The organism is Pedobacter sp. MC2016-05 (assembly GCF_026239735.1).
Lineage (GTDB): Bacteria > Bacteroidota > Bacteroidia > Sphingobacteriales > Sphingobacteriaceae > Pedobacter.
The window spans coordinates 1-57,671 of sequence record NZ_JAPIVT010000027.1 but is presented as its reverse complement, the minus strand read 5'-3'; the positions used below and the strand labels follow the sequence as shown (position 1 = coordinate 57,671).

The following is a 57,671-nucleotide window of genomic DNA, read 5'->3' as shown; positions in this document are numbered from 1 at the left end:
GTTCGGTTCCTTTGCATTCGGCAAGGATTTGGTAAGGAATTTTTCCTGCCTTTCCGGCAGGCAGGTTATCACCTGCTTTGAAGTTTGTAAAATCTTCAGCCTCGCTACTTTCAAAAAAACCTTTACCAAACTGTTTCCCAACCAGGCTTTTTGCCAAAATTACATTTGTTGGCAAGAAAGTATACTGGTTAAAAGTTTTAACTAAAACATAGTCAATTTTCGGTCCGACAGTTAGTGCCGTGTTCGATGGTAAAGTCCACGGAGTTGTAGTCCAGGCCAACAAATAAATATCTCCAGCTTCTTTCAGAAATGAAGGCAAAGTATCAGGCAAAGCCTTGAATTGCGCAACAATTGTGGTATCAGTTACATCGCGGTAAGCACCCGGTTGGTTTACTTCGTGCGAACTTAAGCCTGTTCCTGCTTTTGGAGAATACGGCTGGATGGTGTAGCCTTTATAAATTAACCCTTTATCGTAAATCTGCTTTAAAAGCCACCAAACCGATTCCATATATTTCGATTTGTAGGTAATGTATGGATCGTCCATATCTACCCAATAGCCCATTTTTTCAGTTAAGTCGTTCCATACATCGGTGTAACGCATCACTGTTTTTTTACAGGCTTCATTATAATCTTCGATAGAAATCGTTCTGCCGATATCTTCTTTAGTAATGCCTAATTCTTTTTCGGTGCCAAGCTCAACGGGTAAGCCATGTGTATCCCAACCCGCTTTTCTTTTAACCTGGTAGCCTTTAATTGTTTTGTAGCGGCAAAAAATATCCTTGATAGCACGAGCCATTACGTGGTGAATGCCCGGCATGCCATTAGCAGACGGCGGTCCCTCGTAAAAAGTAAACGGATTAGATTTCGGACGAGACGAAATGCTCTTTTCAAAGATGTTTTCTTCTTTCCAAAAATCCAGTATTTCTTGCCCTATTTTGGCAAGGTCCAATTGTTTAAATTCGCTATACATCAATCAAGTACCTCAAAAAATTAAGGATGCAAAGTTAAAAAAAATGGCTGAATTTTGGTAGTTTTGATGTAAATACTTTTAATGTGAAATTATTTAATTTCGGGCTTTCGTTGATGATTATAGCTGTAATTGCACTGCCTATTGTTACTGTTATCAGTCCGGCCAACCACGATTTTATGTTGTTCGCATTTTATTTCTGTGGCCTGCTCGAACTTATTGGACTCATCTTTGTTTTAGTCCATATTATCCAAAACAAAAGAAACTCCCCATGATCAAGCTCCTGAAATTACAAAAAGCCGTTTTAGTTCTTATTCTTGGTGTATTTTCATTTGTCGCTTACCGAATTTTAAATGCGAATGAAGTAAGCTGGGCTCGCTATTTTCAAATCCTGGCCGGGATACTAGTGATGGTTGGTGCATTATGGATGTTATATCCGGTATTGTTTGCAAAGCAGGACAAAGATGGGAACGCAGAAATTATTACCGACCCGACGGTGGAGGTTCCTGTAGATGATGAGGAGGAAAGGCCTGTTAAGGAGTAGCGGAATAAACCTATAGAGTTTATAATCTTATAGGTTTGAAAAATCCAATTCAGTAAATTTTTTTTTGATGAAAAGCTACAAATTCTTCAATCCCCCCAAACCAATCGAAAACGGCTTTTCTTTCTAACTTTGAAGATTTGTTTATTGAGATAATTGAATTATAAGATGAATAATCCCATTCTGCTGGGAATTTACAAAAATTATGGTGCACAGTGTTTTGATGAATGTAATTTATTAATCTAGTGAAATACGATTCATCTTAAATTTTAATTCTTTTAGTAAAATCTAAGAAAAGTGCACCTTTTCTATTTCTCTGCTTATTAAATGCTTTGGCGTAACTGTTGAGGAAATTGCTCAGCTTTTGCATGATAAACTTATGAAAATCAAAGCTTTCATCATAGTTGTTAGCTGAAATTCTTATCGTATTTTCATCTCTGATTTGGATGAGGAGGTGAAAATGATTGGGCATCAAGCAATAACAAAAAGTTTTTGCTATCGGCGATAAATAGTTATCGAGCCTGGAAAGGGAAAAATATAATTATCGTGATTTTTTAAAAGATTTTCTTTGCCAACAGCGTGATTAAAGATGTGGTAAAAATTGTCGGGATGAAATTTATCTAAATATTTCATGTCAATTTTTACCTAAATATAGTAAATAGACCTATAAGGTTTGAAATTTCCTAATGGTCAAACTCACCAGCATTTTTTGCCGATTCTTCATCAGAAATCACTTTCCTAACTTTCTTTTTGTCCAGCCACAAAACCAAAGCAGGTAATAAGGTAAGGTTAAAAATCAAGGCTACAAATAATGTTATCGAAAGTAGTAACCCCAAAATTACTGTGCCCCCAAAGGTAGAAGCAGTAAAAATGCCGAAACCGAAGAACAGAATCAACGCAATGTGTGTCATGCTTACCCCTGTTTCCGTAATTGTATCGGTAATTACTTTCGGAACAGAATAGTTAGTCAAGTTTAGTTCTTGCTGGTAACGGGTTAGGAAATATATGGTTTGATCTGATGCCAATCCAAAAGCAATAGTGAAAATTAAAATGGTTGAGGGTTTAAGGGAAATCCCAAAATAGCCCATAATTCCAGCGGTAATAATCAATGGAACGATATTCGGTAGCAAGGAAATAAACATAATGCCCACGCTTTTGAATTGCGCCAGACGTAAAAGTGAGATTAACACAATTGCCAAGCCAATACTTTCGAACAAATGTTTCAACATGTAATCCGTTCCTTTAGAAAAGATAATGCTCGAACCCGTTAATTCCACATCAAACTTATCGGGAGGCAAAATGCTATCAATACGTGGTTTTAGTTCAGCCATTATTGCATCTAAACGTTTGGACCCCACATCTGCCATCTGAAAACTAATCCTGGTACTTTGATTGCCTTTGCTCACGAAATTGGTTAATAAGCTTGCGTTTCCTTTCCCTCCGCTGGCAATGTATGCTAGAATAAAGTTTTTCTCCATATTATCCGGCAAACGGAAAAATGCAGTATCGTTGTTGTAAAAAGCCTGTGTAGCGTATTTCAATCCCATGTTAACTGAAATAGAACGCGAAAATTCTGGATAGGCAGCAATCATTTTCTCCATTTTTTCCATCCTTTTCAAATTCGTCAGATTGAAAACACCATTCTTTTTTTTGGTGTCTACGCTCACTTCAAGTGGCAAAATCCCCTCAAAATTTTTCTCAAAGAATTTTAAATCCCTTAAAATTGTCGAGCTTTTTGGTAAGTCATCTACAACATATCCATTCACATTAATTTTCATTATTCCTATTAAAGCAATGATAGAGATTACAATCGTGCCGATATAAATTAAGCTACTTTTATGTTGAACAACCAGATCTGTTTTAACCAGTAGTTTATGTAGAAAACCTTCTTCAACATGGTTTTGGGCTTTCAGTTTAGGCGCTGGCAAATAGCTGAAAATAATCGGAATTAGGCATAGACACATCAACCAGGTAATCATTACATTTATCGATGCAACGCTACCAAACTGCATCAGTAATTCGCTTCCTGTAAAGTATAACACGCCAAAACCAATGGCTGCAGTAATATTGGCAATAAGTGTGGTAACTGCGATCCTTTCGATGGTAACGCTTAATGCATGTTCTTTCGAAACACCTTTTCTTAATTCGTTTTGATACTTGTTAAGCAGCAAGATACTGTTTGGTATACCGATAATTACAATCAGCGGCGGAATTAATCCTGTTAAAATTGTTAACTCGAAGCCGAATAATACCAAAGTACCAATGCTCCAAATTACGCCCATTACTACCACCAGAATCGGGAAGAAAACAGCGTAGAATTTTCTGAAAAAAATCAGTAGAATAATGGCAGATACTAGAATCGATAATCCTAAAAACAAAACAAACTCATTACTAACCAATTTGCTAACTGCGGTACGGATGTAAGGCAAGCCCGAAATATGTACCAGAATCTTGGTTTTTGATTCAAAAGCTTTAGCTTTTTCTTCAATCTGTTTTAAAATAGGATTCCGTTCTGCAGAGTTGAGTATTTTGGTGTCAAATGTGATTGCCATTAGAGTGGCATTCTGTTTATTGTAAACTAATCCTTCAAAAAATGGCGTATTAAACAAGGCCTTTTTTATCGAGTCCATTTCCGAATCGGTTTTTACCGCCCCATTTGGAATAGCTTTTAAAACAAACTTTTGCTCAACGGTATCTTTCTCTAATTGGAAAATCCGTCCTGAAGATAAAACTGCTTTTATACCTTTTAATTTCTGGATTTCATTGGAGAGTTGAACCCAGTGATTGTAAACATCTTTTTTAAAGATATTGGGCGATTGAATCCCAACCACCATTACACTTCCGTCTTCTCCGAAGGTTTTCTTGAAGTTATTGTATTTTATAAATGCGCTATCGGTAACAGGCAAAATTTTGCTTCCCGTATAGGAAAGTTTTACATTTTTGGCTTGGTAGGCCATAAAAACTGTACCCAGTACGAAAAATATTATGATTGCAATACGGTTCTGAAGAATAAACCTTGATAGCTTAACCCACATGTGTTATCTAGTTTAATTTTAATGATAAGGGCAAAACTAATCTTATTTACAAATTGGAGTGTTTTTTTGCTCAATTTATTTTGCACAAATAACATACTTTTGAAAAAAATGTTTGGGCAGCATGTTGCATAAAGTGAGGGGTATAGTTTTAAAGACGACCAATTACAGCGAAAGCAGTGTAATTGTACAAGTGCTAACCGATAAATTTGGTATGCAATCTTACCTTATAAACGGTGTTAAAAAGCCAAAAGCTAAGGTTAAAATGAATATGTTACAATCCCTTCATTTGCTTGATATGGTTGTCTATCATAAGGCAAACACCAATATTCAACGGGTTTCTGAAGTGAGGCAAACGCCTGTTTTTAAAAGTATTCCTTATGACATCATTAAAACCAGCATTGTTATTTTTCTAAATGAAGTGCTATACAAAAGTATCCGACAGCAATCGGCTGATGAAAACTTGTTTGATTATATTTTTAACGCTATAGCCTGGTTTGATGAAGCTGAAGAAATAAATCCAAATTTTCACCTGTCATTTCTTTTAAAATTAACCCGTTTTCTAGGCTTTTCACCAAATGCAAAGCGAAGAAATGATCAGCTTTATTTTGATTTACAGGAAGGGGAGTTCGTTTCTAGGGTGCCCATTCATGCAAATTACCTTCAGTTAGAAGATGCATTAGGATTTGTTTTATTATTTGAAACCTCACTGGAAAAAATTTCAGAGATCATGATGAGCAACAATCAGCGGCGGTTTCTGTTGGATAAGATATTGGTTTTCTATACCTTACATACTTCCTCTTTTGGCGAAGTACAATCGCACAAAATTTTAGAAACTTTGTTGAGCTGAAAAAAATTAAAAAAGATTTGCGAAACAATATTATAGCACTATATTTGCATTCCCAAAAGGAAAGGGAAATTAGCTCAGCTGGTTCAGAGCACCTCGTTTACACCGAGGGGGTCGGGGGTTCGAACCCCTCATTTCCCACACTTACTTTCAAGGATTTGAAAGATTAATAATAAAGCCTTTTTTCAAAGGGAAATTAGCTCAGCTGGTTCAGAGCACCTCGTTTACACCGAGGGGGTCGGGGGTTCGAACCCCTCATTTCCCACACTAAGCTTTTCAGGAAACTGAGAGGCTTTTTTATTTAATGAAACTAGGTAAGCTAGTTCAGAGCATCCCGACATTATCAGTCGGGAGGATCGGGGGTTCGAACCCCTCATTTTCCACACTGAGCCTTTGAGAAGCTTTTTTGATTAGTTGAGATTTTGCATACCTTTAAAAATGTTCTCAACATATATATGTGTGTATTCGAAAATCCGTGATAAATACTATGTTGGCTCAACTAGTAATATCGAATCTAGATTAAAAACACATAATTCAAATCACTCTGGTTTTAATGGTCATACAGGTGACTGGAAGATTGTTTGGACGCGAAGTTTCGATTTGAAGAACGATGCCTTTTAGATGGAAAAGCAAATTAAATCTTGGAAAAGCAAAAAGCTGATAGAAAAATTAATTTTTTCAACTGAATTAAGGCAATTAGATCAATTTGGAATTTAGGAAACCCACACTAAGCCTTCTAGGAACTGAGAGGCTTTTTTTATGGATTTTTATATTTTAAATCAATATTATATCCGAAATTGCCTCATGCAAAATGAAAGCTGATGTCAACTAAAATAATCCGCTTTATCTTTTTCGGAAACTATTTCGTCGGCATCCTTGCTGTAGCGTTAACATTGGAAGCCAGTTTTCAATTAAGGCTGCCCTTTAATTCATTAAATTATTACCTGCTATTATTTTTAGCTCCAACTATTTATTATACATATGCTTATAATAAAGTTTCCACTCAACCATCAACTACAAACCCAAGAATACAGTGGTACTTTGAACACAAAAAACTAATCAATATCAGTCAGTTATTGCTTTTTGTGCTCTGCGTTATTTTGGCGATAAATTTACTTTATCAAAACTTACATCATTTTTTAACACTTCCGGCAATCTATTGGGGCGCTATTATAACTGTTGTGGTGGCTGCGGCACTCTATTATGGCCTATTGCCGAAGTCTTTTTTGAAATTTAATCTTCGAAACACTGGTTGGTTAAAGGCATTTGTTATTGGCTTTGTTTGGGCGTGTTGTGCAAATGTTCTACCGCTAATTATGCTCAAAATAGAAACCGGTATTGATTATCATGATTCTGTGCTATGGACTTGGCTTTTTGTTAAAAACTGGATGTTTTGCACCGTTAACGCCATTATATTCGATATCAAAGATTATCCTACCGATGCCAATAAGCATTTAAGAACTTTTGTGGTGCGTTACGGCTTGCGGAAAACTATTTTTAGTATCTTAATTCCCCTATTGTTGGTTGGCTTAATTTCTCTTGGAGTTTTTGCTAGTTACAAAGATTTTGGCCTTCCTCAGGTGCTTTGCAACATTTCTCCATTTTTACTAACCATTTACGTGGCATATTCTATGCATAAGCGTAAAAATATTCTTTACTATTTAATGGTGATAGATGGATTAATCTTAATCAAAGCACTTTGCGGCATACTGGGAATGCAATTTGTGCATTAATTATTTTTGTAGCCACTTACAATGATCAATAACTACGATAGAATTGCAAAATATTACGATTTCTTAAGTCGGCTGGTATTTGGAAAATCACAGGGCAAGGCCCAAATAAATCAGCTCAGATATATTACTCCAAATAGTAGGCTTTTAATTGTTGGCGGCGGCACTGGATGGATTTTAGAAGAAATAGCAAAACGCCAGCAATCAGGTTTGAAAATCACTTATGTGGAAATATCTTCGAAAATGATTGCGCTTTCCAAAGCCCGCAATTGCGGCGATAACGATGTGGTATTTGTTCATTCTGGCGTTGAAGAGTTTAGCGCCGATGGATATTTCGATGTCATCATGACCCCATTTTTATTCGATAATTTTTCGCCAGAAAGATGCAGTGAAGTTTTTAGAAAACTGAATTCAGCTATTAAGGATAACGGCTTATGGTTAATGGTCGATTTTGTTACACAATCCACTAATGGGAAATGGTGGCAGCAATTTTTTCTGAAAACGATGTATACGTTTTTTAGTGTAATTAGCAATGTGGAGGCAAAGAAACTAGTAGATATGAATCCCTATTTTGAAAACCACCAATATGAGATAATCGAACAACGCTTTTACTACGGCCATTTTATCGCAGCTACGGTCTATAAAAAATGACAATTATTTAATGCAACAATATTGCATTTATGTTTATTTATTTTCATTTTTGATCAAAATAGATTGATATGGATTATGATGTAATTATTATTGGAGGTAGTTATGCAGGATTGTCGGCTGCACTTACTTTAGGACGAGCAACCAGAAAAGTTTTGGTAGTTGATGGTAGCAAACCTTGCAATAAACAGACGCCACATTCACATAATTTTCTTACCCACGATGGGCGAACTCCTGCTCAGATCAGTTCGATAGCTAAGGCTGAAGTCCTTAAATATCCAACCGTAGAATTTTTAGATGGGGAGGTGTTAGTAGCTAAAAAAATAGAGAATGTGTTTCAGATTGAACTTAATAACGGTAATCGTTTCACCTCTCGGAAGTTACTTTTGGCAACCGGTTTAAAAGATAATTTACCGGATATCAAAGGCTTAAAAGAATGTTGGGCGATTTCGGTTATTCATTGCCCATATTGCCATGGTTTTGAAGTTAAAGATGAAAAAATAGGCTTGTTCATGAATGGAGATCATGCTTTTGAAATGGCAAAAAATTTAAATCTTTGGAATAAAGACCTAACAATTTTAACCAATGGCAAATCAGCTTTAACTCTTGCGCAAACCGATAAGCTACTGGCAAAATCAATCAAAATTGTTGAAGATGAAATTGAGGAATTGGAACATACTGATGGAAGCTTAGAAACTGTAAAATTTAAAAATCGGAATGAGCTAAAATTGAAAGCCGTTTATATGAGGCCAGAGGTGGATCAGCATATAAATTTTGATCAACAATTGGGCTTTGAGCTAACAGAACTGAAAACAGTAAAAATTGATGAACAACAGCAAACAACTGTTAAGGGTGTTTATGCCGCAGGGGATTGTACAACCTTGTTTAGGTCGCTTTCTGTGATAACAGCAAGTGGAACTTTGGCTGCTGTGATGATAAATAAAGAATTGATTGGTGAAGATTTTTAAGGATCATCAGAAACTAGAATAAGACAGCACCAAGAGCTGCGAAAATAAACATGGCAGCCATTACTATTCTGTCGGCAGTAACCCACTGTTGTTTTGTCAGCGGAGTTGCCACTTTTTTAATGGTTTCAGCTTTATGTCTGCTAAGTTTAAAAACGGAAGTGTCTAATTTAAGTATCATAGGAAAATATTTTAAATAGGTATTTTTTCTATTTCAAATCCTAAGCCACGATTTATACATTTTAATAAATTGTGGATAACTTATTATTATTTGTTAACTACTTCCGATTTTAGTCGCGAATTGTCAAGATATTGTTTTACAATTAATTACAATTGTAGATAAAAAGCAACAAACCATAATTAGGCTGTGTGTTATTTTGCCCGTATTTTGCTATGTTTTTTTCCGTAAAAGAAATAAATAGCTAAACCAATTCCTAACCAAACGATAAGCCGAATCCAGGTATCGGCGGGTAAAAATATCATCATCGCTACGCATGTTAAAATCCCTAAAATAGGAATTATTGGGACCAAAGGAACTCTAAAAGGGCGTTTCGCTTCCGGATCAGTTTTCCGTAAGATTAGAATACCTACACAAACCATCAAAAACGCAAGCAATGTTCCGATACTTGTCATTTCGCCCACCACATTCATCGGTACAAATGCTGCAAAAAGGGATATGAAAATACATAGAATGATGTTTGATTTCCACGGCGTTTTAAATTTCGAGTGAACATCAGAAAACATTTTGGGTAATAAGCCATCTTTACTTATAGAATAAAACATTCGCGATTGTGCCATTAAATCAATTAGAATAACCGAAGTGTAACCGATTAAAATCGCCAATATTATCGCCTGACTTAACCAGCCATAAGGTGTTTTTTCGATAGCGATGGCCACTGGTGCGCCACTGTTGGCAAATTCCTTGTAGTTGGCTAAGCCTGTCATTACATGGCCAAATAAACCAAATAAAACTGTACAAACTAACAGCGAGCCAATAATGCCTATCGGTAAATCTCTTCCTGGGTTTTTAGTTTCTTGGGCCGAAGCTGCTACTGCGTCAAAGCCAATAAAAACGAAGAAAACCAATCCTGCCCCTCGTAAAATTCCGCTCCAGCCGAACTGCCCGAAGGTGCCGGTATTTTCCGGGATGTATGGGTGATAATTTGCAGGATCGATATATTGCCAGCCTAACGCGATGAAAACCAAAACCACGCCCACCTTTAAAAATACGATGATTCCATTTACAATTGCCGATCCTTTTGTACCTCTGATCAAAATTGCAGTCATTAAAACTACCACTAGTGCAGCAGGGATATTTATAATTCCATTAACCGTAGATCCATCGGCAAGTTTAGCCGTTTCGAAAGGAGAGAGGGTAAGCTGTGGGGGCAAATAAATTCCTAAACTGCCCAAAAAGCGGGTTAAATATTGCGACCAGCTAATGGCTACCGTTGCACAACCAACTGAATATTCGAGCACTAAATCCCAGCCAATAATCCAGGCAAAAAGCTCGCCCATTGTAGCGTAAGAGTAGGTGTAGGCGCTACCGGCAACGGGTATCATCGAGGCAAATTCTGCATAGCACAAAGCCGCAAAGCCACAACCTAAGGCTGCAATTACAAAAGAAAGGGTAACCGCCGGACCAGAATGATTGGCTGCTGCCAAACCTGTAATAGAAAATAGCCCGGCACCAAGTGTTAAACCTACGCCTATAAGTATTAAATTAATCGGACCTAAGGTTCTTTTGAGTGAGCCCTCTCCACTTTCGTTTGCCTCTGCAACAATGCTGGCAATAGATTTTTTCATGAACAAAGTTAATATGCCACAAAACTATTAAAATATATTAAATCTACCTTGTTTGTAGTGATTTGTTTGTCTTTATTTTTTAATTCAAAACACAGCCTTGGTTTAGTTGTAAATGACTTAGCGTAGAAACAGCAATCGATTTAAGATTTCTGCATGGAATGCCGACTTATTATTTCTGAGAACAATTTCAAGGCTAGGTTTTTTCTAATGAAGTTGTATCCGCTTTTCTTGCACGAACCTAACCAAACTAAACCCGATAGAGTCAAATAGCTCCCAATTTTTCTTCCAAAATTGGGACTATAAGGGGATAGTGGGACTGCTAAAACCGAAGAATTAATGTCTTTGCTTTCCATAAAATTTAGTGATTTCACATTAAAATTAAATACTTATAAATTCTTGAATAAAATTAAAACACTTTAAATCAATTGGTTATACTAATATTTAAATTTATTTTAGTACTATGTATTGCATAGTACAATATAAAACATATATCTTTGTATTATGATAGCAGAAAATACGCAAACACAAATGCGGAAGGGAATTCTGGAATACTGTGTTTTATCAATCATCTCACGTGGCGAAATTTACGCTTCGGATATTATTGCCGAATTAAGGACGGCAAAACTATTGGTGGTAGAGGGCACATTATATCCATTATTAACCAGGCTTAAAAACAATGGTTTGTTAAGCTACAACTGGGTAGAATCTACCTCAGGCCCACCCCGTAAATATTATACCTTAACCCAAGTTGGTAAAGATATTTTATCACAATTAGATCAAACCTGGCAAGAGTTGGCTTATGCTGTAGGTGTTTCACAAAAAGGAGCCAATTCATAAATAGTAAAAAAGGAAATGGAAAAGACCATCATCATAAATATTGGGAATACGATTATTCATATTGAAGAAAGTGCCTACGAACTCTTAAAGGTTTATTTAAACGAAGTGAAGCAACATTTCGTTAACCACGCTGACGATTTAGAAATTGTAACGGATATCGAAAATCGAATTGCAGAGTTATTAACAGAGCAATTGGAAGAACAGAAAAAACAAGTGGTTAGCTCAGTTGATGTAAATGCAGTGATTGCCCAAATGGGTCGTGTACAGGATTTTGATACGGTAGAAGAAAACGACGAAGAGCCGGTTGCGAATACCAATTATCAGTTCCAGGCTGAGAAAAAACTATACCGCGATATGGATGAACGGGTGATTGCGGGTGTGTGTGCGGGTATTGCGCACTATGTTAATACCGACGCAAAATGGATTCGTGTGGCGGCTTTGCTTACACTGTTTTTAGGTGGCGCAGGCTTTTTGATTTATGCAATCCTTTGGATTATTATGCCAAAAGCAAAATCGCGTATCGAGCGTATGGAAATGAAAGGCGAACCGGCCAACTTGCAGGGTTTTCAAAAGAATTTGGATGAGGAATTACTAGCTGTTAAACAAGGTTTAGCCATTGCTGGCAAGCACACAGGATCCATCTTTGGACAAATAGGCATTTTTATCGGTGAATTTTTCGATTGGCTTGGGCGATTTATTTCTGGAACAGGAAAAATCATCTTTAAGGTTGTAGCAGGTTTTATTGTACTATTTGGAGTCGTATTTCTGCTATCGTTAATTGTTGGTTTTGCCGCATTTCAAGGATTTTGGGATTCGAGTGTATATGAGTATTTCCCATTCTCTATTGTAGATGAAAGCAATAGAGGTGTAATATTATTCAGTGCATTTATAGTATTTTTTGTACCCATTTTAGCTTTGGTATTGTTTTCTATCCGTGTGGCTTTTAATAAACAGGCTATTAATAAAACACTTTCTTTCGCTTTGTTAATTATTTGGCTGGTTGGTGTAGCAATGGCTGGTTATCACGCAGCTAAAATTTCTTCAGAGTTTAAACAACATGCAGAATTGGCTCAAACTGCCGATTTAAAATCTTATAAAACCTATATAATTGATATTGATAGAAGCAAATATTTTAGTAAGGAAGATAGCGTGACTTACCGTATTGATGCAAACCAAAGAAGACAAATTGTTACGGAAGATTTTGAGAACGGACCTTTTGTAATGCCAAACAACATCCGTATTGATATTGAAAAAAGTGCAACGTTGGCTACCCGCTTAACGCAGAAATATGAATCGCAGGGGAAAACTTTTCAAAGTGCTTTACAAAATGCGCAGAACATCGATTATAAATATGTCCTAAAAGACTCTAATCTTGTTTTCAATCCGCGTTTTCAATTGAGAAAAGGAACCATTTGGAGAAACCAGGAGGTTCGACTAAAACTAGAAATTCCGGTGGGTACGAAGGTGATTCTAAAGGAGGATACTTACAGATACCTAAACAATTATGGAACCTGGGATTGTGGCGAAATTGAAAATGATAAAAACGATTACAGCACATGGATGATGACCGAAGATGGTTTGAAATGTGTTGCACAATTGAAAGAGGAAGCTATAAAAAATAAAAAGTTGAAGAAGGAGCTGATCGACCTGGAATTTGCGCAGAAAGATAGAACTGCCGATAGCCTCTATCAAGATTCGATATCAAACAGGATCAAAGAAGTTAAAGAAGAGCTTGGCCTAAATAATAATTAAACCATCAGCGTTTCAATTCGCCTCAAAAGGCATTAAGAAAATATCATGAAGAAGTTACTAGTGCTAATGGCATGCCTAATGGTGTGTGGGGTTTCCTTTGCCCAAAATTTCAATAAAATAACAGGGAAAATTGTTGATGAAAAAGAGGCAGCTTTACCTTTTGCCATCATTAGAGTAATGAACTTTGCAGATACAAGTGTGGTAAAAAGCGTTTCCAGCAATCAAGACGGAGATTACGAAATTACTCTGTTAAAAAGCGGAAGTTATCTTTTATCAGTTTCTATTGTAGGCTATAAAAGTTTAAAAACGGATCGAATTTTATTAACAGCTGATTTAAAAATGCCCAATATTAAATTGGAAGGTTTAACCAAGCAATTGAAAGAAGTAAGTATTTCAGGTAAAAAACCATTTATTGAGCATCAAATTGATAAAACAGTTTTAAACGTAGAAAATAGTATCACCTCAACTGGCGGAACAGCCCTGGATGTTTTGGAGAAAGCACCAGGCGTGCAGATTGATCGGCAAAGTGAACAAATTAAGCTCAACAATAAATCGGGCGTTTTAATTATGATCGATGGGAAAACCAATTTCTTATCAGGGGCAGATGTTACCGCATTGTTGAGCAATATGAGTGCGGAACAAATCTCTACCATAGAATTGATCACTAATCCTTCATCAAAGTATGATGCTGCGGGAAACGCAGGAATTATTAACATCAAACTAAAGAGAAACAAAGCTTATGGTACGAACGGAACGATTTCTTTTAATGGCGGACAAGGATTAATGCCCAATTCGCCAACTGATTTATACCGTGCCGGAGTAAATTTGAATTTAAATCATAGGCAAGGAAAATGGAATGTTTTTGGGAACGGCGCCATGGCCAGAAAATCGAATTTTAATAATACATTCTTAAATCGTACCACTTTAGCCAATGGTTTGGCCAGTTCACTCACTCAAAATTTCGATCGTAAGAATAAGGGTTTAGGTTTTCAAGGCAAATTGGGTACGGATTATTATGCATCAGAGAAAACTGTTTTCGGAGTAATGCTGGATGCCAATACGGTTAAAACCAAGCTTACCAATTTTAGTAACACAAATATCAATGCAATGCAAAATGGAATATCCACTTTAAGTGCTATTCTGCAAGATGCTTATTCTACTTCGCCAGCGAGCAATTTAACGGCAAATTTTAATATTAAACACGATTTCGATAAAAATGGAAAGAGCTTAACTTTCGATATGGATTACTCGGGTTTCAGCAATGAAAAGGAAGAGATTTTTTTGGCTAACTATTTAAATGCCAATGGAAACTCAGACAATAAAACAACTTTGCGTAATACTACCGATGCAAAAATTAATGTTTACGCCGCTAAAACTGACTTAACGCTTCCACTTTCTAAAACAATGAAAATTGAAACTGGCTTGAAAAGTAGTTATGTGGTAACCAATAATGATTTTTTATCTGAACAATTTTCATCAGGCGTTTGGCAAAATGATTTAGGGAAATCGAACAATTTCGTTTACAAAGAAAACATTAATGCCGCTTATGCCAACTTTTCTAAAGAGTGGAAAGTATGGCAAATCCAGCTTGGTTTAAGAGCCGAACATACACACTCTAACGGAAATTCGATTACGGATAATAAAGAGGTTGAGCGAAATTACCTTTCCTTGTTTCCTACTGCATTTGTTAACCAAAAAATCAGCGAAAAGCATAATATTCGTTATTCCTACAGCAGGAGAGTAGATCGTCCTAATTATCAACAGCTCAACCCATTTGTTTTTTATATGGATCCATTGGCTTTGGATCAAGGAAATCCATATTTGAAACCACAATTTACCAATAGCTTCGAAATTAATTATAGCTATAAGGAAGCTTCATTAACATTAGGTTACTCAGATACACGAGATATGATTACCCAAATTAGTCAGCAAAATGATGAAACCAGGGTGATCAGTGTGATCAGGCAAAACTTAGGTCGTTTCCAGAATTTCTCTGCTGGTGTGTACGTGCCGATTAAGATTGCTAAATGGTGGAATATGCAAAACAATGCCAGCGTTTATTATAGCAAATTTGAAGATGGCAATTTAGAAGGCGGAGCATACAGCGCAGGCCAGGCAGCAGTAAATTTATACAGCTCCAGTTCTTTTACATTACCCCAAAACTTCAGCATAGAAATTAATTTTTGGTTAAATACACCCCGTGTTTCTGGTGTAGAGCGAACCACAGTTACGCAATATGCCTTTAACGCAGGAATTCAGAAAAGCGTGCTCAATAAAAAGCTTAAGCTGCGATTAAACATGGACGATATATTTCTGACGAATTACTGGGCAGGAAGTTTGATTTATCAGAATGTGAATATGACCGTTACCAATCGTTACACCAGCAGAAGAGCGAATTTTAGCATTAGCTATGGTTTCGGAAACCAAAATGTGAAGTCGGCCAGATCGAGAAATACGGCTACGGAGGATATTAAAAACAGAGCTGGTTCTTAGCTTGGAGTGGGGAGTTTGGAGTCCACAGTCTTGAGTGGATTAGCAATTGAACAATTATTAATCAGTAACTAAAACAAATCAACATGAAAATATTATTATACATTACTTCAATTTTATTGGCATCTTTTAGCTTTGGCTGCAAAACGAAGGGAGGAAATTTATCCCTGAAAACTGTAGATACCAATACAGCATTTAAGTTTACAGCAAAATTTGATGAAGCTAAAACCCGCCAATTAAACGAATATTTAGACAGTGCATTAAACAATAAACTACCACTCGAGCAAAATATCGATTTGTTAGTGAATTTGAATGGAGAGGATATATTCAATTTAAAAGCTAACTCTGGATGGCTCGAAATTAACTTAGATAAAAGAAATACCTCTATGGCTGAGTATATGAAAGTTAAAAAGCTGACAGAAGGAGTCCAGGAAATAATGACCAAGAAATAGCTAATTAATCACGCGGCAAGTCAGTCACAGTCTTTTTATATAAATTTCATTTGATGATTGTTATCTTGTGCAATTGAACAATGACGATTAATATGAAAAAAATATTTTTTACACTACTGCTCTCACAACTTGTTTTACTTACTGCGTTCAGCCAATCGAAGCCTCCATTTTGGGACGATGTACAAACGATTAAAAAGTACGATAAAATGTTTCAACCGCCGGTTAACCCAGTTTTGTTTGTAGGCAGTTCATCAATAAGAAAATGGGATGACTTAACGCAGGTTTTCGCAAAATATAACGCTTTGAACCGTGGTATTGGCGGCGCAGTTACCAACGATATTACCTACTATTTAAACGATATCGTTTTCCCCTATCACCCACGCCAAATTGTATTGTATGTTGGTGAAAATGATCTTCCAGATCCTAAAACGACAGCAGATAGTGTACTCAACAGAACCATAAGATTATTTAATTCCATCAGAGCAAAATTGCCAAATGTGCCCATCGTTTATATTTCGATAAAACCAAGTCCGAGTAGAGATAAGTTTAGAGAAAAGGCCGTTGCTTCCAATGCATTGATCAAAAAATTTATAAGCGAACAGGTTGATGCCAAATATGTAGATATCTATCCTTTAATGCTTACCAGGGATGGGCAAAACCGTCCTGAATTGTTTGTGGGTGATATGTTACACATGAATGCTGCGGGTTACGCCATTTGGAAAAAGGCTGTTGAAAAGCATTTGATAAAAAGATAGACGCTTCAAATTCGTACATTTGAAAACATCTTAAAAATCAGATCCGTTAAACATGCCGTTAAAACCGTATTTGCTCATTTTCTTTCTCAGTTTTTTTAGTTTAACCCTTTTTGCGCAAAACAAATTTACTTTAAGTGGCACTATTCGCGATGCGAGTTCTGGCGAAACACTTATCGGTGCTACAATTAAAATTACCGGTGCAACTCCTGCAGGTACGCTAACCAATAATTACGGTTATTTCGCCCTTACTCAACCCGAAGGAACTTATACCGTAACAATAAGCTACACGGGATTTGCAAGTGTTATAAAAACTATCAATCTGAATAAGGATACAAAACTTAACGAAGAATTAAATGATGCAAATGATTTAGCCGAAGTTACGGTGAGCGCCAATAACCGGAAAAATGAAAACGTAAAAAGCGCACAAATGGGTTTAGAACGTATTGATATGAAATCGTTAAACTCTATTCCGGTTTTATTGGGCGAAAAAGATGTTTTGAAAACTATTCAACTTTTGCCAGGTGTAAAATCCGGTGGCGAAGGCAATACGGGTTTTTATGTTCGCGGAGGTGCTGCCGATCAAAATTTAATTATTTTAGATGAGGCTGTTGTTTACAATTCATCACACTTATTGGGCTTCTTCTCTACCTTTAACGCCGATGCCATTAAAGATGTAAGTTTATACAAAGGCGGTATGCCAGCGCAATATGGGGGTAGATTATCGTCGGTTTTGGATGTTAAGATGGACGATGGAAATAACAAGGAATTTAAGTTTCAGGGTGGAATTGGGTTGATCGCTTCGCGATTGAAAGCAGAGGGGCCGATTGTAAAAGATAAAGGTTCATTTATGGTGAGCTTTCGGCGAACTTATATTGATTTGTTTTTAAGGGCTTCACCAGATTCTTCAATAAATGGCAGTACCTTGAATTTCTACGATATCAATGCCAAAGCCAATTACAAAATCAACGATAAAAACACCATTTATATCTCAGGTTATTTTGGTAAAGATAATATTGGCGTTAAGGATCTTTTTGAGAATAACTGGGGAAATGTAACGACAACGATCCGTTTAAATCACATTTTTAATGATCGTTTATTTTCCAATACCTCATTAATTTACAATAACTATAATTATACGGTGAGGTTGTTAAATGATGTAACCAATTTCAAGGCGACCTCATTGGTGCGGGATTTCAACTTTAAGGAGGATTTTCAATATTTTAGCAACAAGCACACTTTGCGTTTTGGATTAAATGCCACGCATCACCGCATTTCTCCAATTGACATTACCACTAGTCAGGAATCGCAGGTTAATCCGCTTACGCAAGAAAAACGCTATGGTTTAGAAAGTGCCGTATATGTTTCTGATGAATGGGCGGTAACCGAAAAACTGAATTTATTATACGGATTAAGATTGGCTGCATTTTCATTATTAGGGCCTGGTAATTTCGGTAGTTACGATGCTGATGGCAATATCTTATCATCAGATAAAGTAGAAAGCGGTAAGTTTTATAAGAATTATTTAAACCTGGAGCCGCGTTTTTCGTTGAGCTATTTGTTTAATGAAGAGAATTCTGTTAAAGCTTCTTATAACAGAAATACGCAGAATATCCACATTTTAACCAATGCTACATCAAGCTCTCCAACTGATCAATATGTGTTGAGTAGCAATAACATCAAACCAGAAATTGCAGATCAGGTTGCTGTTGGTTATTTCAGAAATTTTGCTGAAAATAACTATGAATTCTCTGGCGAGGTGTATTACAAATGGATGCAAAATCAAATTGATTACAGAGATGCTGCTGAACTGTTAGGCAATTCAAACGTAGAATCAGAACTTTTATATGGAACGGGTAGGGCTTATGGGTTGGAATTGTTCTTTAAAAAGAAGTTTGGAAAGTTGAATGGTTGGGTGGGCTACACATTATCAAGAACGGAAAGAAAGTTTGCTGGATTGAACAATGGTAATTATTTCCCATCCAGGCAAGATCGTACGCACGATGTATCGTTTGTGGGCATTTATAATTTGAATAAACGCTGGACTTTTTCTTCGAGTTTAATTTACAGCACAGGAAATGCGGTGACTTATCCGGCAGGGAAATATGTTGTCGGTGGACAAACCGTATATTATTACACCCAAAGAAATGCCGGTAGAATGCCCTACACTATGCGGTTAGATTTAAGCGCAACGCTTGAAGGTAGAAATAAAGGCAGATTTCAATCAAGCTGGAATTTTGGCGTGTATAATGCTTTGGGTAGAAAAAATCCTTATTCTGTCGAATTTATTAATGATCCAACCGATGCAAGTAAAACTGTGGCCGAACAAACCTCATTATTCGGTATTATTCCATCGGTAACCTGGAACTTTAAATTTTAAAACCATGAAGAAATTAATTCTATATATCGCTGTTTTGAATTTATGCTTTACTTCCTGTAAAAAGATTATTGAAGTGGATACCAATAACGCAGCAGCGCAAATTGTAATCGAAGGCAATATTACCGATCAGCTCATTGATCAGCAGATCGTGATTAGTAAAACTGTTGGCTATGATGAGAAGGGCATTTATCCGAAAGTATCTGGCGCCACTGTTATCGTAACTGACGACAAGGGAAGCAGATATACGTTTATGGAAAAAACACCAGGCGTTTATGTGCAGGCAATGCGTGGCATTTCTGGTAATACCTATAGCTTAAATGTAAGTGTAGAAGGTAAAACTTATACCGCGAGTTCTAAAATGCCAAATCGGGTAAAATTGGATTCGATAGGCGTGGTTAGCAATTCTTTTTTTAGCAACGAACGTAAAACCGCAGCCGCCTATTTAGTTGATCCTGAAAACGAAACCAATTTTTATCACTTCAATCTTTACGTAAATAATCTATTCTCACGGAGAATATATGTAAATAATGATCGCTTGACTAACGGAAATAAATTGCGTATTCAGCTTTTTTACGAATCGGACGATGATGACAATGATGGGTTGAAGTCTGGAGATAAAATTAGCGTAGAGGCCGAAAGTATCGATTCTAATATTTTTGATTACTGGTATACCTTAAGCCAGCAATCTGGCCGTGGGCCAAATCAAGGTACCACACCTGCTAACCCACCATCAAATATTTCGAATAATGCTTTAGGATATTTCAGCGCACACACCTATCAAAAGCTGAGCACTGAGGTTAAGTAATGGCTAATATTTTTTTGCTAAAACACCCATAATTATTTGCTGTTTCAAGAGTATGAAAGTATTTATAAGTGGAAAAATTGCGCCTGATGCTTTGCAGAAATTGGAAGATCATCATATACAAATTACCCAGTGGAAAGAAACACGACAAATCACACCTAAAGAGCTAATAGAAGCCTGTAAGGATCAAGATGGGTTTATAAGTGTTGGTCCGAATAAGATTAATGCCGATTTTTTAAATGCTAGTAAACATTTAAAAGTAATCGCACTCCATTCGGTTGGTTTTGATCAGGTTGATGTAGAAACTGCCAAGAAATTAAATCTCCCTGTTGGAAACACGCCTGGCGTTTTAAGCGCCGCAACAGGCGAAACTGCTTTTTTATTGATGATAGCGGTATCGAGAAAAGCTTTCTTTTCGTACAGGAAAATTATAGATGGCAAGTGGGAAAAATACGAGCCTGCAACGGAACTGGGTATTGAAATTAGCGGCAAAACGCTTGGTGTTTTTGGTTTAGGTAAAATTGGTTTGGAAATGGCGAAGAAATGCAAAGCCGCATACGGCATGCAGGTGATTTACCATAACCGATCTAGAAATGAGGATGCCGAAAAAGAGCTTGATGCCAAATATGTTTCATTCGATGAGCTTTTGGAACAAAGTGATGTATTGACCGTTCATACTGCTTTGACGGATGAAACTAAGGGCAAATTTTCGATTGATGTATTCAAGAAAATGAAGCCGAATGCTATTTTTATCAATACAGCTCGGGGCGGCATTCATAATGAAAAAGACTTAACGCAAGCTTTGGAAGAAAAGATTATTTGGGGTGCAGGTTTGGATGTTACCAATCCGGAGCCAATGGGTAAAAATAATCCGTTATTGTTTATGGAAAGTGTTGCCGTTTTACCCCATATTGGCTCTGCTACCGAAGAAACCAGAGCGGCCATGGCCGAGTTAATTGTGGAGAATATTCTGGCTGGCTTAAAGGGAGAGCAAATTCCCTATCCAATTTATTAATCACGTAAAAAAGGGCGTTAGATTCTCAAATCTAATGCCCTTTTAGCTTTGGTTTCGTTTCTACTTCACCAAATATTTCATTACCGATCGGCCAATATTTCCGTTGGCATCAATACCTTCAATAATCACTTTGTATTGCCCGCTACCATCTGCGTTGTAAAACTCTACCGAAGAATTTCCAGTGGCATCCGTTACAATTTTTGGATTCCAATAAATAGTGGTGCGCAGATCATTTCTGTTCATGTTAGCGGCAACGTCATAACGTGGCGAGTAAAACTGTTTTTCCTTGTTATATCCCTGCGGAGAGAAGGTAAGCTCGTAGTTTTTAGGTAGCATATCCAAAAGTTGCGCTTTCGATATTTTCTGTCCTTTCGGTGCTTTTTTCTGATTGATTACGATTACCCCGTTTACATTGTTTGCTCTGTTTACCAAGCCGAGCTCATCTCTTAAAAAGATTTCTATCGATTCTATTTCAGATGCATTTAAGGTATTAATCTGATTCACATCCACATTCATTCCATTGATGAAAATTCCCATTGGCGTTCTGTTTCCTTGGTTGTAATCTCTGCTCACATAAAAATTATTATCCATATATGTTACACCAGCCATCATCGTTTGCAAACAGTTAATCAGCAAATTACAGCCTTGTAATCTATCGCCTGTTATCTCATGGTCGGCAATTTGACTTAAACCACTTAAAGCAGGGTAATCTTTGTGGCTCACCTTTGGTATTGTAGCCGCTTTAATGGTCACATCTTTTAAAGTGTGTAAATAGGCATACTGTTTTTTACTATTATCTAAGTAAGTGGTTAATGCACTATCAATATTTAAAACCTCTTCTGCCGCACTAAAATTTCTGGTTAAGGCAGGCGTTGGCGATCCATTTAAACTAATCGTCATGGCTTTATAGTTCACATTATATTTGGCAGAGATGGTTACTTTTGATGAATCATTTAACACGAGATTTTGTATCTTAAAATTACCCACCGGATCTGTAGTCACCTGCGAATTGAAACGCTTGTCTGGGATGGTTACCAGTATCGTACCCTTTCTTACAGGAATACCATTATTCATTCTTAAAACACCCGTAAGGTCGATACCCTGCTCAGGCAAGAAGCTGATTTTTGGCAATTTGTTACTTAAAATGTCAGTGTATTTAAACGATCGATATCCTTGGGTAAGCAATAAAACGTCCAGGTCGGCATTTTTCTTCGCATCGGGTGCGTTGAAGTAATAATTTGGTTTTTCAATGTATCCTTTTAGGTCGCTGCTTAAAAGTAGCCCGGTTAAAATGGTTGTAGCGCCATCTTCACTAGAGGGAACTTTGCTCTCATCAACCACCGCAATAGAAAATGTACCTTCTACCGGAGTACCATCTTTTTTGGCGGCGATATTCACCTTAACCTTTTTCTTAACTCCGGATGTTGGTGTAGGCGTGGAGAGTGCTATATTTAATGCATTTTTATTTTGTACAAAAACCAATCTCTCGCTTAAAGGTTTTCCTGCATCTGTAAATAGTGTAAACTGGGCAATTCCCATTGGGAATTTAGATTTCAAAATAGTGGTGCTGTATTCTTTAGATGAGAGTGCAGTTTGGGCACCGTAACAAATAACGCCTTTGCTTTGCGCAACAAGGTAAAATTTCTTGCCCTGGTTCTGCTGGAAAAAAGTATCATTTGAAATAATTTTAACCGCAACATTTTCCGGATTGCTATTATCGATATTTACTAAAATGCCCGATTCGTTAACTGCTGGTAGCGAATAACTTTGTGTCGTTCCATCTGCAAAGGTTACATTGGCTTTGTAAGTTTTTCCACTTTCGGCAAGCAAATTAAAGCTTCCCATTCCTAATCTTTGTGCCGTAAATGTGGCAACTTGTTTGCCATCATTATCGGTTACGGTGCCTTTTGAATTAATCCCCAAACCATCACTTTTAATAGCTTTAAAGGCGACTTTATTGGTTAGGCCAGCAATCAGGCTTCCTCCTTCAGGGAAAAGTTGAAAATCTTTGGTAACGATGGCATTCTCTAGTTGAAAAATATTGCTTACCAGATCTTTCTCGGTAGTATTAATGGAGGTAACCAGTTCACCTTTTTTAAGCTGGTATTCGGCTTTTTGATTGGCAGTCATCGCGATGGTGAGGTAGCCGTTCGCATCTGTAGTTCCTCTGCCTTTTGCAATCACTGTAAAGCTTGTTACCACCTGCCAGCTTACGTTTCTATTCGCGTAAGGCTTATTATTTGCATCTTTAAACTGAATACGGGCATCAATTTTCTCTAGCTTATCTGTCGAAGTATTCTTGTAAGTGATATGCGTTTTAACCTCCTTGTCTATCGCCTCACCCACGTAAAATGTCTTGTTGAAATAACTCGGATCGTCGAAATTTAACATCCACATGGTGTAAGCCCGAATATGGTAGTTTCCTTGTTTATAATTTACCTGATCTAATGGAAAACTTCCATTCGCCACGCCACCTACAATAGGCAACTTCAAGGTTTGGATAAGCGAATCCTTTTGGTTGATCACATCAACATAAACGATTTTGCTTATGCCCGATAAGAAATTTTGATTTTCCGTTAAATAAGCCTTAAACCACACGGTATCGGCAATGGCATAATAAGGCTTATCAAAATGAAGATAAATTTTTTCGGCAGGATAATCATTTAGAACTTTGCTGGTTTTCGCTATTAAAGTATTGATGCTAACGGTATCAGTTTGTGCCGACGAAGATAAATTTAGGAGTGATAGGATTGAAAATATTAAAAACGGTAATCTAAAAATCTTCATGAATTGGAAATTAAATACTAAAAGGTAAATATATCCAATTAAAAATAGAGCACCTAAATTGTATGCATCTTTAACATTTTTTTACATAAAAGAGTTTAGGGCATAAAAAAACAAGCTACTTTTAAATAGCTTGTTTCGTTATACCTTTAGATGTGAATTTCTTATTTGTATTCGATTACGAATTCGCTTAAAGGTGTGCGTACTTTTTTCAGGTTCACCAACCAGTCTCCAGCTTCGTCTCTATGGCCCAATGGCAATAGAGTTACACTTTTTAATTGTTTTTTATCCAAGCCTAATAATTCATCTAATTCTGCAGCATTGAAGCCTTCCATTGGAGTAGAATCTACTTTTAAAAGGGCAGCTTGAGCAAGTGCGATACCAAAGGCGATGTAAGCTTGTTTAGCAGCGTGGTGAAAGTTTTCTTCTGCTGGTTTCGACAAGATCATCCCTTTCAATTGGTTTTTGTAAGCATCAGTTGTATCTAAAGGTAAACCACGTTCCGTGTTCATTCTATCGAACACTTTATCGATACCTTCGTCAGTATAATTTTCTTGGGCTGCAAAAACCAATAGATGTGATGAATCAATAATCTGCGATTGGTTATAAGCAATAGGAGCAATTTTTTCTTTCAATTCTTGATTGGTAATTACAATAACTTTAAACGGTTGCAAGCCCGAAGAAGTTGGTGCCAATAAAGCTGCTTGTATAATTTGATCAACTTTATCTTGTTCTACAGGCTGACCATTCATTTTTTTAACTGCGTAACGCCAGTTTAGTGCATCTATTAAGCTCATGATATTTTCTTTCAATTTTGTGCCTCAAATATCATCATTACAAATTCCCGTTTTGTTGATGTATGGTAAGAAAGCAGTTGGTAGGAGAAATGGTGTTAAACAAATTGGAGAAGTTATTCTGCAAACTTTAAGTCGCTCCTTACTGGAAAATGATCCGATAGTTTCGCCTCCGTGATGTTATAGTTTAACACTTCGAGATTTTTTGAAGTTAAAATATAATCGATTTGAAAGTTGGGAAATTTACCATTGTAAGTTTTGCCCATACCCGAGCCTTTTTTAACGAAAGCATTGTTTAAGCCCTCAGTAATTTGAGTAACCACATAGGATGCTGGAGTATCGTTGAAATCTCCGGCGATTAAATAGGGGGTTTTACAAGACGCCATTTCCTTTTTCATCAAATCTACCTGGCCGCTGCGTTTTAGAAACGCACTTTTAAGCATACGCAAAATTCGTTTTGAAGGTTGAAGCTGTGTATTCATTTCTTTAACCTTGTCCAAATATTCGTAATCCTGTTTTTCAAACGAAATAGATTGGAAGTGAACATTGTACACCCGAAGTGTTTTACCCGAGATATTTAAATCTGCATAGATGCTCATGTTGCCATTGTAACCATCTACGAAAGGGATTTTGCCGCTACCTACTATTGGGTATTTAGTGAAAATAGCCAGCCCGTAAGCCTCGAAGTCGTTTTTATTGGTCGGTACGAAATAGAAATGCTTTAATTTTAAAACCGTTTTTAAGCTATCGATAATATCAAAGTTGCCTTTAAAGCGGGTATAAAACTCCTGGAAACAGATAATATCCGGGTTCTCATCTTTCACTACTTTAAGCATCTTTTCTTTTACCGACTCATCATTCTCACCTCCATAAAGTTTAAAAGTATGCACATTGTAGGTCATCATTCTGATGCTATTTTCTACTTTTTCCGGGCAACCTTTATCGCCGCCAAATGAAAAAGTTGCTTTTAATGTTTTAAAACCAAAAGCAATAACAATGATGCTTACAATAGCGAATACCCATTTTTTACTAATGCACCACCAGGCCAAAAAAATGATATGAAAAAATAATACGTAGGGATAGGCCAGGCCAAAAAATGCAATTAATGCATGTTTGCGTGGATCCATATTGCCGGCAACAGTACCAAGTATTAAAGCAATTGCCAGTAGTACTGCAACAGGTAGTAAAAGTTTATCGAAGAAATTGTATTTCTTTTTCGCCATTAATCTTTGCTTGCTTTAAAAAGTTTTTCTTTCTCTGTAGCAGATAGTTTATCATAACCTGATGAAGATATTTTATCTAAAATGGCATCAATTTCCTGTTGAGAAACCTCGTTAAAAACCGGTTTTCTTGGAGTCGGTTTTTCGTTGCGCACAACCTTTAGCTTAGGTTTGCGTTCGAAGATCTTGCTCCAGTCGCTCCCTTTTTGCAAACTTTTAATAAAGATGAAACCTAGAAGTGCGCCTCCGATATGCGCTAAATTTCCTCCTGCATTAGCAGACGATAAGCCTAAAAACGACAACAGGAAATATACAATGGCCACCCATTTTATTTTTACTTCTCCAAAAAGCAAGAGCATAATGCTATAGTTTGGCACCAGTGTAGCCGTGGCAACAATAATAGCCATTACTGCAGCCGAAGAACCAACAACAGTTCTGTTTATTAATCCATCAGCAAAGGCAGGGATGATATTTAACCCGGCGATATAAATCAAAGCGCCAACTAACCCGCCTGCGAGATAAACAAAATGAAATTGACGGGACTTCAAAAAGTTCATAAAGATATTACCAAACCAGAATAAACCAAGCATGTTAAACAGCAGGTGCAGAAAGCCATCATGGAAAAACATGTAAGTAGAAATGGTATAGAATCGGGTTGGCAAAGCGGTAATTTGAGCGGGTACTCCAAAATACTCTCTAATCCAATCTCCAATAATGAAATCGGTTCTGCCTAAAAATAAGAATACAGCAATAATGGCGGTAACCAAAAAGATAATCACGTTTATTCCTATATATAGAAATAAGGGATTGCCCGATTGAAAAATCTTAAACTTTAAATCTTTAACCGTATTATTCATAGTAAGTATAAAAGTTTGTGTTCTTATCCTTCCAAATTTTAACCAGGATGAAGCCGATTAAAGCACCACCCAAGTGGGCGTAATGTGCAATTGAATCGCCTTCAAAACGACTAACGCCTAAAAATAATTCAACTAAAATATAAAATGGGATGATATATTTCGCTTTAACCGGTACTGGGATAAACATAATATAAAGTTCAGCATTTGGATATAACATTCCAAAAGCTACCAACAACCCAAATACTGCCCCTGAGGCACCTAACATGCCTCCACCGTAAATTTGCCCTATGGTTTGGTAATCTGCCTGACTTTTTATTTGATTTTGCCAGCCTTCGTACAGCGTAAAATGGCCAATAATTTGGTTAACCTCTATGGCTTGAACTGCCCATTGGAGTAATAAAGCACCCAAGCCAGTTATCAAATAAAATATAAGGAATTTTTTGCCTCCCCAACGCGTTTCCAATAAACTTCCGAAGGAGTAAAGTGCAAACATATTGAAGAAAATGTGAGCAATACCACCATGCATAAACATATAAGTGATTACTTGCCAGCCGCCAAATTTGGGAGAGTCAAAATAATAAACCGCTAGCATATCTTCCAAATTAATGGTAGAACTTAGAAAATAAGTTCCCACAAAAAAGAGAATGTTAATGATTAGCAGGTTTTTAACTATTGGAGGGATATACAGGTTGTTCATTTATGAATTTATTAGCGCCACCCAACCTCCCCAGAAGGGAGGAGTTTAAAGCGTTGTTTTGTTTTTCTATTTACTTTATTCAGGAATCTTTTTATTTGCTCTTAGCTCCTGGCTCTTTGTTCCTTGCTCCTTATTCCTTACTCTTCGCCTTACTTTTCAAACTTCTTATCTAATTCTCCCAAGGTTATGGTTTGAATCACTGGTTTTCCACTCACGCTAAAATTAGGGGTTTTACAGGCAAAAAGTTCATCAATCAGCGTATTCATTTCTTCCTGGCTTAATGCAGTTCCGGCTTTTATCGCACTGTTTTTTGCCAGCGTTCGGGCCAGGCTATCTCTTTTAGTTAACTTCAATTCCTGCTGAGAGTTTTTGAAACCTTCAATTAGTTGCTCAAATAGTTGTGTTTCGTTGATATTACTGCTTCCTAAATCAACCGGAACACCTTCTACAACCAACGTATTTTTTCCGAATTCACGTACATCAAAGCCTAAACTTTTTATATCGTCCAATAAACTTTTGGCCAGTTCGAAATCGTTGGCGTTAAGGGTAATGGTTTGCGGAAATAAACTTTGTTGCGATGCGCCTTTCCTATCGTCTAAATGTATTAGAAATCGTTCATAAAGAATACGCTCGTGTGCCATTTGTTGATCGATAACCATTAAACCCGATTTAATCTGCGAAACAATGTAACGGTTATGCAATTGCATATATTGCTTTTGCTTCGTTTCAAAGACCGGTTCGTCTGTGTAAAACGATGTTTGTTCGATCACCGGTTGCTCCACCACTTCATAAAGCGAGCCCCAGTTTTTTGCACTCGGTTTTGCTTCATAGTTTCTTGATGAAGTGGCATATCCTGAAACGGAACTGCTGTCGCTGGCAAAAGGATTAAAATCGGGATTGAAATTAATACTAGGCGGAACAATATCTTCCACTGCCTTTTGCGTAATCATGTTACTGAAACCCGTTTCCTGATCAAAATCTAAAGTAGGAGAGATGTTATATCTCCCAATAGAACGTTTTACAGCAGATTTCATGATCGCATAAATAGATTTTTCATCTAAATACTTAATCTCTGTTTTGGTAGGATGAACGTTTACATCAATTTTTGAAGGATCAATTTCAATGAAGAGGACGTATAACGGGTAGCTATCATCTGGCAAAAGATCTTCAAAAGCCGAACTTACGGCGTGATTTAAATACGGGTCTTTAATAAATCGATTGTTTACAAAAAAGAATTGCTCACCACGGGTTTTCTTGGCGAAAGCCGGTTTTCCGATGTAGCCTTTTAAATTTATTATGGTTGTTTCCTCTTCAACAGGAACCAATCGCTCGTTGTAATTATTGCCAAAAATGTGGACAATACGTTGTTTTAAGTTTCCTTTCGGGAGGTTAAAAATTTCTGTCCCGTCATGATGCAAGCTGAAAAATACCGTTGGGTGTGCCAATGCTACCCTTGTAAATTCATCAATAATATGACGCATTTCTACCGGATTGCTCTTTAAGAAATTACGACGAGCAGGGGTATTGTAAAACAAATTTTTAATGGCAATTTGTGTGCCCGCAGGCGTCGCCACGGGTTCTTGTGCAGTTACCAAAGCGCCTTCAATAGAAATGCAGGTACCAATTTCGTCTTCATGGCGGCGGGTTTTCATTTCTACCTGAGAAATTGCAGCTATCGAAGCCATCGCTTCGCCACGAAAACCCATAGTGCGAATAGCAAATAAATCTTCCGCCTTTTTTACTTTTGAGGTGGCGTGGCGCTCGAAACACATTCTGGCATCGGTAACGCTCATTCCGCAACCATTGTCAACAATCTGAATGAGTGCTTTTCCGGCATCTTTTATCACCAATTGGATTTTATCTGCGCCAGCATCAATCGAATTTTCAAGTAATTCTTTTACAGCAGAAGCAGGTCGTTGAACAACTTCTCCGGCAGCAATTTGATTGGCAACAGCATCAGGCAATAAGTGAATAATATCAGTCATGTATTAGGGCAAAGTGAATTTGCTAAATTATACAAAATAAGCTTAAGGATTTGGCTTTGTTTAAAACTCAACATGTAAATGACTGTTCGAAAAAGTCCAAAGTCAGCAGTCTGAAGTCCTAAGTCTTTTGTCTTGAACATCACCTATCAATTGTGCATCTCCTTTTAATCTTGATAAGAAAATATTGATGATCGCCAGCCGAATTTAAGAGCTAACCAATTTCGTAATCGGCATTTTACAAAGCCAATTCATTTCAATTTTCTATCTTTAACAACATGAAATCATTTCTCTTCGTCCTTTCTTTGGCGTTGTTTTTTTCTTCCTGCAGGAAAAAAGAACAAGCTGACCTGATCATTTATAATGCCATTATTTATACTGTTAATGATCAATTCGAAAAAGTTGAAGCTTTTGCCGTTAAAGATGGAAAAATTCTAGGCTTGGGTTCTTCAAAAGAGATTCAATCAAAATACGAGGCTAAAGAAGAAGTTAATGCCGATGGAAAATCAGTTTACCCAGGTTTTATCGATGCACATGCACATTTTTTCGGTTACGGGCAAAGCTTGCAAACAGCAGATTTAAGGGATACCAGATCCTGGGAGGAGATTTTGGAGAGATTGAAAGCGTTCGCTAAAACCCATCCAGATGGCTGGTTAATTGGCAATGGCTGGGATCAAAACGACTGGGAAAATAAAGCTTTCCCTACAAATGAAAAATTAACGGAATTATTTCCAAACCGGCCAGTATTATTAAATCGAGTAGATGGACATGCTGCTGTGGTCAATCAAAAAGCTTTCGATGAAGCAGGGATAAAGGGTGAACAGAAATTAGTGGGTGGTGATATGCTTAGCGCCAACGGAAAATTGACTGGAGTTTTGATCGATAATGCGGTTGGCCTTGTAGATAGCAAAATTCCATCGCCTGATGAAAAACTGGCAACTAAAATTTTAACCGATGCGCAAGCAAATTGTTTTGCCGCTGGCTTAACAACGATTGATGATTGTGGCTTACCCTTTCAAGCGGTAGATTTTATCGAAAAAATGCAAAAGGACGGAAAGTTGAAAATGCGTTTATATGTCATGTTATCCGATGCTGAACAAAATTATGATTACCTGTTTAAACGCGGAGCAATTAAAACCGATCGACTAAATGTTCGCTCATTTAAAGTTTATGCTGATGGCGCTTTGGGGTCAAGAGGTGCTTGTTTATTACATCCTTACAGCGATATGCCAGCGAAAAGTGGTTTCTTGTTGAGCAATCGGAAGCATTTTGAGGAGGTAGCTGGAAAAATTGCAGCGCATAATTTTCAAATGTGCACCCATGCCATTGGCGATTCGGCCAACCGGGTAATGCTCAACATTTATAATAAAGTGCTCAAAGGCAAAAACGATAAACGCTGGAGAATTGAACATGCTCAGGTAGTAAACTCAAATGATTTCGCTCTTTTTGGAAAAGCGAATATTATTCCTTCCGTTCAACCAACACATGCTACTTCAGATATGTATTGGGCGGGAGAAAGATTGGGGCCAGAGCGGGTTAAAGATGCTTATGCCTACAAACAACTCCTTAAACAAAATGGCTGGATACCCCTGGGAACTGATTTTCCGGTGGAAAACATTAATCCATTATTAACGTTTTATGCTGCAACAGTGAGAGACGATGCAAAGGGGTTTCCGAAAGGCGGTTTTCAAATAGAAAATGCGCTTACACCGGAAGAAGCTTTACGTGGGATGACCATTTGGGCCGCAAAAGCGAATTTTGAAGAAAAGGAAAAAGGCAGTTTAGAAAAAGGTAAATTTGCCGATTTTGTTATTCTTGATCACGATATTTTAAAATCAACCCCACAAAACAGATTAAAAACCAAAGTTTTAAAAACCTATTTGAACGGAGAAAAAGTATATGAAGCGAAATAGATTAGTCATTCTGGGCGTAGCGAGTTTCTTTAATGTTTTATGTTTAATGGCTTGTGCCCAAGACCATGCTACAAACGAAAAAAAGCTTTCTGTTGCCAATAATATTACCAGTTCAACCATTTTGCTGAACAATAAAGATGCTGTTATACCATTAAAATCTCTCGATAAAATAAACATTGCCTCAGTAAGTCTGGGGTTTTCTTACAGCTTAGTTTTTGATAGTTTAGCTAACAAATACGATAAAATTACATCGTTTTCTGCAGATAAATATAAGGATAGCGTAAACCTGAATGACCTGGAAGACGACCTTAAATATTTCAACGTTGTGCTGATTGCCATTGATGATCAGCAAACCACCAATGCCAAATACATCAATTTTATTAACAGTGTAAGCAAAACAAAAAAGGTGATCATTTCCCTTTTTGGAAATGGAACCGCATTAAAATCGTTTGATTTACTTCAGTCGCCCATTATTTGGACTGGAGAAAACAGTGCAGACGCAGCGGCCATTGTGCCGCAATATATTTTTGGTGGCATTGCAGCGGTAAATAAATTAACTAAAGCCTATTCTGCAAAATATACCGTAGGTTCTGGCTTTACAACTGACAAAACCCGGTTGAAATATACCGTTCCCGAGGATGCTGGTGTAAACTCTAATAATTTAAAAGAAATTGATGCGATTGCCGAGGAAACCATTAGAGAAAAGGCAGCCCCAGGTTTGGTGATTTTGGTGGCGAAGGATGGAAAAGTGATTTTTAATAAGGCTTACGGAACGCACACTTACGATACGAATCTTCCTGATAAGGTAACCGATATTTTCGATTTGGCTTCGGTAACTAAAGTTACAGCCACCACACCTTCGGTAATGCGTTTGTTCGAGGAGGGAAAGTTGAAATTGGATACTAATATCGGCGCCTATATTCCGAAAGCCCGAACTACGCCCATGAACAACATTCAAGTTCGTGAAGTGATGCTGCACCAGGCCGGTTTTATTCCATACATTCCATTCCACAATTACGTAAAAACAGGAGATTATAGTGTAGATTCTTCTGCTGCTTTCCCAACAAAGGTTGCCGATGGTTATTATATCAAAAAAGACTTTTTTAAGAATTTCATGTGGCCAAAAATGCTCAATTCGCCCATCAAAACCAGAGGACAATATGTTTACAGCGACATTAGTATGTATGTGATGAAGGATATTGTAGAGCACATTAGTGAGGAGCCGTTAAACCAATATACATACGAAAACTTCTACAAACCGTTGGGGATGCAGACGGCCGGATTTTTACCTAGAAATCGTTTCGGTAGAGATCAAATTATCCCTACGGAGCAAGATACCTATTTCAGAAGAACGCTTTTAGTAGGTTATGTTCACGATCAGGGTGCAGCACTTGCCGGTGGTGTGTCTGGTCATGCCGGTTTGTTTTCCAGCGCCAACGATTTGGCCATCATTTATCAGATGCTTTTAAATCGTGGTACTTACGGGGGTACGCAATATTTTAAACCAGAAACGGTTGATATGTTTACTTCAAAACAATCAAACGTGAGTCGTCGTGGTTTAGGTTTCGATCGTTGGGACCCGGATAGTACAAAACACTATCCATCAAACCTGGCTTCGCCACAAACTTATGGGCATACCGGGTACACCGGCACTTGTGTTTGGGTAGATCCATCAAGAGGTTTGGTATATGTTTTCCTTTCCAATAGGGTTAGTCCAAGCGTGAGCGATAAGCTTGGGAACTTAAGAATCAGAGGGCGGATTCAAGATGTAATTAACAAAGCGATTGACGAATCGAAGAAGTAGGATATAATATTCTTTACTGCTAAGTTTAGTATCATTGCAAGGTACAAAGCGATTGAAGCTTGATAGATTGCTTCGTGCCTCGCAATGACGAATATTTTAATTATTCATCATCCAATAAGGTGATGCAATTATCAGAAAGTTTCTTTATTCGTGTATCAAATGTTTGAAGTGCCACATTGTTTTTAGATGTTTGATACAGATAAGTGATGATACCTTTAGTCGAATCATCTGGATCGCAAGCGTAAGATTTTTCTAAATATGCTGCGGTTTTCGTCGATAGTTTTTTATAATCTTCTACCAATTTGCCATAAATGACAACGCTTTTTGAGTCGACGGCAGCATTCATCTTTTTAATCATCGCCTGGCAATCCTTAAAATAATGATTTCCTAAAGCAAGGTAAGGCACATAATAGCCAGGCGTCATTTTGATACTTTTTTCATAATATGGAATCGCAAGATTCATTTGATCGGTTTCTTCATAAAGCCTTGCCAAGTGATAGGTACACTACCCATTTGTTTTTGGTTTAATTCAGAGGATCTTTTAATTAATGCTTCTGCTAAATTAATGGCTTTGCTTTTTTCACTGACCTCCAATCTGATTTGCAAAAAATCCCAGTAGAGATCTTTAATATCTTGAGTTTGTGAGAAAGCGAACTGCGTAGCGGATAAAAGAAGTAAAAGTGTCAAGAAGCGTTTTTTCATAGATTAAAATTTTGATGAAGATAAGCATTATGCTACTAGAATTTAAATTCGGCTGGTGTAGGCAACAGCCGATAAAAAAATCGAAAATGACTTAATGTTGATGCACATCTTTAAATTTGATCATCTCCAATAGTCTTTGCTCCTTTTCATCATCAAATCCGCAGGTGCTTTTAAATTCCTTTGGATTTTCATAGGTGCCAAATAGCATATCCCACCATACAATGTCGCCATAATTATTGCTATGTTTTTCATATTGATGATGAATGCGGTGCATTTCTGGCCGCTGAAAAATGTAGCCAATCCATTGTGGTGTTTTCACATTGGTGTGGTAAAAAAATTCTCCAAGTGCTGTGCATAAAGTATAAATGGCTCCGGCTTCAGGATTAAGCCCTAATAATGTATAAACCAAAAGACTTCCAATAATCGAATTTACTGTCATTTCTAAGGGATGTTTGTAGAATGAGGTAATCACTTCTAAGCGTTGCGGACTGTGGTGAATTTGGTGAAAACCCAGCCATAAAAAATCAACAGTATGCCTCCAGCGATGCCACCAGTAAAAAATAAACGTTGCAATAAAATAGGCGATAATACCGCCGAGCCAATTGGGAACAAAATTAGAAAGTTGAAAAACGGAGACAGATGAGAGCCATTTTTCCCAGGTAAATCCAGCTAAGACAACTATACTTAACTGAATGAAGTTAACTCCTAAAACCCTGATGGTCCATGTGGACACGTTTGGCAATTTCCAGCCCGGTTTAATTCTTTCGAGTAGAAAGCAAAAACCAAATACGATAAAAATGATGATTAACATAGATTTAAAATTTATTGATCAAATCTATGATGTGCTAGTCTGCTGGCTTTTGACAAAAGTCAAAAAATTATGTTTGCTTTCGGATTCTGCTTAAGGTTTCTTGAGAGATCCCCAAATATGAAGCAAGGTGTCCTAAAGATACCCTTTGAAAGAGTTGAGGATTTCTTTCCAGTAAATTTTGATACCGTTCCTTTGCGCTCAACATACGCAGTTCGTTTGCTTGTATCTCGTTCTGCATGTGGTAAAATTCGGTTAACTTCCTGCCTGAAAAATTAAATTCCATAAAGTTTAAGTATAATTCATCCAGTTTTTCTCTTTTTACAGCAATTAGTTTGGAGTGTTCTAAACTTTCAATGTATTCAAAACTCGGATTGCCTGTATAAAAGCTGTAAACAGAAATGAGGAGTTGATTTTCGAATAAAAACCAGGTATTTGTTTCTTTGCCTTCTTTATCGAGATAGAATATTCTAGCGGCTCCTTTTACAATAAAGTAAATGGTATTGCTGCGCTCGCCAACACTTAAAATTTTTGTTTTTTTTGCAACTTCAATAACCTCACTGTTGGCAATGATGGCCGATTTTATTTCATCCTTTAGTGGATAAATATTATCAAAAAGGTTGAAGAGATTTTGATACTCTCCCAGAAATACCTGATCAGCCATAAAAATTTATCAATTATACGGATAATCGCAATTTATAAACGGTGGTTTTCAGTTCATCCGTATCTCTATCTTCACAGAGTAAAAATTCAAGTGTACTTGCCGTTTTCCTGAATAATGAAATCCCTTCAAACTTATGTAAGCCAGGAATCCTGTAGGAAAAGTTGAGCTTCAAACTTTCTGGATTTATACTGCCGATAAAACCGCCCAAAATATCTCCATCGGTGTAAGTTGATTTGGTATCTTCGGCCGTAGAGATGAAATAGACATCATTGTTCACAAGCACTGCATCGGTAAACGAAGATTCTACATGGTTAATATTGGGGAGCTTCAAGCTGGTAAATGATATTTTTTCAGCTTTTGCTAAATCTTTTTCAAGGATCCGGAATATTCCGTTTTTGCCATCGTTGCCATTTCCCCTGTTAAAAAGCAACCAAAACCGACCGTTAAAAATTGCTCCTTCTATGTTGAAATTTTCATCATTAATATTTGCAAGGACCTTCATTTTTTGATAGACACTTGTCAAATCTTTTGTTCCGACTTGTTGTGATTTTGTATCAAATTCTACCATCAAATTTCTTTTCGAGGTAGATCCTGACCCTAAAATGTAAAACCGGTCAGCATACTGACAAAGCACTTCAAAATCTGGCTTTTGTGGTTTAGGAATGTTTTCCAGGCCCTTTAGTTCACTATCAGATAAGACTTGGATTTTTCGTAATTTTTCACTTTTGATATTGAACTCGTTCAGGTAACCACTGTTATCGCCAATAATGTAAAGCAAATCTGCTTTAGAGATGATACCCGAAGCAGAACCCATTCCTTGTATTTCTTTAAAAATTTCTAAATTGATTGAATACATATTTTTAAAGTAACAAAAAAAGCACCGAATTAAACGGTGCTTTTCTACGATGAAACTTGGACTCCGGACTATCGACTCCCGACTCCAAACGCCCAACTATTTCTTCAATCCAATCTCTCTCAGTCTTTCATCCAAATATTCGCCAGCTGTCATATCGCTATAGGCTTTTGGATGTTCGGCATCAATAGTTGAAGGCAGACTTGTCAAATCCATATCACTGCGTGGATGTAAGAAAAATGGAACCGAAAAACGAGAAGTCTTCATCAATTCGCGAGGTGGATTTACCACTCTATGTGTGGTTGATTTTAATTTGTTATTGGTTAAACGTTGCAGCATGTCGCCTACATTTACAACGATATCGGTGTGGTGTGCTTTAATTGGCAACCATTCATTGCTGCGGGTTAAAACTTCCAAGCCGTCTGCGCTGGCTCCAATTAAAAGGGTGATTAAATTGATGTCTTCATGTGCGCCGGCACGAACGGCATCATCAGGAATTAATTCCGGGTTTTCAATAGGGAAGTAGTGGATGCCTCTTAAAATCGAATTTCCGTTATGCACATGTTTATCAAAATAATCAACTGGCAATTCCAGGTAAGTAGCAATGGCACGTAATAAGTGTGTGCCATTTTCCTGGAGTTTTTTGTAGATATCGCTAGTAACTTTGTTAAATTCTGGAAGCTCTTCTAACACTTCGTTGTCCGGATATTCCTCTTTCACTGAGTCGCCATCGGTAACTTCCTGCCCAATTTGCCAAAACTCTTTCAAATCTGGTGTTTTAGCACCCTTTGCTGTTTCTTTACCGGCACTGGTGTAACCGCGTTGCCCGGCCAATTCTGGCTTCTCGTATTTCCTTTTGGTTTCTACAGGAAGTTGAAATGCAGCTTTAATATTGTCATAAAGCTTATCAATCAATTCCTGACTTAAACCATGGTTTGTGATGGTTACAAACCCCGAATCGTTGAAGGCTCTGCCCAACTCATCAGAAAATTTTTTACGTTCTTCTTCAGTTCCGTTGATATAAGAACCTAAATCCAAACAAGGAATATACGGTGTAGACATAAATTTATTTTTAATGTGATACGAATTTAAAAAAGAATTGTTAATAAGTGCGAGCGTGGCTAGTATTGTGGCTATAAAAATTTAATTAACAGTAATTTAAGTTATTAACATTAACAGATGAGTTAACAATTTGTTGCGATTGTCATTCAAAATCCATTATTGTATCCACACAAACTAGTTGCACTTTATTTTCGTAATATTATTAACGAATGCAAATGAAAGCTGCTTCAATAACTAACACACAAAATGAAAAAAATAATTTTAATTTTATTATCAATCCTGGCATTGAACCAAGTTCAGGCGCAGGGGAAAAAGACTGAGAAGGCCACATTTGGAATGGGTTGTTTTTGGTGTACAGAGGCCATATTTCAAAGGCTTAAAGGTGTTACCGCTGTAAAATCTGGATATGAAGGAGGGCGCTTAGCAAACCCAACTTATGAAGAAGTTTGTACAGGTGCAACAGGACACGCAGAGGTTTTAGAGATTACTTATAACCCAATGGTGATTACTTACGATGAGTTGTTGGAAGTTTTTTGGAAAAGCCATGATCCAACTACACTAAACCGCCAGGGTGCAGATTCGGGTACACAGTATCGATCGGTAGTTTTTTATCATAACGCTGAACAAAAAGATTTAGCTTCTAAGTATAAGGCAGAATTGAACAAGAAAAACGCTTTTGGCAAACCTGTGGTTACTGCTATCGAGGCTGCAAAACCTTTTTATGTAGCTGAAAATTATCATCAAAATTATTATTTGAAAAATGGCAGCGAGCCATATTGCAGAGCGGTAATTTTGCCAAAAATGCAAAAACTGGAGAAAATATTTAAAGATAAGTTGAAGAATTAATCATTAGAACGATCGTCATTCCTGACTTCAAGGGAATGACGATCGACTAAAAAAATTGATATAGCCACAGCAGTTGTACTTAGTAGAATGAGTAATGGCTCAAAACTTGGTTTCTAAACCGCATTGACGCGGTATCCCCCGATTCTTTCTTCATCGGGGATTTAGCTCCCGCCTGCCCGTCGGGCAGGGAAAGGCGGACTGCATTACCCGAATAGCACTACAGTACCTTTCCAAAAAAATGCTCTTTTTGATTTAAGAATTGTCAATTATCTCATTGGTCAGTTAAACAATGAAGCATTCCTAAAACTTTACGCTGGTAAATATTACATTTGCAGTATGAATACTGGCTTACAGCTTTACAATACCCTTTCGCGTAAAAAAGAACTTTTTCAACCGTTAAACGCTGCTCATGTGGGCATGTATGTTTGCGGACCTACCGTATACAGCGATGTGCATTTGGGCAATTGCCGTACATTTATTTCCTTTGATTTGATTTTCAGATACCTGAAATATTTAGGTTTTAAGGTTCGTTATGTGCGTAATATAACCGATGCAGGGCACCTTGAGGGAGATAGGGATGAAGGAGATGATAAGTTTGCAAAACGTGCAAAGCTGGAACAGTTAGAGCCTATGGAAATTGTACAAAAGTACACTCTGGGCTTTCATGATGTGTTACGGATGTTTAATACCTTGCCACCGAGCATCGAACCAACAGCCACTGGCCACATTATCGAACAAATTGAAATGATCAAAGTAATTATCGCCAATGGCTATGGTTATGAGGTGGGTGGAAATGTTTATTTTGATGTAGAAAAATACAGCGAAGAATATAATTATACTATCCTCACCAATCGCAATTTAGAGGATATGTTGAATAATACCCGCGAGCTAGGCGGACAAGATGAGAAACGTGGGCGTTTGGATTTTGCCTTATGGATTAAAGCGAAGCCTGAAACTTTAATGCAGTGGCAATCGCCTTGGGGATTAGGTTTTCCGGGTTGGCATATCGAATGTTCTGCCATGAGCGCAAAATACCTGGGCGATGAATTTGATATTCACGGAGGAGGGATGGATTTAGCCGCTACGCACCACACCAATGAAATTGCTCAATCTGAAGCTTGCAGTCACAAACAACCTGCCCGTTATTGGATGCACACCAATATGCTTACCGTAAATGGAACGCGAATGTCTAAATCTGCTGGCAATGGTTTCCTTCCGCTAGAATTATTTACCGGTGCCCATCCGCTTTTGCGAAAAGGTTATAGCCCAATGACGGTTAAGTTTTTTATGCTTCAGGCACACTATCGCAGTACTTTAGATTTTTCTAATGATGCGCTTGATGCTTCTGAAAAAGGTTTCCGCAGGCTGATGGCTGCCGTGAGTTTGTTGGATAAATTAGCCGTTTCTGATCAAAATGATTTCGATATTGTTGCTCTTAAAGAGAAATGCATTGCGGCAATGAATGATGATTTTAATAGTCCGATTTTAATTGCAGAGCTGTTTGAGGCGGTAAGAATTATTAATACAGTTTATGACGGAAAGGCGAAGATTTCAGCTGAATCTCTGGAGCAACTGAAAGCATTAGTGAACAATTTTGTTTTCGATATTTTAGGCTTAAAAGACGAAGATGCAGGGAGCAACGATTTAAATGGTGTTTTGGAAATGGTGATCGATCTTCGTACTGAAGCGAAAGCCAATAAAGATTATGCTACCTCAGATAAAATTAGAATTGGATTACAGGAGTTGGGGATTCAACTAAAGGATAGCAAAGAAGGAACGACTTGGAGTAAGGTATAGGTTTAGTGAGGATCCTGTGGTTTAATAATCAGAAGCATCAATGAGATTGCCACGTTCAGATGAAAAATCCGGACTCGCAATGACGAACTCATTGATGGACTCGATTTTTTTGATGCCCCGCTCTTCCGTCCTTGCGAGAATATTCTCCGATTTTTCATCGGTAATATTCGTGGCAATCTCCTTCATAATTAACATTAACAATGAATAAAAAACTTTTATTTTGGCCTCTAATTGCTTTACTGAGCTTTCAGGCCTGTAGAAATAAATCAGATAAGGCTAGCAATTCAAAGACAAATGCAGCTATAACTTTAGTTTCGCCAGAATTTAATGCAGATAGTGCTTATGCTTATGTGAAAGCACAGGTTGATTTTGGACCAAGAATTCCGGGTACTTTGGCACACCAAAAATGTGCTGAATATTTGGTTAATAAATTGAAGTCATTTGGCGCAGAGGTCAAAATTCAAGGAGAGAAAACGCAAACTTACGATGGCAAGACCTTTCAGTTAAAAAACATTTTGGCCAGTTTTAATCCGGAAAATAAAACAAGGGTTTTAATTACGGCCCATTGGGATGCCCGTCCGTTTTCTGATCAGGATTCGAATCCTACAAATCACAATAAGCCTTTTGATGCGGCAAATGATGGGGGCAGTGGTGTTGGTGTGATCCTTGAAATGGCAAGGCAAATTCAGAAAAAATCGCCAAACGTAGGTATTGATTTTGTATTATGGGATTTGGAAGACTATGGTAAAGCAAATGATGAAACGCCCGACGAGGTAACCTGGTGTTTAGGCTCACAATTTTGGGCAAAAAATGCGATTGCTGCAGGCTATAAAGCTGGTTACGGGATTAATCTCGACATGGTTGGTGGTGGGAATGCCCAGTTTACGCAAGATGAAATTTCGAGGCAGGCGGCGCCGGACGTAGTGAACAGGGTTTGGGATATTGGTAACGAAATTGGTTATTCATCGTACTTTGTTCGCATTCCGAGCGGTAAAATTGTTGATGATCATTTCTGGATGAACAAAGCCGGAGTGCCATCCATTGATATTATTCACTATAACGATAACAGTGGTTTCTACATCAATTGGCACACCCAATTGGATAACCTCGCAAATATTGACAAAAATACCCTTAAAGCAACCGGGCAAACGGTTCTGGAAACGATTTATCGTGAAAAATAAAATGTGTAATTGTTAATTACTTTTGAAAAGACAGCATCTAAAAAATTCTATATTCGCCAAACATATATCTAAAATTTATAATGAAACAATTATTTTCAACTGCAATATTATCACTTTTGGCAATTGGTGCATGGGCACAAAAAAATGATGGAACCACGAAGTCATTAGTAAGTGCAGAAAAAGATTTCGCAAAATCTATTGCAAAAAATGGAGATAAAGATGCTTATCTGGAGTATTCATTAGCAAGTGCGTTGGTTTTCAGACCGAATCCGGTAAATGTTAGAACGTTTTACAATGCACAGAAAACGGATGAAAATACCGTTACCTGGGAACCAAATTTAGCAAAGGTTTCTCGTAGTGGCGATTTAGGTTTTACTACCGGCCCTTACGCGGTGAGTGGTTCGGAGAAAAAATATGGTCAGTATCTATCCATTTGGAAATCGGAGAATGGCAAATGGAAATTAGCCATTGATTTAGGCACATCGAGCAATAAACCTTTAGATAAATCTGCTCCTAAATTTATTGAACCAAAAGACCATGTAGCACCAAAATTTTTGAATGAGAAACAATTAAAGGCTGGAAAGGATATCATTTCTACAACTGAAAAAACTTTGAACACCCTTTTGAAAACACATAGTATTGCCGCTTTTAGTGGCTTTTTAACGGAAGATGCCCGTCTGTTATTTCCGGGTAACGAAGCCATTAACGGAAAAGGCAAAATTATTTCTTTTTATAACGGAATGATTAGTAAAATTAACTTAAAAACAACTGGTGTTGATAAAGCAATTGGAAGTGATTTAGCCTATACTTACGGCGTGGCCACAATAGATTATAAAGCTGATTTACGCGAAAGTTTTAACTACGTTTTTGTTTATGAAAAAGCTGCAGATGCCAGCTGGAACTTAATTGTTCAGGCTTTTGTACCCGCGGAACGATAAATTTACAATGTGAATTACAAGGGCTGTCATAAAAAGATAGCCCTTTTTTTATGTACTATTGAAGCTGTTCTTTGCACATTCGTTTCCTTTTTAGCCCCGATTGAAGGGGGCACGAATCCCGGTTTTCTCGGGAGAGTAAAGCGAAAAGCGGGAACAACATTAAAAATAGTACTGTTTATGCGCTCCAGAAAATATAATAATAAATCATTTTACGTTTTAAGTTCATGAATAAAAGATTACAGATCATACTTCTGCTCTCGCTTACATTTTTACAGGTTTCAGCTCAAAAGCAAAAATTTGATTTGCAGGGTAAAGCTGGTGCACGTGGAATAATGCCCGAAAATACAGTTGAAGGCATGCTCAAAGCCCTCGATTTAGGGGTAACAACTTTAGAGATGGATGCCGTTATTTCGAAAGATAAAAAAGTTGTGCTATCTCAGGAACCCTATTTTAACAATGAAATTTCTTTAATGCCGAATGGTAAACCGATTTCTTTGAAAGACCAAAAGAAATACAACATTTACAAAATGGATTACGAGGAGGTGAAGAAGTTTGACGTTGGAAGTAAAGTTCATGCTCGTTTTCCCGGTCAGGTGAAGTTTAAAGCCTATAAGCCTTTGCTTAGTGAGACGATTGACGCGGTAGAAACTTATGTGAAAGAAAAAAGGTTAAAAAAGCCTGTTTATAGTATTGAAACGAAAACGATTAAAAGTGGAGATAACGATTTTCATCCTGAGCCTGCTGAGTTTGTAGAATTGATTATGGAAGTGGTCAACGCAAAAAAGATTTCGAAACGGGTAATTATTCAGTCTTTTGATATGCGAACGCTCCAGTATTTGCATGAGAAATATCCTAAAATACAAACTTCGCTTTTGATTGATGAAAAAGAACCTTTCGAAGATTATATTGAAAAATTAGGCTTCAAGCCTACCATTTACAGTCCATATTCGGTTTTAGTAGGTAAAGGATTGGTAGATCGCTGCCATGCCATGGGCATCAAAATTATTCCGTGGACGGTGAATAATTTAAAGGAAATTAAATATTTTATCAGCCTGGGCGTTGATGGTGTAATTACCGATTTCCCAAACTTAATGGGGCAGTTGAAATAAAATTTGAACTACAAAAAAAGCGTCTCGATTTAACCTCGGACGCTTTTTCTATGGCTATATGAACTAGCTGGCATAAACTTTTAACCTTCAACTTAATACTAGTGATGTGATGATTCAGCCTCTTCTGCTTTTGAATGCGGTTTCTCTGTTTCATGGTGACCAGATCCTTCTGGTGCGTGAACGAAAATTGGTCTGGTAAAGGCTACAAGAAGGATTAAAACAATAATCCAAGCTGTTAATGGCAATGCCCAAATGCCTTTTGTTTGATGAACTGGTGCGTGTGAATCGTGAGCTGACATGTTAAATATTTTTGATTTGAAAAATTTTGCTTTCTAATTGGCATAAAGATAAGAACAATTATCCTAAATTATAAAGTAACCATCGGCTGTAGGCTAAATTATTTGATTGCTTTTCCAATCTATCTTTCTCAGATAAAATCGTGACAGGAGGAGTCGATGATTGATCTACAACAATATTAGAAGGCCTTGTTATTAATTTATAGGCGTAAGATATAGGTCTTAGAACAAACATATATAAATTAGCTCGTGACCTGTCGACTGTTAAAACTGTTTCGGTTTTTGTTTTCTTTCCGCAAGCTCCACAACCTCTACAATTCTTTTAGCTTTTGTTTCAGGTCTCTTTGCAAAAGCAATCCACTGTAAAATGGCTTTCCTCACTGATTTGCTTAAACCTAGAAAAAATTCTTTTGCCTCTGGTTTCTTTTCAAATTCATGCTCCAGTTCTTCGGGAATTGTTAATTCTTCTACTTCATCCAGAATTATCCACGAGCCATTCTCTTTTGCCCGAGCAATACTTTCATGGCCAGCTTTGGACATCAAGCCATCATCTATCAATGCTAAAACCTTTGCTTTATTAATTTTAGACCAAGCGCTTTTAGGTTTTCTCTTGGTGAAAAATTGAATGAATCTTTCCTCGTCAATTGATTTTCTGATGCTATCGATCCAACCAAAACAAAGCGCCTCTTCAACCGCCTCCACCCAAGAAAGGGTGGGTTTGTCGGCACTTTTTTTATATTGAATCAACCAGATCGATGTTGCCGTTTGATGGTTTTTTATTAACCACTCTCGCCATTCGTTTCTGCTAGCAGGGCAAATTGATTCTATATAATTCTCCATTATAATGTACTATTATTCAAAACTAAAATACCATTTAGATATGGAGATTGTATTTTTTAAACAAAAAAACCGTAACAATGATGATTGCTACGGTTTCTAAATTGGGTTGTAATTCTATAACAAATCTTTTATGATCTTTTCTATTGATAATCCTTCTGCTTCAGCACGGTAATTTCTAACAATACGGTGGCGTAAAATAGGTTCTGCTACCGCTTGAACATCTTCAATGTCTGGAGCATATTTTCCTGAAATAGCCGCATGACATTTTGCTCCTAAAACCAAAAACTGTGATGCTCTTGGCCCGGCACCCCAGCTAATATATTTGTTTACCGCTTCTGTCGCAAACTCACTAGTCGGTCTGGTTTTAGAAGCCAGCTTTACCGCATATTCCAAAACATTATCCGTTACCGGAATATCGCGAATCAGCTTTTGGAAAAACAGAATATCATCAGCTTGAATAATTTTCTCGAGCGCTATGGTTTTATTGCTTGTAGTATTTTTAACAATATTAAGCTCATCGGCAAATGCCGGATAATTTAATTGGATATTGAACATGAAACGATCGAGTTGCGCTTCGGGTAGGGGATAAGTCCCTTCTTGTTCAATTGGGTTTTGCGTAGCCAACACAAAGAATGGCTTTGGTAAGGTATGGGTTAAGCCAGCTGCTGTAACCGATTTCTCCTGCATGGCCTCTAGTAGAGCGGCCTGCGTTTTCGGCGGAGTACGGTTAATCTCATCAGCCAAAATAATATTCGAAAAAACAGGACCTTTTATAAACTTAAAGTGCCTGTCTTCTCCTAATATCTCTGCGCCAATGATATCACTTGGCATTAAATCGGGGGTGAATTGAATTCTATTGAAATCCAGATCTAAAACCGAGGCAACAGTTTGAACGAGTAAAGTTTTAGCCAATCCGGGTACGCCAACCAACAAACAATGTCCGTTACTAAAAATGGCGATTAAAACTGATTTAATGATATCATCTTGTCCAACAACAACCTTACTAATTTCGGTTTTAATTTTGTTGAAAGTGTGATGAAGTGCGTCAACGGCTTCTACTTCGTTTTTGTACTGCATTCGTGTTATTTTGCGGCTGTAGTGGTCTTAGTCCAAATTTTTAGTTCATCGCAGGTATTAAACTCGTCGTCGATTTTAATGTAAGTACTTTCACGACGTTTTTCAAACCATTCGCTTAAAGTACGATTTATTTTATCACTTTGAGCGGCGTCTCTAATTTTTGGAAAATCTTGTGCCATGTTCGCTTTGTGAGGCGGAATTTTAGATTTTAAATAAAGTAAGCGATAGCCTTGTTTGCCATCAGCTGCAGTATATAAATCAGGCTTAGAAATGCCGCCAATTTTCATGGTATCGATTACCAAAAATACAGATGGATCTAATTTATCAATAGGGATAAAAGTAGTTCTGGCTTGAACATTTTCTGCGTTCAGCATCATACCGCCATTATATTTCGATTCTTTATTGTCTGAATATAAGTTTGCCGCAGCGGCGAATGATAGTTTGTTAGCGATGATTTTGTTGTAAACACTATCGGCATGAAGTTTTAAACGGGTTAAACTTTCTGGTGTTGTTGCGGGTCTTACCAGGATGTGACGGGCGTGAACCTGCTCACCACGACGCTCAATTACCTGGAGGATGTGGAAACCAAATTCAGTTTCAAATACCGGAGAAATTTCTCCTGCTTTAAGTTTAAAAGCCCACGCTGTAAATTCCTTTGCCATCATACTTCTATCAAAGAAACCTAAATCTCCACCATCTGCAGATGATCCCGGATCTTCAGAATATGTTTTAGCCAGAACTCCAAAATCGTCGCCGCCTTTAATTCTTAAACGTAACGCTTCAATTTTATCCCGAAATCTTTGCTTTTCAGCTCTTGATAATTTTGGATCCAGAATAATCTCTCCAACTTCAACTTCCGTGTTAAATTCTGGAATGCTATCACCCAAAGATTTGAAGTATTTCTCAACTTCCATTGGCGTAACATTAATATTTTCGGTGATTTTACCTTGCATTTTCTGAGCGATTAAACCATCTTTAATCGTTGGTCTCATCTCATCCTTATATTGCAAAACCGACTTATTTAAGAATTGTTCTAAACGCTCCTGCCCACCGGCACGTTGCATCATCGAACGCATCCGCTTATCAACCTCATCGTCTACCTGGCCATCTTCTACCATAACCGAATCGATTTCTGCCTGTTGTTTCAGCAGTTTCTGAGTCAAGGTGTTTTGTAAAATTTTACACTTTATGCTTTCATTTGGAGGGTTTCCCTGGTATAGGTACTGCGTATACTCCTGATTCAAATCTGATAGTAAAATAATATTATTACCTACCACAGCAGCAACTTTATCGATGTTATGTTTCCCTGGTTGGGCATAACTGTTTAACAGTGTGCAAATTAATGCTGTTGCTACTAAAAAAAACTTCTTCATTCTTTGTGTTATATTTTGCAAATTTAATACTAATCTTTTACCAAAATAGAGTTACTGTTTTGCGAGTTTTCTTAACTCTTGCTCATTAATCTTAATCTGGTGTTTTTGTCTGAGCCCTTTCAGCCAGTTTTCCTCAAGGCTTTGCTGATAGTCGGCAATTACCTGACCTCTCACATCACTCAATGGCTTATTGTAATTCTGTTGGTTTTTATTATAAAATTCCTGTAATGCTTGCTCATCGTCTTGCGCTTTGTTCCATATCTTTTTTTCGGAGATGTTAAACATCAAAACGCCTTCTTTGTATTCATTGAGCAAAAAATCCTGATCCTTATGTCTTGCATCAGCCTTTTTATGTGCTACCAGTGCAATTTCGTAAGTTTTAATCTCTTCCTGATAAATGGAATTCTTATCCAAACCCATTTCTCTGGCATCCAAAACTTTCAATTTAAAATTTATATACAAGTTCAAATAGTTTTCCAAACTGGCATAATCAGTGCTAGAAATACCATTATGACTCTTTTTATAAGCCCATAAAAACTCTTTGCTACTTATGGATTTACCATTGATTGCAGCCACGTTTTGTGCAAACGAATAACCGAAAATAATACTAAAAATAAATAAGCAACAAGCCTTTTTTGAGCAGAGCACTCTATAAATTTTAAGGGATAAAAGTAACAATTAGCGGCGCTATTATAAGATATTTAACTAATTTTAACAGAAATTATTATCCTACAAAAATACGAATGGAAAACCAGCTTACCAACAATGCGAATGCTTTACGTTTATTTTTTACTGAAGATATTTTTTTAGTGAAGGATGAGTCTGTTCAAATCGCACTTGTTGATAACGAAAAGCCTGTTAGTAACCCGATTGTATCTGAGACTGATTTAACTGGAGAAAAAATTTTACAACCTAAAAGTGAGGCAATTTTAGTAGAAACAAATGAAGAATCTGCCAAAAGCTACACCCCTCAAGTAGAAATTCCTCGTGTTTTGGCTGAACCAAAATCGCCAAAAACCTTTAAATTTTTGGGCGGAAACAAAAAGTCAGTTTTGATTTTGGTGAATGATAAACTGAATGATGTAAGCACTCCTGAAGGAAGGGAATTACTGCGCAAAATTGTTAAGGCAGTTGATTTGGGTACGCCAGACTTTGCGGTAGTGAATTATGCACAATATATGGGAACCGAATATGTTGATTTCCATGAGTTTTTTAAACCTGCAATTATGCTTTCGTTTGGGGTAGAAATTTCTGATCTGAAACTGAATCTGGTTTGGCAGAATGAAATTATTCAGCATGAAAGTACAAAAATCATCTTCGCACCCAACCTTCATCAATTGGATAGCGATTTAACCGCTAAGAAATTACTTTGGGGAAATTTGCAGAAAATTAAGTTATAGATTTTAAATATCAGAATCTGTTTGTTCCATTACCTTATTTACTATTTTCCATCTAACATCATGAAGAAGCTTGTTTTTGCCACCAATAATCAACATAAGACAGAAGAAATCCGGCTGGCGTTGGCTGGAGAATATGAGGTTTTAAATCTGAATGATATTGGCTGTGATACAGATATACCCGAAACTGCTAACACATTTGAAGGGAATGCCAGTTTAAAGAGTAAATATGTTGTAGAGAATTTTAATTTAGATTGCTTTGCTGATGACAGTGGTTTAGAAGTTGAAGCTTTAAATAATGAGCCTGGTGTTTTTTCTGCCAGATACGGTGGGAGTAGAGATAGCTTGGAAAATATGCAACTGGTTTTACAAAAACTCGAAGGACAACACAATCGTAAAGCAAGGTTTAAAACCGTTATTTCCTTAATGCTGAATGGTGTCAATCATATTTTCGAAGGAACGATTGAAGGTAAGATAACCCAAAACTTAACTGGATCAAATGGATTTGGCTACGACCCAATTTTTCAACCTGATGGTTATTCTATTACTTTTGCTGAAATGGATATGGCTAAAAAAAACAAGATTAGCCATAGAGCCATTGCGCTAAAAAAGATGATTGAGTTTTTGAAAGCCAGCTAAACGTCATTGCGAGTCCCGATTTTTAATCGGGCGTGGCAATCTCATTGAGGTAAATAACAACAAAAAAAGAGAACTACAATGACGATTGGAAGGTTACGCTATGTTAGAGATTGCCACAAACATTACCGATGAAGAATCGGAGAATGTTTTCGCAAGGACGCTCCAGGTGCTTGTAAAACGCCGTTTGCATTAATTTACAACTTCTTTGTCGCTTTCTTTAAAGTATCGACTTTCGGCAAAATAGGTTTAATCCCGAAATTAACTGTATCTAAAGGGTTAGCCAAAGGCACATTTTTGTTCAAATTAAAGTTTACTTTTCCATTGGGTAGTGTTAACTTTTTAGCAGGAACCTTGTTAATATTTTTTTGAGCTGGAACGGTACCTTTGCTTGCCAAATTAGTTTTAGCGGGAGGTGTTTTACTTTTTGATTTCGTTTTGCCCGATGAGCCAACGGCATCTTTCTTAGCTTTTGGTCTTTCTTTAGGTTTCCATGAAAAGCCTTTTAACACGTTATCTTTAGCAACCTTATTTTCTGGGTTTAGCGCACCTTCAACACCTTTAATGTAAACAATGTCTTCAATGTCGTTTTCATTATCCTGAAAAATAAATTTAATCCTACTGCTCAAAGTCTGATTCATTTCCTTGTAAACCTTTGTGCTATCATCCTGCGTGTAGTAAATACTTTCAGCATTACCATCAACGTACATGGTTTTGAGCTTGCCATTTCTAAAAAAGCCAGTCATTAATCTGCCTTTTATCTGGTTAAAACGCAAAGAATCTTTTGGTGTGTTTACTAAGAAAGCATTTTTAATGGCTTGCAGGTTGTTTAACTTCTTGTTTTTAAACTGAACATAAATCGTATCTGCAATTTGCTGTGATCCTTCTGACCAAATAATCGGATTTAGAAAACAACGAAGGGTAGAGTCGGCGCTGGTATAAAATAAACTATCCGTTTTTGCCTGGATATTTGTTTTGAAAATTTTCACGCCGTGATAAGCCTTAATTATCCTGGCCTGAACGGTATCTGCCGGATTGAATTTTGCGGTATCGTTTTTTAGGGCACCTTTTAAACTGGCTAAGTTTTTAGTTAAACCATCTTTGGTTACTACTTTCGAGGCAGGCTTTAATAAACTATCCACTTTTAATGGATTAATGTTTTTTATCTCGCCAGCCTTTGCAGTAAGTTTTTTTGTTAAGCTATCCTGCTTTAATTTCGGCAGATTTTTAACAATAGAATCTGCCTTCGCCTTAAGCAGATTTATTGTACTATCCCCCTTTATTTTAGGTGGAATTTTACTTAAAGAATCAATATTTAAACTGTCTGTGGATCTACTGAGGGATAAATTCTTTTCATCATTTTGACTAGGCTCACTCTTTGATTTGTTTTTGGCTTTTTTATCGTTTTTAACCTTTTCTCCAATTACTTTATCAGTGCTTCTTGTTGGTGTTGGCTGATCAGGGCTTGCTTTCTTTTCTTTAGTTGCGCCATCTTCTTCATCGTCTTCTCCAACTTCGTTATCTGCTTTGATAGAAATTTTTGGAATCAACTTTAACGTTTTCTGCAATACCATTTGGGTTTCCAGGGTATCGGCACCCATCCATAAACTATCCGGGCGTTTTTTTCCCTTTACCAGAACAGAATCTTCAGTGCCAATACCTAAATATGCATTTCGGGTTACCAGTGTCCGCTGATCAATTTTGTAGTAGTAGCCTAAATCGCCAAACATTTTCATTTTGTCCTTGGTATCAGAGAATACGATATTTTTAACAGCTTTCCCGTAACCTATCTTTCCAAAATAATAAAGACTATCCCCCTTCAAAGATCTTGTTCCTTGCGTGTATAAATTTTTCTTTCCGAAATAAGCATCTTCTGTCGTCGTATTATAGGCGCCATTTTCTGTGTAAAGGTTATCATCTTTTCCTTTAATGTTAGTAGGGCCGTAAAAATATGTCCATTTGGTTTGTGTATTATAACGTAATGTATCCGATTTAATGGTTACTTGAGGCGTAACTACAACTACATTGTAGCGAAAGTAAGCATCGCTAGAAGTACTAAAATAGTAGCCATTTTTACTCGTTAAGGTAACTTGTTCGTTCACTATTTTTCCTCCACTGGTATAGGTTCCGATTTTGCTTAAGGTATTATAATCCAAAACATTTGTTGTTAAAACCGATGTCGGATCAACCATTCTCACATTTCCGGTTAGGTGCGCCTGTTTTTTATTTCCATCATATTCCAATTGATCGGAGTAGATATCAGTTGTTAATTGATTAATGTGAACGTTTTTAAAAGCTTCGAAATAATTTCTCTCACTGTAAAATACAGCACTGTCGCAGGTTAGTGTTGCGTTATCTTGCTGAAAAATGGGAAAGCGTAAGTAGCTGATTTTATTTTTTGTATCACCGCTTATTTTCGCAAACGAAACAATTTTGATCTTCGTTGCCTTTTGTTGGCTAAAAAGATATACCGGAAAGAATATTAAAAATAAAAAGACAAATAGTTTTTGCACTTTACAAAGTTAGTTTTTTGTTCCGAACGTTCGGAATACCAGTTAAAATTAAATATTTTTGGTGGATGTTACCCTTAAAGCCATTTCAGGATTTTATTAATCAGCACGAGCTGTTTGCCAGGGATGATAAGATTCTTTTAGCCATAAGCGGCGGGAAAGATTCGGTTTTAATGTTGCATTTGTTTAAGGCAATAGGCGTTAATATAGGTGTGGCGCATTGTAATTTTAATTTAAGAGGTGATGAAGCGCAACGTGATGAAAATTTTGTTAAAATGCTTAGTGCAAGTCTTGATGTTCCTTTTTACCTAACGCATTTTGATACCAAAAAATATGCCGCAGAAAATAAAATTTCTACCCAGATGGCCGCCCGAGATTTACGTTACCAGTGGTTCGAAGAAATTAGGATAAAATACAGTTACGATTTGGTTGCTTCGGCACACCATCAAAACGATACGGTAGAAACCATGCTGATTAACCTTACTCGTGGTACAGGAATAAGTGGCTTGCACGGTATTTTACCAAAGCGACAACATCTAATCAGGCCTTTATTATTTTTAAATCGAAATGAGATTGATGAAATAATCGACAAAAATCATTTAGACTTCGTTGAGGACAGTTCGAATCAAAGTACACACTATACCCGCAATAAAATTAGGTTAGGCGTAATTCCGAAACTTAAAGAGATCAATCCAGATTTGGAAAAAACCTTTACAGAGAATGCCGTTCGGTTTGCCGAAGTAGAAGCGTTTCTAAATACAGAGGTGGAAAAATTAGCTACAAAAATTCTTCAGAAGAAAGATGATGGCATTTACATTGCAATGAATGAAATAGTGAAGCTTAATCCGCAGCGGCTGCTATTTTTTGAATTGTTAAAGCCTTATGGATTTACAGAATCGGTTGTTCAGGAAATTTTAAGTCATTTAAATTCATTGAGTGGTACGCATTTTTTCAGCTCAACCCATCAGGCTATTATCAATAGAGATTATCTGGTAATCGCCGAAAAGAATGTCGACTCAATCTTCAATCAGTTCATTCACCCATCAACACAAAATATCCTATTTGGAAAGGATGAAATAGCACTTTCGTTTTCTTCTGAAATAAAATTCGAAGTCGATCATTACAAAGCCTTTGTCAATGCGGATAAACTAATTTTTCCACTGATTGTAAGAAATTGGCAGAATGGCGATAAGTTTATCCCCTTGGGTATGCGACAGCCCAAAAAGGTGAGCGATTATTTTATTGATGAAAAGGTGCCAATACATTTAAAAGCCACCACACCGATTTTAATAAACGGGAATGGCGATATCGTTTGGATCGTGGGTATGCGTCAGGATAATCGATACAAATTAACAGCAGCAACAAAAAAAGTTGCTATATTCGAACTCAAAAAAAAATAAGTGGAAAGCAAATACGCCTACATCGAAAAACAATATATCGGTCGTGATTATGTTCGCATTTTCATCAGGTTAATAATGGCCGCTTTCTGTTTTGCAGCTTATGTTTACGAACGCGATCGCGATAACACCCAAGACTTATTTTTGGTGGTTGGCTTCGGCATTATCGGTGTTTCCATGTTACTGCTTTTCTTAATCCAGTATAAAATTATAGTTGATAATGGCAGTATGATCTTAGATGGCCTTTGGACTACAAAACGCGTTAAAATTGATTTAAATAGCATTGTTGATGTTCGTAAGGCAACTTACAGTCGCTATTTTTTTAATAACCCGGTTTATAATCTTCATACTAAAGGCACCATTCGCTTTTATTCTTCAGGTAAAGATGCCGTTGTTTTAACGGATCGGGATGGCCTGGAATATTTCATCGGCACCCAAAGACCAAACGAACTTTTCCTTGTGATTAAAGAGGAAATGAGAAACCTGAAATAATTTCCGGGTAAAAATTTTTTCAAAAATCAGCATCTATAACTTTTCCATAATTCATTTAATGCCACAGCTATAGGTTGAAGGTGTTTTTTTGCATTGGGCATTTTGATTGAAATATGCAATCGATAAATGATTGTTATGTCGAAATTAATATTTGCTGGTTTGCTAGGATTTGCATCTATTCCGGCTATGGCGCAAACCTATAACGCAAAATTTTCAAAAGACTCATTAGGGATTTTAAATACCAGAGTTGAGGTATTGAAGATGAGTATGAAGGTTTTAGAGCTTAAAATTAAAGAAGCGGAAGAAGAGGCTGATGTAGAGAAATTGCGATTGAAGCTTCTGGAAGCAAATGGAAATGCCAAAGCTTCTTCTGAAAAGCATAGTGAAGATATTAACAGATCTGGGACGATGGTTAATCAAAAAGCTGCTGAAAAATTGACTAAAAAAGCCAAAGAAGATGCTGATGATGCACAAAAGGCTTTGGAGCGATACAATAAACAAATTGCGAAAGTAGAAGACATTCGTACTCAAATACAAGGCGATTAACGCAAACTAGGATATAAAAACCCGCAGATTTTTTAGGATATTTATTATGAGCACCTATTACAATGTAGATGATTATCCTTTTCAAGAAGAATGTTATTTAATAATAGGGATTGGTATGGAAATTCATCGGATCTTTGGAAAAGGGTTTTTCGAAAGAGTATATAAAAGATGCATTTGAATATGAGCTAGTATCTAGATGTATTTTCTTATGAGAGGAAAAAAAATTTTTGGTTAATTATAAGGAGCTCATCCTTAAGCATAAATTTTATGCCGATTTTGTGATTGATGATAAAATAATTCTTGAGGTTAAATCCAGCAGTGGAATAGTTGACGGACATTATGCTGAAGTTTTAAATTATCTAGCGATCTCGAATTTGCGGATTGGCTTAATTGTTAATTTTAATGAAAAATCTCTTCAACACAAAAGAATAATCAGTAGTAAATAGTCATAAATATTCCTCGAATCCACGGCATACCTTAAAATAGTAGTCTTAGCTTGCTGATTTTGGAGATACTCTTATCTAAAAACAAAATTTGCGAATTTGCTGCCACCGTTTTAAGACTCGGCTATTTTTCTTAACCTTCAAGATTTAATGAAAAAAATCTGCGAATCTGCGGCCCACCTTAACAAGCTTGCATTATCACTTATTTCTCTAAAGCTCCAAAAACTTATCACTATAACACTATTTTTATTGCAATATCCCGACATGCATTTCAGCTAAAAATGGGCTACATTTGTGTTGTTAACAACACATTTACAGATGAAGATAGGAATTGTTTGCTACCCCACTTTTGGTGGTAGTGGAGTAGTTGCAACGGAGCTTGGAAAAGCACTCGCCAACGAGGGTCACCAGGTTCACTTTATTACCTATAGCCAGCCTGCAAGGCTTGACTTTTTTTCTGCAAACCTTTTTTATCATGAGGTTTCTGTAAGGGATTATCCACTCTTCGACTATGCACCCTATGAATCGGCTTTGGCAAGCAAACTGGTAGATGTGGTTCGTTTTGAGCAGTTGGATGTCTTGCATGTACATTACGCCATTCCGCATGCATCTGCAGCTTTTATGGCTAAGCAAATTCTAGCCAGTTATGGTATTCATATTCCGGTTGTGACCACTTTGCATGGTACTGATATCACTTTGGTAGGTAAAGATCCAACCTATAAGCCTGTAGTAACCTTTTCAATCAATCAAAGCGATGGTGTAACAACCGTTTCTCAGGATTTAAAAGATGATACTTATAATCATTTTGAAATCACAAAAGAAATTAAGGTGATTCCGAATTTTATCGACTTCAGTCGTTTTAGCCTGCAGGCAAAAGATCACTTTAAAAAGGCAATTGCGCCCAATAATGAACGTATTTTAATTCATACTTCAAATTTCCGGAAAGTGAAGCGCACTTCAGATGTGATTCGAATTTTTGAAAAAGTACAGGCTGTTATTCCTTCAAAACTATTAATGGTTGGCGACGGTCCGGAAAGGTCTTACGATGAACAGCTTTGCCGATCATTAGGTATTGATGATCATGTGCGTTTCTTGGGTAAACAAGATGCCGTTGAAGAAATTCTATCAGTTTCTGATTTGTTTTTAATGCCTTCGGAATCAGAAAGCTTTGGTTTGGCTGCCCTGGAAGCAATGGCTTGCAAAGTGCCTGCAATTACTTCAAATGCTGGTGGTTTGCCTGAATTAAATATTGATGATTATTGTGGCTATATGTGCGATGTTGGTGATGTAGAAGATATGGCTAATAAAGCGATAACCATTTTAAGTAATGATGAAACCCTGAAATATTTTAAGGAAAATGCATTTACAAGAGCACAGGATTTTGATTTAAAAAAAATCCTACCTTATTATGTTGATTATTATAAAGAGGTGATTGAAAATTCGCTTCAAGCGAAATATTAGAATTTAGCTTTTTATGGCTTAAACACTTATATTTAAAGGTTTGAGCATCTTATTTATAGAAAAAATATTCGTTTCCGTGAAGTTGAACGCAATCAAACGTTTGACTTCTGTATGGGAAAAATCTTTAAAAACGAGCAAAAAATTGCTTTATTTGAGAGAACTTAGATTCTAAGTAAATTATTTTTTAAATAAATATATGCCTGTTATTCGGATGATTCCGAGTAAAATAAATCCTTTAATAAACATATGAGATCCAAAATTTTTATGCTTGCACTGTTATTGAGCATTGCGGCAACAGTTAATGCCCAATTTAAAAAGGCAGCTGTGAAACACACTTTCGCTATTGCAGATGGTAATTTTCTTTTAGATGGAAAGCCAATTCAAATTCATAGTGGCGAGATGCACTATTCTAGAATCCCGAAACCTTATTGGCGCCACCGTTTGAAAATGATGAAAGCAATGGGTTTAAATGCAGTAGCAACCTATGTTTTCTGGAATTATCATGAAATTGCTCCTGGCGTTTGGGATTTCAAGTCGGGAAACAAAGACATTGCCGAATACATCAAAATTGCTGAAGAAGAGGGGTTGTTTGTAATCCTTCGCCCAGGGCCATATGTTTGTGCCGAATGGGAATTTGGCGGCTTTCCATGGTTTCTAACCAAAGTTCCTGGAATGGTAATTCGAGGTAATAATCCTCAATATTTAGCAGCAACAAAGGCATATTTTACAGCCTTATATGGTCAGGTTAAACCGCTTTTAGTTAGCAACGGTGGACCAATTGTAATGGTCCAGGGAGAGAATGAATTTGGATCGTACGTAGCGCAACGGAAAGATATTAGTCTCGAGGATCATAAAAAATATAGCGCTGCAGTGTTTCAGCAACTGAAAGACGTTGGTTTTGATATCCCTTTCTTTACTTCTGATGGCAGCTGGCTTTTTGAAGGCGGCGCATTACCCGGTGCTTTGCCAACTGCAAATGGTGAAGATGATGTCACTAAGCTGAAAGAAATTGTTAATCAATATAATGGAGGCAAAGGCCCTTACATGGTTGCCGAATTTTATCCGGGTTGGCTAGACCATTGGGCAGAACCTTTTCCAAAAGTTTCTTATAAAAGCACAGCCAAACAGACCCAGAAATATTTGGATGCTGGTGTTTCTTTTAATTATTATATGGTTCATGGAGGTACAAATTTTGGTTTCACCTCAGGAGCCAATTATGATAATAAGCATGATATTCAACCCGATTTAACCAGTTACGATTATGATGCGCCTATTAGCGAAGCCGGCTGGGCAACCAAAAAATACGATACTTTACGCTCAATGCTTAAAAGCGTAACAACTCCAGCGGTACCAGCAAAAAATCCGGTTATTGCCATTCCAAATATCGTATTAACCAAGGCAGTAGATTTAGAAGATATCAAAAGCAAAATTGCTCCAGTTAATGATGATAAGCCCTTAACATTTGAAGAACTTAACCAAGGAAATGGTTACGTTTGGTACAGTAAAAAATTCAATCAGCCTATTAGCGGCAAATTGGAATTGGCTGGCCTTCGCGATTATGCCATTGTTTATGTGAATGGGACGAAAGTGGCAGAATTGAACAGTTATTATAAAAAATACGACTGCGAAATTGACATTCCATTTAATGCGACGTTGGATATTATTGTGGAGAATATGGGACGCATCAACTACGGTGCTAAGATCGTGAACAGCTTTAAGGGAATTGTTTCGCCCGTAATCATCAATGGCCAAACCATCACCGGAAACTGGGATATGTATCAATTGCCTATGGATGTGGTACCAAATATCACATCGGCTAAAAACACGGCTACTGCTGGCAAACCAGCAATTTACCAAGGGAATTTTACGCTAGCTAAAGCGGGAGACACATTTTTAGATATGCGCACTTTTGGCAAAGGCATTGTGTTTATTAATGGAATAAATATTGGCCGTTATTGGAGCGTTGGCCCTCAACAAACTCTATATGTTCCCGGTTGTTGGTTAAAAGTTGGAAAAAATGACATTGTTATTTTCGAGCAGAAAAATGATGTGATGCAGAAGTCAGTTAAATCTTTAACAACACCAATTTTGGAAGAACTGAAGCCTGAGAATGGTTTAACAAAATAATTTTGATCTCCTGTTTGTCTAGCGAAGTCACCTGATGGTTTTTAGGTGA

The 57,671-nt window shown here is 37.1% G+C and carries 53 protein-coding genes and 2 tRNA genes (1 of these 55 running past the window's edge); 32 read left to right on the top strand and 23 right to left on the bottom strand.

Annotation, left to right across the window (positions count from 1 at the left end):
* On the bottom strand, positions 1-970 hold the 5' portion of the coding sequence (gene ileS / locus OQZ33_RS22570; RefSeq protein ID WP_265801773.1) for an isoleucine--tRNA ligase. The gene continues 2,462 nt to the left of window position 1, outside the view; 970 of the gene's 3,432 nt are visible here — the first part of the coding sequence; the start codon lies at positions 968-970; its stop codon lies beyond the left edge, outside the window.
* 268 nt (positions 971-1,238) lie between these two features.
* On the opposite strand from ileS, the gene OQZ33_RS22565 reads away from it, so the two are divergent.
* Entirely contained in the window at positions 1,239-1,511 is a 273-nt protein-coding gene (locus OQZ33_RS22565; protein WP_265801771.1) for an isoleucyl-tRNA synthetase, read from the top strand.
* Between the two features lie 680 nt (positions 1,512-2,191).
* Here the strand turns inward: OQZ33_RS22565 and OQZ33_RS22560 are convergent.
* On the bottom strand, positions 2,192-4,543 hold the full coding sequence (locus OQZ33_RS22560; RefSeq protein ID WP_265801770.1) for an efflux RND transporter permease subunit: 2,352 nt from the start codon (positions 4,541-4,543) through the stop codon (positions 2,192-2,194).
* A 121-nt stretch (positions 4,544-4,664) separates the two neighbouring features.
* Between OQZ33_RS22560 and recO the strand changes: the two genes are divergently transcribed.
* From recO to OQZ33_RS22525, 7 genes are all read left to right on the top strand, one after another.
* Positions 4,665-5,390, top strand: coding sequence for a DNA repair protein RecO (gene recO / locus OQZ33_RS22555; RefSeq protein WP_265801769.1), 726 nt, complete (start codon positions 4,665-4,667; stop codon positions 5,388-5,390).
* Positions 5,391-5,453: 63 nt separating this feature from the next.
* Positions 5,454-5,528, top strand: a tRNA-Val gene (locus tag OQZ33_RS22550).
* 49 nt (positions 5,529-5,577) lie between these two features.
* Positions 5,578-5,652, top strand: a tRNA-Val gene (locus OQZ33_RS22545).
* 173 nt (positions 5,653-5,825) lie between these two features.
* Positions 5,826-6,008: a GIY-YIG nuclease family protein gene (locus OQZ33_RS24395; protein WP_265801768.1), complete on the top strand. Its 183-nt coding sequence runs from the start codon at positions 5,826-5,828 to the stop codon at positions 6,006-6,008.
* Positions 6,009-6,208: 200 nt separating this feature from the next.
* Entirely contained in the window at positions 6,209-7,120 is a 912-nt protein-coding gene (locus OQZ33_RS22535) for a hypothetical protein (protein ID WP_265801767.1), read from the top strand.
* Positions 7,121-7,141: 21 nt separating this feature from the next.
* Complete coding sequence (locus OQZ33_RS22530; protein WP_265801766.1) at positions 7,142-7,768, top strand: class I SAM-dependent methyltransferase; 627 nt, start codon at positions 7,142-7,144, stop codon at positions 7,766-7,768.
* A gap of 68 nt (positions 7,769-7,836) precedes the next feature.
* Positions 7,837-8,733 carry an NAD(P)/FAD-dependent oxidoreductase gene (locus tag OQZ33_RS22525; RefSeq protein ID WP_265801765.1) on the top strand — a complete coding sequence of 299 codons (897 nt, stop codon included), beginning with the start codon at positions 7,837-7,839 and terminating at the stop codon, positions 8,731-8,733.
* A 13-nt stretch (positions 8,734-8,746) separates the two neighbouring features.
* Here OQZ33_RS22525 and OQZ33_RS22520 read toward each other — a convergent pair whose 3' ends face one another.
* Together OQZ33_RS22520 and OQZ33_RS22515 are read right to left on the bottom strand one after the other, a co-directional pair.
* On the bottom strand, positions 8,747-8,911 hold the full coding sequence (locus OQZ33_RS22520) for a hypothetical protein (protein WP_265801763.1): 165 nt from the start codon (positions 8,909-8,911) through the stop codon (positions 8,747-8,749).
* A gap of 191 nt (positions 8,912-9,102) precedes the next feature.
* A complete protein-coding gene (locus OQZ33_RS22515; RefSeq protein ID WP_265801762.1) occupies positions 9,103-10,536 on the bottom strand; it encodes an amino acid permease in 1,434 nt (477 codons plus the stop codon).
* A gap of 501 nt (positions 10,537-11,037) precedes the next feature.
* Here OQZ33_RS22515 and OQZ33_RS22510 point away from each other — a divergent pair.
* The 8 genes from OQZ33_RS22510 to OQZ33_RS22475 all read left to right on the top strand — a co-directional run bounded on the left by OQZ33_RS22510 (position 11,038) and on the right by OQZ33_RS22475 (position 21,016).
* Positions 11,038-11,373: a PadR family transcriptional regulator gene (locus tag OQZ33_RS22510; RefSeq protein ID WP_056848457.1), complete on the top strand. Its 336-nt coding sequence runs from the start codon at positions 11,038-11,040 to the stop codon at positions 11,371-11,373.
* A 15-nt stretch (positions 11,374-11,388) separates the two neighbouring features.
* Positions 11,389-13,125 (top strand): PspC domain-containing protein, encoded by a 1,737-nt coding sequence (locus tag OQZ33_RS22505; RefSeq protein ID WP_265801761.1) that lies wholly within the window; start codon positions 11,389-11,391, stop codon positions 13,123-13,125.
* Between the two features lie 45 nt (positions 13,126-13,170).
* Positions 13,171-15,618: an outer membrane beta-barrel family protein gene (locus OQZ33_RS22500; RefSeq protein ID WP_265801760.1), complete on the top strand. Its 2,448-nt coding sequence runs from the start codon at positions 13,171-13,173 to the stop codon at positions 15,616-15,618.
* An 83-nt stretch (positions 15,619-15,701) separates the two neighbouring features.
* Entirely contained in the window at positions 15,702-16,067 is a 366-nt protein-coding gene (locus OQZ33_RS22495; RefSeq protein WP_265801759.1) for a hypothetical protein, read from the top strand.
* 92 nt (positions 16,068-16,159) lie between these two features.
* Positions 16,160-16,822: a GDSL-type esterase/lipase family protein gene (locus OQZ33_RS22490; protein WP_265801758.1), complete on the top strand. Its 663-nt coding sequence runs from the start codon at positions 16,160-16,162 to the stop codon at positions 16,820-16,822.
* A gap of 52 nt (positions 16,823-16,874) precedes the next feature.
* Positions 16,875-19,199 carry a TonB-dependent receptor gene (locus OQZ33_RS22485; RefSeq protein ID WP_265801757.1) on the top strand — a complete coding sequence of 775 codons (2,325 nt, stop codon included), beginning with the start codon at positions 16,875-16,877 and terminating at the stop codon, positions 19,197-19,199.
* 4 nt (positions 19,200-19,203) lie between these two features.
* Positions 19,204-20,004, top strand: coding sequence for a DUF4249 domain-containing protein (locus OQZ33_RS22480; protein ID WP_265801756.1), 801 nt, complete (start codon positions 19,204-19,206; stop codon positions 20,002-20,004).
* A gap of 52 nt (positions 20,005-20,056) precedes the next feature.
* Complete coding sequence (locus OQZ33_RS22475) at positions 20,057-21,016, top strand: 2-hydroxyacid dehydrogenase (RefSeq protein ID WP_265801754.1); 960 nt, start codon at positions 20,057-20,059, stop codon at positions 21,014-21,016.
* 60 nt (positions 21,017-21,076) lie between these two features.
* Here the strand turns inward: OQZ33_RS22475 and OQZ33_RS22470 are convergent, their stop codons facing one another.
* From OQZ33_RS22470 to mutL, 6 genes are all read right to left on the bottom strand, one after another.
* Positions 21,077-23,803: a carboxypeptidase regulatory-like domain-containing protein gene (locus OQZ33_RS22470; protein ID WP_265801752.1), complete on the bottom strand. Its 2,727-nt coding sequence runs from the start codon at positions 23,801-23,803 to the stop codon at positions 21,077-21,079.
* 161 nt (positions 23,804-23,964) lie between these two features.
* Entirely contained in the window at positions 23,965-24,597 is a 633-nt protein-coding gene (locus OQZ33_RS22465) for an NAD(P)H-dependent oxidoreductase (protein WP_265801751.1), read from the bottom strand.
* A gap of 113 nt (positions 24,598-24,710) precedes the next feature.
* The gene (locus tag OQZ33_RS22460; RefSeq protein ID WP_265801749.1) at positions 24,711-25,817 is read right to left on the bottom strand and encodes an endonuclease/exonuclease/phosphatase family protein; all 1,107 of its coding nucleotides are present in this window, start codon (positions 25,815-25,817) and stop codon (positions 24,711-24,713) included.
* Entirely contained in the window at positions 25,817-26,671 is an 855-nt protein-coding gene (locus OQZ33_RS22455) for a rhomboid family intramembrane serine protease (RefSeq protein WP_265801748.1), read from the bottom strand. Before OQZ33_RS22455 ends, OQZ33_RS22460 begins: the two co-directional genes overlap by 1 nt.
* The gene (locus OQZ33_RS22450; protein ID WP_056848468.1) at positions 26,664-27,368 is read right to left on the bottom strand and encodes a rhomboid family intramembrane serine protease; all 705 of its coding nucleotides are present in this window, start codon (positions 27,366-27,368) and stop codon (positions 26,664-26,666) included. Before OQZ33_RS22450 ends, OQZ33_RS22455 begins: the two co-directional genes overlap by 8 nt.
* Before the next feature lie 149 nt (positions 27,369-27,517).
* Positions 27,518-29,353 (bottom strand): DNA mismatch repair endonuclease MutL, encoded by a 1,836-nt coding sequence (mutL, locus tag OQZ33_RS22445; RefSeq protein ID WP_265801746.1) that lies wholly within the window; start codon positions 29,351-29,353, stop codon positions 27,518-27,520.
* A gap of 275 nt (positions 29,354-29,628) precedes the next feature.
* On the opposite strand from mutL, the gene OQZ33_RS22440 reads away from it, so the two are divergent.
* A complete protein-coding gene (locus OQZ33_RS22440; protein ID WP_265801744.1) occupies positions 29,629-31,263 on the top strand; it encodes an amidohydrolase in 1,635 nt (544 codons plus the stop codon).
* Complete coding sequence (locus OQZ33_RS22435; RefSeq protein ID WP_265801743.1) at positions 31,250-33,067, top strand: serine hydrolase domain-containing protein; 1,818 nt, start codon at positions 31,250-31,252, stop codon at positions 33,065-33,067. The genes OQZ33_RS22440 and OQZ33_RS22435 overlap by 14 nt, the downstream gene beginning before the upstream one ends.
* 100 nt (positions 33,068-33,167) lie before the next feature.
* On the opposite strand, the gene OQZ33_RS22430 is transcribed toward OQZ33_RS22435, so the two are convergent.
* The 6 genes from OQZ33_RS22430 to OQZ33_RS22405 form a co-directional block, all read right to left on the bottom strand.
* Entirely contained in the window at positions 33,168-33,530 is a 363-nt protein-coding gene (locus OQZ33_RS22430; protein WP_265801742.1) for a hypothetical protein, read from the bottom strand.
* Positions 33,527-33,769, bottom strand: a complete 243-nt coding sequence (locus tag OQZ33_RS22425) for a hypothetical protein (RefSeq protein WP_265801741.1) — start codon at positions 33,767-33,769, stop codon at positions 33,527-33,529. The genes OQZ33_RS22430 and OQZ33_RS22425 overlap by 4 nt, the downstream gene beginning before the upstream one ends.
* Positions 33,770-33,860: 91 nt before the next feature.
* Positions 33,861-34,580: a sterol desaturase family protein gene (locus OQZ33_RS22420; RefSeq protein ID WP_265801740.1), complete on the bottom strand. Its 720-nt coding sequence runs from the start codon at positions 34,578-34,580 to the stop codon at positions 33,861-33,863.
* A 67-nt stretch (positions 34,581-34,647) separates the two neighbouring features.
* Positions 34,648-35,241 carry a Crp/Fnr family transcriptional regulator gene (locus tag OQZ33_RS22415; RefSeq protein ID WP_265801739.1) on the bottom strand — a complete coding sequence of 198 codons (594 nt, stop codon included), beginning with the start codon at positions 35,239-35,241 and terminating at the stop codon, positions 34,648-34,650.
* Positions 35,242-35,254: 13 nt separating this feature from the next.
* On the bottom strand, positions 35,255-36,097 hold the full coding sequence (locus OQZ33_RS22410) for a DUF6929 family protein (protein WP_265801738.1): 843 nt from the start codon (positions 36,095-36,097) through the stop codon (positions 35,255-35,257).
* Between the two features lie 96 nt (positions 36,098-36,193).
* Positions 36,194-37,156 (bottom strand): isopenicillin N synthase family dioxygenase, encoded by a 963-nt coding sequence (locus OQZ33_RS22405; protein ID WP_265801737.1) that lies wholly within the window; start codon positions 37,154-37,156, stop codon positions 36,194-36,196.
* Positions 37,157-37,402: 246 nt separating this feature from the next.
* On the opposite strand from OQZ33_RS22405, the gene msrA reads away from it, so the two are divergent.
* On the top strand, positions 37,403-38,002 hold the full coding sequence (msrA, locus tag OQZ33_RS22400) for a peptide-methionine (S)-S-oxide reductase MsrA (protein WP_265801735.1): 600 nt from the start codon (positions 37,403-37,405) through the stop codon (positions 38,000-38,002).
* Between the two features lie 336 nt (positions 38,003-38,338).
* Positions 38,339-39,799: a cysteine--tRNA ligase gene (gene cysS / locus OQZ33_RS22395; protein ID WP_265801734.1), complete on the top strand. Its 1,461-nt coding sequence runs from the start codon at positions 38,339-38,341 to the stop codon at positions 39,797-39,799.
* Between the two features lie 21 nt (positions 39,800-39,820).
* On the opposite strand, the gene OQZ33_RS22390 is transcribed toward cysS, so the two are convergent.
* Positions 39,821-39,985 carry a hypothetical protein gene (locus OQZ33_RS22390; protein ID WP_265801732.1) on the bottom strand — a complete coding sequence of 55 codons (165 nt, stop codon included), beginning with the start codon at positions 39,983-39,985 and terminating at the stop codon, positions 39,821-39,823.
* Positions 39,986-39,999: 14 nt separating this feature from the next.
* On the opposite strand from OQZ33_RS22390, the gene OQZ33_RS22385 reads away from it, so the two are divergent.
* The 3 genes from OQZ33_RS22385 (at position 40,000) to OQZ33_RS22375 (ending at position 43,027) form a co-directional block, all read left to right on the top strand.
* Positions 40,000-40,980: a M28 family peptidase gene (locus tag OQZ33_RS22385; RefSeq protein ID WP_265801731.1), complete on the top strand. Its 981-nt coding sequence runs from the start codon at positions 40,000-40,002 to the stop codon at positions 40,978-40,980.
* A gap of 80 nt (positions 40,981-41,060) precedes the next feature.
* Positions 41,061-41,918, top strand: a complete 858-nt coding sequence (locus OQZ33_RS22380) for a nuclear transport factor 2 family protein (protein ID WP_265801730.1) — start codon at positions 41,061-41,063, stop codon at positions 41,916-41,918.
* Between the two features lie 224 nt (positions 41,919-42,142).
* Positions 42,143-43,027: a glycerophosphodiester phosphodiesterase family protein gene (locus OQZ33_RS22375; protein ID WP_265801729.1), complete on the top strand. Its 885-nt coding sequence runs from the start codon at positions 42,143-42,145 to the stop codon at positions 43,025-43,027.
* 98 nt (positions 43,028-43,125) lie between these two features.
* Here OQZ33_RS22375 and OQZ33_RS22370 read toward each other — a convergent pair whose 3' ends face one another.
* The 5 genes from OQZ33_RS22370 to OQZ33_RS22350 all read right to left on the bottom strand — a co-directional run bounded on the left by OQZ33_RS22370 (position 43,126) and on the right by OQZ33_RS22350 (position 47,189).
* Entirely contained in the window at positions 43,126-43,326 is a 201-nt protein-coding gene (locus OQZ33_RS22370) for a hypothetical protein (protein WP_056848482.1), read from the bottom strand.
* A 261-nt stretch (positions 43,327-43,587) separates the two neighbouring features.
* Complete coding sequence (locus OQZ33_RS22365) at positions 43,588-44,163, bottom strand: YdeI/OmpD-associated family protein (RefSeq protein ID WP_265801727.1); 576 nt, start codon at positions 44,161-44,163, stop codon at positions 43,588-43,590.
* A 114-nt stretch (positions 44,164-44,277) separates the two neighbouring features.
* Positions 44,278-45,240, bottom strand: a complete 963-nt coding sequence (locus tag OQZ33_RS22360) for an AAA family ATPase (protein WP_265801726.1) — start codon at positions 45,238-45,240, stop codon at positions 44,278-44,280.
* 5 nt (positions 45,241-45,245) lie between these two features.
* Positions 45,246-46,613: a peptidylprolyl isomerase gene (locus OQZ33_RS22355; RefSeq protein WP_056848484.1), complete on the bottom strand. Its 1,368-nt coding sequence runs from the start codon at positions 46,611-46,613 to the stop codon at positions 45,246-45,248.
* Positions 46,614-46,664: 51 nt separating this feature from the next.
* The gene (locus OQZ33_RS22350; RefSeq protein ID WP_265801725.1) at positions 46,665-47,189 is read right to left on the bottom strand and encodes a hypothetical protein; all 525 of its coding nucleotides are present in this window, start codon (positions 47,187-47,189) and stop codon (positions 46,665-46,667) included.
* A gap of 167 nt (positions 47,190-47,356) precedes the next feature.
* Here OQZ33_RS22350 and OQZ33_RS22345 point away from each other — a divergent pair, with 167 nt between their 5' ends.
* Together OQZ33_RS22345 and OQZ33_RS22340 are read left to right on the top strand one after the other, a co-directional pair.
* Complete coding sequence (locus OQZ33_RS22345; RefSeq protein WP_265801724.1) at positions 47,357-48,013, top strand: hypothetical protein; 657 nt, start codon at positions 47,357-47,359, stop codon at positions 48,011-48,013.
* Between the two features lie 60 nt (positions 48,014-48,073).
* Positions 48,074-48,649: a non-canonical purine NTP diphosphatase gene (locus OQZ33_RS22340; protein ID WP_265801723.1), complete on the top strand. Its 576-nt coding sequence runs from the start codon at positions 48,074-48,076 to the stop codon at positions 48,647-48,649.
* Between the two features lie 194 nt (positions 48,650-48,843).
* Here the strand turns inward: OQZ33_RS22340 and OQZ33_RS22335 are convergent, their stop codons facing one another.
* On the bottom strand, positions 48,844-51,159 hold the full coding sequence (locus OQZ33_RS22335) for an OstA-like protein (RefSeq protein WP_265801722.1): 2,316 nt from the start codon (positions 51,157-51,159) through the stop codon (positions 48,844-48,846).
* Between the two features lie 65 nt (positions 51,160-51,224).
* On the opposite strand from OQZ33_RS22335, the gene tilS reads away from it, so the two are divergent.
* The 7 genes from tilS to OQZ33_RS22310 all read left to right on the top strand — a co-directional run bounded on the left by tilS (position 51,225) and on the right by OQZ33_RS22310 (position 57,622).
* The gene (gene tilS, locus OQZ33_RS22330; protein WP_265801721.1) at positions 51,225-52,556 is read left to right on the top strand and encodes a tRNA lysidine(34) synthetase TilS; all 1,332 of its coding nucleotides are present in this window, start codon (positions 51,225-51,227) and stop codon (positions 52,554-52,556) included.
* Positions 52,557-53,045 carry a hypothetical protein gene (locus tag OQZ33_RS22325; RefSeq protein WP_010601266.1) on the top strand — a complete coding sequence of 163 codons (489 nt, stop codon included), beginning with the start codon at positions 52,557-52,559 and terminating at the stop codon, positions 53,043-53,045. It begins immediately after the preceding gene.
* A 135-nt stretch (positions 53,046-53,180) separates the two neighbouring features.
* Positions 53,181-53,591 carry a hypothetical protein gene (locus OQZ33_RS22320; protein ID WP_265801720.1) on the top strand — a complete coding sequence of 137 codons (411 nt, stop codon included), beginning with the start codon at positions 53,181-53,183 and terminating at the stop codon, positions 53,589-53,591.
* Positions 53,592-53,637: 46 nt separating this feature from the next.
* The gene (locus OQZ33_RS24620; protein WP_416338774.1) at positions 53,638-53,769 is read left to right on the top strand and encodes a GxxExxY protein; all 132 of its coding nucleotides are present in this window, start codon (positions 53,638-53,640) and stop codon (positions 53,767-53,769) included.
* Between the two features lie 49 nt (positions 53,770-53,818).
* On the top strand, positions 53,819-54,037 hold the full coding sequence (locus tag OQZ33_RS24615; RefSeq protein ID WP_416338773.1) for a GxxExxY protein: 219 nt from the start codon (positions 53,819-53,821) through the stop codon (positions 54,035-54,037).
* Between the two features lie 315 nt (positions 54,038-54,352).
* A complete protein-coding gene (gene bshA, locus OQZ33_RS22315) occupies positions 54,353-55,495 on the top strand; it encodes an N-acetyl-alpha-D-glucosaminyl L-malate synthase BshA (protein ID WP_265801719.1) in 1,143 nt (380 codons plus the stop codon).
* A gap of 246 nt (positions 55,496-55,741) precedes the next feature.
* Positions 55,742-57,622, top strand: coding sequence for a glycoside hydrolase family 35 protein (locus OQZ33_RS22310; RefSeq protein ID WP_265801717.1), 1,881 nt, complete (start codon positions 55,742-55,744; stop codon positions 57,620-57,622).
* The last annotated feature ends 49 nt before the right edge of the window (positions 57,623-57,671 follow it).

Coding starts and splice junctions, on each gene's coding strand:
- OQZ33_RS22435 (WP_265801743.1), top strand. CDS start 31,250: ATGAAGCGAAATAGATTAGTCATTCTGGGCGTAGCGAGTTTCTTTAAT.
- OQZ33_RS22340 (WP_265801723.1), top strand. CDS start 48,074: ATGAAGAAGCTTGTTTTTGCCACCAATAATCAACATAAGACAGAAGAA.
- OQZ33_RS22465 (WP_265801751.1), bottom strand. CDS start 24,597: ATGAGCTTAATAGATGCACTAAACTGGCGTTACGCAGTTAAAAAAATG.
- OQZ33_RS22460 (WP_265801749.1), bottom strand. CDS start 25,817: ATGGCGAAAAAGAAATACAATTTCTTCGATAAACTTTTACTACCTGTT.
- OQZ33_RS22500 (WP_265801760.1), top strand. CDS start 13,171: ATGAAGAAGTTACTAGTGCTAATGGCATGCCTAATGGTGTGTGGGGTT.
- OQZ33_RS22425 (WP_265801741.1), bottom strand. CDS start 33,769: ATGAAAAAACGCTTCTTGACACTTTTACTTCTTTTATCCGCTACGCAG.
- OQZ33_RS22450 (WP_056848468.1), bottom strand. CDS start 27,368: ATGAACAACCTGTATATCCCTCCAATAGTTAAAAACCTGCTAATCATT.
- OQZ33_RS22525 (WP_265801765.1), top strand. CDS start 7,837: ATGGATTATGATGTAATTATTATTGGAGGTAGTTATGCAGGATTGTCG.
- OQZ33_RS22320 (WP_265801720.1), top strand. CDS start 53,181: ATGTCGAAATTAATATTTGCTGGTTTGCTAGGATTTGCATCTATTCCG.
- OQZ33_RS22470 (WP_265801752.1), bottom strand. CDS start 23,803: ATGAAGATTTTTAGATTACCGTTTTTAATATTTTCAATCCTATCACTC.
- OQZ33_RS22560 (WP_265801770.1), bottom strand. CDS start 4,543: ATGTGGGTTAAGCTATCAAGGTTTATTCTTCAGAACCGTATTGCAATC.
- OQZ33_RS22535 (WP_265801767.1), top strand. CDS start 6,209: ATGTCAACTAAAATAATCCGCTTTATCTTTTTCGGAAACTATTTCGTC.
- OQZ33_RS22385 (WP_265801731.1), top strand. CDS start 40,000: ATGAATAAAAAACTTTTATTTTGGCCTCTAATTGCTTTACTGAGCTTT.
- OQZ33_RS22455 (WP_265801748.1), bottom strand. CDS start 26,671: ATGAATAATACGGTTAAAGATTTAAAGTTTAAGATTTTTCAATCGGGC.
- OQZ33_RS22430 (WP_265801742.1), bottom strand. CDS start 33,530: ATGAATCTTGCGATTCCATATTATGAAAAAAGTATCAAAATGACGCCT.
- OQZ33_RS22370 (WP_056848482.1), bottom strand. CDS start 43,326: ATGTCAGCTCACGATTCACACGCACCAGTTCATCAAACAAAAGGCATT.
- OQZ33_RS22565 (WP_265801771.1), top strand. CDS start 1,239: ATGATCAAGCTCCTGAAATTACAAAAAGCCGTTTTAGTTCTTATTCTT.
- OQZ33_RS22365 (WP_265801727.1), bottom strand. CDS start 44,163: ATGGAGAATTATATAGAATCAATTTGCCCTGCTAGCAGAAACGAATGG.
- OQZ33_RS22410 (WP_265801738.1), bottom strand. CDS start 36,097: ATGTATTCAATCAATTTAGAAATTTTTAAAGAAATACAAGGAATGGGT.
- OQZ33_RS22495 (WP_265801759.1), top strand. CDS start 15,702: ATGAAAATATTATTATACATTACTTCAATTTTATTGGCATCTTTTAGC.
- recO (WP_265801769.1), top strand. CDS start 4,665: ATGTTGCATAAAGTGAGGGGTATAGTTTTAAAGACGACCAATTACAGC.
- OQZ33_RS22415 (WP_265801739.1), bottom strand. CDS start 35,241: ATGGCTGATCAGGTATTTCTGGGAGAGTATCAAAATCTCTTCAACCTT.
- OQZ33_RS22480 (WP_265801756.1), top strand. CDS start 19,204: ATGAAGAAATTAATTCTATATATCGCTGTTTTGAATTTATGCTTTACT.
- mutL (WP_265801746.1), bottom strand. CDS start 29,353: ATGACTGATATTATTCACTTATTGCCTGATGCTGTTGCCAATCAAATT.
- OQZ33_RS22485 (WP_265801757.1), top strand. CDS start 16,875: ATGCCGTTAAAACCGTATTTGCTCATTTTCTTTCTCAGTTTTTTTAGT.
- tilS (WP_265801721.1), top strand. CDS start 51,225: ATGTTACCCTTAAAGCCATTTCAGGATTTTATTAATCAGCACGAGCTG.
- OQZ33_RS22355 (WP_056848484.1), bottom strand. CDS start 46,613: ATGAAGAAGTTTTTTTTAGTAGCAACAGCATTAATTTGCACACTGTTA.
- bshA (WP_265801719.1), top strand. CDS start 54,353: ATGAAGATAGGAATTGTTTGCTACCCCACTTTTGGTGGTAGTGGAGTA.
- OQZ33_RS22360 (WP_265801726.1), bottom strand. CDS start 45,240: ATGCAGTACAAAAACGAAGTAGAAGCCGTTGACGCACTTCATCACACT.
- OQZ33_RS22530 (WP_265801766.1), top strand. CDS start 7,142: ATGATCAATAACTACGATAGAATTGCAAAATATTACGATTTCTTAAGT.
- OQZ33_RS22345 (WP_265801724.1), top strand. CDS start 47,357: ATGGAAAACCAGCTTACCAACAATGCGAATGCTTTACGTTTATTTTTT.
- OQZ33_RS24395 (WP_265801768.1), top strand. CDS start 5,826: ATGTTCTCAACATATATATGTGTGTATTCGAAAATCCGTGATAAATAC.
- cysS (WP_265801734.1), top strand. CDS start 38,339: ATGAATACTGGCTTACAGCTTTACAATACCCTTTCGCGTAAAAAAGAA.
- OQZ33_RS22440 (WP_265801744.1), top strand. CDS start 29,629: ATGAAATCATTTCTCTTCGTCCTTTCTTTGGCGTTGTTTTTTTCTTCC.
- OQZ33_RS22310 (WP_265801717.1), top strand. CDS start 55,742: ATGAGATCCAAAATTTTTATGCTTGCACTGTTATTGAGCATTGCGGCA.
- OQZ33_RS22390 (WP_265801732.1), bottom strand. CDS start 39,985: ATGAAGGAGATTGCCACGAATATTACCGATGAAAAATCGGAGAATATT.
- OQZ33_RS22510 (WP_056848457.1), top strand. CDS start 11,038: ATGATAGCAGAAAATACGCAAACACAAATGCGGAAGGGAATTCTGGAA.
- OQZ33_RS22375 (WP_265801729.1), top strand. CDS start 42,143: ATGAATAAAAGATTACAGATCATACTTCTGCTCTCGCTTACATTTTTA.
- OQZ33_RS22520 (WP_265801763.1), bottom strand. CDS start 8,911: ATGATACTTAAATTAGACACTTCCGTTTTTAAACTTAGCAGACATAAA.
- OQZ33_RS24620 (WP_416338774.1), top strand. CDS start 53,638: ATGAGCACCTATTACAATGTAGATGATTATCCTTTTCAAGAAGAATGT.
- OQZ33_RS22420 (WP_265801740.1), bottom strand. CDS start 34,580: ATGTTAATCATCATTTTTATCGTATTTGGTTTTTGCTTTCTACTCGAA.
- OQZ33_RS22405 (WP_265801737.1), bottom strand. CDS start 37,156: ATGTCTACACCGTATATTCCTTGTTTGGATTTAGGTTCTTATATCAAC.
- OQZ33_RS22490 (WP_265801758.1), top strand. CDS start 16,160: ATGAAAAAAATATTTTTTACACTACTGCTCTCACAACTTGTTTTACTT.
- OQZ33_RS22515 (WP_265801762.1), bottom strand. CDS start 10,536: ATGAAAAAATCTATTGCCAGCATTGTTGCAGAGGCAAACGAAAGTGGA.
- OQZ33_RS22380 (WP_265801730.1), top strand. CDS start 41,061: ATGAAACAATTATTTTCAACTGCAATATTATCACTTTTGGCAATTGGT.
- OQZ33_RS22475 (WP_265801754.1), top strand. CDS start 20,057: ATGAAAGTATTTATAAGTGGAAAAATTGCGCCTGATGCTTTGCAGAAA.
- OQZ33_RS22505 (WP_265801761.1), top strand. CDS start 11,389: ATGGAAAAGACCATCATCATAAATATTGGGAATACGATTATTCATATT.
- msrA (WP_265801735.1), top strand. CDS start 37,403: ATGAAAAAAATAATTTTAATTTTATTATCAATCCTGGCATTGAACCAA.